The following is a 55778-nucleotide window of genomic DNA, read 5'->3' as shown; positions in this document are numbered from 1 at the left end:
CGCTCCGATTCATCGCCTCGTCGAACGTGACCGTCACCGTCCGTGCGGTTCCGGCGTCCGCGTCGGTGATTTCGCCGTCACCGATGGTTATCGACGACGCGCTCGGCCGTTTCGTGTCCTTCGTCACCGTCGTCGGGGCGGCGTACCCCTCCGTGTTGGCATACCCGCCGTCGAGCGCCAGCGCGGTTGCCGTAATCTCGCCGTCGTCCAGCGAAGACACGTCGATTCCGGTGACGGTCACCGTCTCGGTTCCGGGCGTGATGCTCCGGTTCGAAACGACCGTCGTCGTCCCGTCCGTCACCTCGACGCTCACTTCGTCGGCCTGTGAATTGGTAACGAGGTTCACCGTGACGTTGTAGTCGGTTCGGTTGCTCCGCGTGACGTTGCCCGCGGCGGTCGAATCGGGCTTCGCCGGTCCCGTGCTATCGACCTGAAACGTGTTCGACCCGTCGAGGGTCATCACGTTCCCCACCGTGTCGGTGGCGTTCGATACCGCGATGTTCGCCGTCCGCTGTTCGTCGTCGTCCGCGATGGTGACCGTCCCCGTCCACGTCGTGGCGTCGTCGAACCCCCCGCTGACGGCGTAGGTCCGGTTGAGGTTCGTGATTTCGACCGTCGGGGAGATGCTCTGGTTCAGGGCCTCGTCGAACGCGACGGTCACGGTCTGCTGGGTCCCGGTATCGTACGTCCCGATCGGCGCGTTCGAGATGCTGGCGTCGATCACTCCCGGGAGGCCGGTGTCCTTCGTCACGCTCGCCAGTCCCGGCGCGGCGTTCGAATTCCCGCCGTAGTCGGTGAACGTCGCACCTATCGAAATCGACCCCTCGGGGAGGCCGGACGCGTCGAGGTTGCCGAACGTGACCGTCTCGCCGCTCGAATCGGCGTCGGATTCGGCCGCGACCGTCGTGCTGTTCGTCACCGCTCCGCCGTCGAGCGACAGTTGTACCGTTCCTGCCTCGTGGTCGTCCGGCAGCGTCACCGAGACGGTGTAATCGCCCTGATTGCTCGCGTTGATGTCGGACGCCGACGCGCCGGTCGGCGCGTTCGGTCCCACCGTATCCCGCAACGATTTCGCCGCCGTCACCGCGGCGTTCCCGTACGGGTCGTACACGCGACTCGCATTCGGGGCGATGGTGTCGTTCCCGAGGTCGGTCGCCGAAACGGCGGCGTCGAACGTCACCGTCGCCGTGTCCGACCCGGCCGTGTGACTCACCGAACTGATGCTCGTCGCGCCACCCCCGTTGCCGTCCGTGAACTGCAGGTCGCCCGCGGTGAGCGCGTTGCCGCCCTCATCGACGACGCTCTCGTTGAACGTGAGCACCGCGGTGGTGCTCCCGACTTCCGTCTCGATACTCTGTAGCCCTGGCGGAACCGTATCGACGGTAACGCTGTCCGTCAGCGCCGACGCCGACTGGTTGGTCGCGGCGTCGTTGCCGATGTCGTCCGTGGCCTGCGTGATTTGTGCCGTGTAGTTACCGTCGTGATTGGTTGCGACGGTGGTGGCGTAGGTGTAGGTGCCACTGTTGTTCATCCCGGTGAAGTCACTGAGATTGAGAGTTGTCGATTCCTGCCCGCCGATGTTGATCGACGTGTGGTTCAACTGCTCGTTCGTCGTGAAGGAGAATTCGAGCGTTTGGCCCGACGGGTTCGTGAGGTTCACGTCAGAGACCCATGGAGGGCTGCCGTCGATGGTAATCTGGGTGTGTTGACCTGGTGTCAAATCGTCGCCAGAATCGAGCGTGCTATCGGAGAAAGTGTTCCCGTCGATGGCGTACACTCGATATGTCCCATTCAAACCATTGGTTTTCGAACCGGGAAAATCCCTGTCGAACGACGATGTACTAACCGAGACGTTCACGTACGGTTCGCCCGTCGTGTAGTTTCCATCCCCGTTTTTGTCGATGACGACATACAGATAATCGCTATTGGTGTCGTGATGTCCAAAGTAGTGGAATGTATTCCCCGGAGTGATCTCCTGATCCCCCGAATTGATCCCAACAAAATCGACAGTTGCACTTCCCGTCTTCGAGAACGGGATGACGCCGATAACGACCGACAGCAGCAACACCGTTACCAAAAGGACCGCACGAGTACGACCGTTGTTTCGTGTCATGGTTGTGAATGAAGTTCCCTGACCCAATTATCAGATTCGATACTAAAGATTCGTTCACACGCTGAAGTCAGTACAGGTACAAATCAGTTGGGGTATTCAGTCGGTCGAATCGCCACCACAAATGTCAATAGTTGATTGTGACTTGCGGGCGGTTTCGAACTGCTCCCGTTGCCGCCAACGGGGTGGTCGAAGATATCGGGAACGTATGCGGTTTCTCTATCCTCTCTCCTATTGCCGCGAGTCGTACTCCTGATAGATGACGTGCCCGCACGCTTTACAGTGCGACGCATCCGGGTCGTGGTAGGAGAGACCACACTGGGGGCACGTGACGTTGACTTTCTCCCTGTGCGCCCATTCTCGAACTATCTTCCCGGCCTGCCACGGGACGAGGATGATAGCGGCGAGCACGCCAGCCACCGTCACCCACCGGCCCATCCAGGTGAGCGGAATTATGTCGCCGAACCCGACGGTCGTGAGGGTTACGACCGTGTAGTAGAACGCGTCACCGAAGTTGTTCACGGCGGGATTCACCCGGTACTCGACGCTGAAGAACAGGCCTGCGGAGACGAAGAAGATGACCAACACCGTCAGCAGGAGTTTCATGGTCCGGAGGGTACCGACCGACACGGTTCCGAAGAAGAACTCCTCGTCCTGCGTAAAGCGGTAGAATCGAAGCACCCGAACGACGCGAATGACCCGGAGGAACCCGATATTGATGATGATCACGGGAATAGGCAGGAACAACACGGCCATCGTTGGGAGCACCGATAGCAAATCGACCATCGTATACGGGTTCGTGAACTCCGCGAGGCGGTTCTGGGCACCGTACAGCCTGAGGACGTACTCCACCACGAACACGAGTGCGATGCCGACTTCGAATCGCCACAGCCACGCCTCCGTCGTCGCCGAAACGGAGTACGTTTGTGCGACGAAGACGCCGACGAACAGCAGGTTCAACACCAGTAGCCAGATATCGATCGCCTTCCCGAGCGGCGTTCGGTGGTCTACGAGGTAAAACTGCACCCGCTCTCGAAAATCGCGTGGTGCTCGTAGCGCTCCGTGACTCCCCATACAATGGAATACAGAGCGGGAGATAAAGAATAGCACCGACCAGTCGCTGGGTTTCCGGGGACAGGTGGGGAGCGTCAGGTGCCTTAGTCATCGAAGCATCCTACTGATTTCCCGGGAAGGACGGAAACGGATTTTCGAGACGGGTTCCCTTCCGGTAATTGGTCGGCCTCGGCACTCATAGGGTTCGTCATAACCGGCCGCCACGCCGGTTCGGAACGCCGTTCTCGTCATCGGCCATCCGGCGATAGGGACACCGGGGAAAAGAGCGTTTCCGTCGCCCTTCATCGGGTTGCGGGTGCCCCGTCCGTTCTCGGGAGCCGGGAATTACTGTCAGTGTACAAGGCCGCGGAGGTCGAATATAGCCGCATGCACGCAGACGAATCCGGGTCGGAACACGCCGTTTCCGAGTCGGGGCGAACCGAACGGGTCTGGATGGTCGAACGGACGTTCTCGGCGGATTCGCCGCACATCTTGGTGACGGTCTACGCGACGCCGGACGGTGCTCGCTACCTGCAGAAGGAACGGGCGTTCAATCGGTTCGGAACCGCGCCGGGACCGGAAGTGACGGCGGCAATCACGGTCGAATCGGAGCGTTTGACGCCCGTCACCGACGCCGAAACCAGTGATCGGTACGCGAAGGAAGCGGAGCGCATGCGCGAGCGCCACGACCCGGACGACGCGGTGTAACCGGCACTTCTCGAACGAAACTGTCAGGAATAGAGTCGCTACGAAACCGCTTTTCTTCTCCCGTCCCTCTCTTCAACTATGGCAGACGTTCTCCCCGACGACGCCGAAGCGTGCCTCGCGGAGGAATCCGTGATGGCGCACCTCGCAACGTGTTCCGACGACAGACCGCACGTCGCGCCGGTCTGGTACCACTACGACGACGGAACGGTCTCGATTCTCACCGGCGGTCGGAAACTGGCGAACATCCGTGAGAACCCGCACGTCGCGGTTTCGGTCCAGCAGGACACCGCCGGACGGGCGGAGTGGAAGGTCACGATGCAGGGAACGGCGATGGTCGTCGAGGACGAGGAGGAGACGCTCAAAGCCGCCGAGCGAATCAACCCGCGATACGGTGCGGACGCGGACGCTTACCCCGAGAACACGCTCGTGAAAATCGAAGTCGGGTCGGGGACGTTTACCCGCTACTGATTTTCGATTACTCTACTCGATTCGCTCCCGCGCGGCGGCGACGACCAGCGGAAGCGTGATGGTCGCGTCGGCGTAGACGGAGACGTTTCGGGCGGCCTTTTCGAGTTTGCCCCACGAGCGCGCTTCGTCCAGCGTGGCACCGGAGAGGCCGCCGGTCTGTGGCGGATCCATCGTCAACTGGACGGCGTAGTCGTAGGCCTTGGGCGAGACGAGCATCGTCTGAAGGACGTAGTTTTTGGGCACGCCGCCGCCGACCACCATCGCGCCGGAAGTCTCTGCCTCGAACGCGAGGTCCGTGAGGTGGGTCATGTCTTTCAGCGCGTCCAGTTGGAAATCGGAGGTCTGGGAGTACATCCACGCCTGCAAGCCGAGAACTGAATCCTGCACTGCCGGACAGTAGATGGGAACGTCGTTCTCGTAGGCCGCGGCGGCGATTCCGGCGTCTTCCTCGATTCCCTCCCGTTCGTTTACGTCGCTGTTCGCGCGGCCGAGTTCCTCGACCATGCGCTGGATGGTGACCGTCTCCTCGATGTTCGGGAACACTTCAGAGCGGAGGTGGGACTCGAACAGCGCGAAGTGCTCTTGTGGAAGATAGACGTTGTAGATTCGGTCCACTTCCTCGTCGCGCAGTTGCTCGTCGTGTTCGCGCATGGATTTGTCGTCCTGCTCATCTCTTCCGTGGTGGTGCTTTCCCCCGATGCCCTCGATGGCGTCGTGGGTGAGGTTCGCGCCCGTCGTCACCAGCGCGTCGATGTGCCCGTCGCGGATGAGGTCTGCGACGATTTTGCGCATGCCGGTCGGCACCATCGCGCCCGCGAGGCCGAAGAAGTTGGTCACGTCGTCGGAGAGCATGTCGGCGTAGATGTCCACGGCCTTGTGGAGGTTCGCGGCACCGACACCCGCGGCCCCGTACTCGTCGGCCAGTTCGCCGACGGTCATGCCCGCACGCACTTCCGCGTGGGCTATCGGGTCGTGGTGAAACTCCTCGCGGTGGACGTGATGTTCGCCGTGGTCGTCTCCGTCGCCGTGGTCGTCGTTCATACTCCACAGTGTCGGCTACAGGCGATTCAATGTCCCGGTTAGAAACTGTGTTGCCGACTGCCACGAGGGCGCGCGTGGCGCGAGGTCAGCGGCCAGCGGCGCTTCGATTAGCCGTAACCGAAGTTCGGCTATCGGGGCCGGTCGGCGGCGGCCCGTGTCCGGCGAGACCGGAACGTGACCTCGATGGTTCCGGCGGTCCTCTCGGGCCGTAGAAACCCGCAGGACACGTCCGTTTCCTCGTCGCCACCCCTTTTAATACCTCCTGTTTCGACGAAATCGTATGACGAACGACGAAAAATCAGCTACCGAACACGAGTAGTTGTATGTCAGTGGAGGAGTAGTTGTACGTGGTCGCGTGAGTAGTTGTAGGTCGGCGACTGTGTAGTTACAGACCAGTTGGCGCGTCGATGAAGGTTGTCACCATGCCCCAGTCCTCGGCGAGCGATTCGAGCGAGCGCACGCCGAACGTCTCCGTCGCGTAATGTCCCGCGAGGAAGACGTTCAGTTCGGCCTCCCGCGCCTCGTGGTAGACCTTCTGTTTCCCTTCGCCGGTAACGAGCGCGTCCGCGCCGACGTCGACGGCCTCGTCCAACCAGTCCGCACCGCTGCCGGTGACGATGGCGACGTGTTCGATCTCGTCGGGACCGAAATCGAACCCTCGTACGCCTTGCCCACCGGTGTCGAGTTCGTCGGCCAACAGCTCGCCCAGTTCCTCCCTCGTGAATTCGCCATGACCCTGTTGGCCGATGTGTTCCGGTCCCATCCGACCGAACGGCTCGCGCGATTCGAGTCCGAGCAGGTCGGCGATGCCTGCCGCGTTGCCGAGTTCGGGATGGGAGTCGAGCGGGAGGTGGGACACGTACAGCGCTACGTCGTTCTCGATGAGTGGCGCGATTCGTCGGTAGTCGCGCCCCGTGACGCGCTCGATACCGCCCCACGAGAGTCCGTGGTGGACGACCAGCGCGTCCGCACCCCACTCCACCGCTTCCTCGATGGTCTGTTCCGCGGCGTCCACGGCGAACGCGACGCGTTCCACGGCGACGGACTCGGGGTCGTCCGGGCCGACCTGTAGCCCGTTCGCGCTGGCGTCGATGTCGGCGAAGTCCCCTGTTCGAAGTCGGTCGTCGTACCGCTGGGTGAGTTCGGCGAGGTTCATGCGTGACACTCGTGGTTCCGACGGCTTGTATGCCCCGGCTTTCACGCGGCCTGCCATCACGGTTAAGGGGTTTCCGGGACGATATTTAGGTCCCCATCAGGGGAAAAGCGACAGACGAGGTGTTCGTTATGAGCAAGCTCCGTAAGGCCATGTCTACGTGGCGACGTCTTCCACGACGGTTCAGGCGACGTATCATGCGCAAAGTACGGCGCGCGCTCTAACCGCGCCTCTCCGCTTTTCGGGACGACCGTTTCGACTACGGAGCGGCATCTCTGCAATCCGCTCTCGTTCGCTGTCTTGCTGTCTTTCAAAAATGACTGCAAACTCCCGTTTCGGGTACGATGCTCAGTCCGTCGTTCCGGCGTGTGAAAACACGAACTCGCGCAACAGCTTTCCGGCGAGGGAGGCCGCTTGGCCGTCGTCGCGGTCGTTCACTTCGACGACATCGAAGCCGACGACGTCCGTCGTTTCGGCGACGTCGCGCACGACGTCGCGCATCTCTCGCGGCGACAGGCCGAACGGTTCCATCGTGCCGGTGCCGGGCGCGAACGCGGGGTCAGCGCCGTCGATGTCCACGCTGAGGTACGCGGTGCCGTCGAAATCGGGCTGCCAGTCGGCCACGTCTTCCGGCGGCACGACGGTCACGTCCGATTTCGCGGCGCGCTCCCACTCTTCTTCGCTGCCGGTTCGAGCGCCCAAGATAATCGCTTCGTCGGCGACGTCGAGGACGTGGCGGGTGACGGTCGCGTGGCTCAACGGGTTGCCGTCGTACTCCTCGCGCAAGTCGAGGTGGGCGTCGAGGCAGACGAACACGTCGGGGTCGGTCGCGCGAACGGCCGCCCCCGTGACGGTGTGTTCGCCCCCGAGGAGGAGCGGAACGGCGTCGTCCCAAACTACGTCGGTGACGACGCCTTCGAGGTACTCCACGTACTCCTCGGCGTCGTCCCACGCGTACACGTCACCGTGGTCGTGCACTGAACAATCGGAAAAATACTGCCCGGTTCGGTGGTCGTAGTCGTCGAACGTCCGAGCAAACTTCCGGATTTCGTCGGGACCGAACCGTGTACCGGGTTGAAACGTGGTGGACACGTCGAGCGGCGCACCCACCACCACGAAGTCCGCATGTCCGCGGTCGGTAGACGCGCCGGGGAACATTTAACGTACGATTTTACGTTGTTCTTCCATCTCGAGGTACTCGATGGTGTCGTCGGGCGAGATGTCCATTCCCTCGGGCGTCTTGATGGTGATGGTCTCGTAGGTGTCGAGGTCCATGACCTGTGCGACGGTTTCGCTTTCGACGCTGACGACCTGTCCCTGTTTGCGGTTGATGATCGGGACCCAGATCTTCGCGTCGACGGGCTGGCTCAGGCTTCGCTTCTTGCCGTCGAAAACGCCTTTGCCCTCGATTCGGGCCTTCGCGCTGCCGTGTTTGCCGGGCTTTGCCGTGCTGTAAGAGTTAATGACGCACGCGGCGTCGTCCATCATCAGGTAGTTGCCTTCTTTAAGCTCGCGGACTTCCTTTTGCTCTTTCGCCATATCGCGGAATTGCCCTCCCGTCGGTATAAACCGTTTGGAAACGCTCCGCTGTCGCTCCATCGGTGTCGAGAGTGAAGAATACACAGAAACCCCGAATAGAACCCGGATGGGAAACGTTTTCCACGACGCCTACGACCGTGGCTGGCTTGCGCCAGTTTCACGAACGCCGTTTTCACGCCGTCCGTTACTTGGTCTTCACGACCGTCCTTGCGGACGATTATCGCGTCGCTTCGGTTTTCCGTCGGAGCGTTGACCTCGTTGTCGTTTGACCGACGACTTGGTGTTTGCTCCGCGTTTCTGCCTAATCGACGGAAACCATCCGGTTTGTTCTCGGAGTTCCTGCTACAACTGAACCTTGGTCATCGATGGTTATGAACCTTTTTCAGGAGTTCGCACATGTTGGATGTGAACAAATGTCATGGAAGGACTTTTGCTTCTCGGCTCGAATCGCCACATATGCCGGAACATCCGCTGAAACAGCGGTTCGTCCTCGATACATCCGTCTTCCTCTCCGAGGAAATCCGCGTCGGAGACGAGGGATTGGAGGACGCCATCGAACGACTTCTCGACTCCATCGCCACCGCGAAACTCGCGCTCAACATCTCCTGTTACATTCCGCCCTCCGTTCACGACGAACTCACCGCCATCCTCGAAGAGCGCGGCGTCTCGGAGCCCGTCCTCTCGAAACTCGAAACGTGGGTCATCAAGAAGAACCCCGCCCGCTTCGAGGTGATGATTCCCGCCGATCTCGTCTACCGGTTCATCGACGAGATGAGCGGCCGCGTGGACAAGGGACTCCGCGTGTCCGAAAACGCCGTCAGGGAAGCGTCCGACAACGGACAGGCCGACGTGGGGACGGTCATCTCCGACCTCAGAAGCCAGTACCGTTCCACGCTCCGCCGCGGCGTCCTGGACTCCCGCGAGGACTTCGACCTGCTCATCCTCGCCCGCGAACTCGACGCGGGCGTCGTCACCGAGGACACCGGCATCATCAACTGGGCCGAGGATTTCGGCCTGCGCTACCTCCGCGGCCGCGACTTCCCGCCGCTCCTCGAATCGTACCTCGACGCGAGCGAAGAGATGTGATTTCGAATTAAACGGAACGAACTCCCTCTCGTCGCCAAAATCCGGTTACGCGTGCCGTTCGAGGAACGATTCGACGCGTCCTAATCCGTCTTCTAACTCCTCGGCGGGCAGTCCGAACCCGATGCGGAAGTACCGGTCGTAGCCGAACAGGGTCCCCGGCGCGAGGACGACGCTCTCCTCTTCCACGACGCCGCGACAGAACGCCTCGGCGTCTTCGAACCCGTCCGGAATCCGAACGAACCCGTTGACGCCGACCGGGTCGTACCACTCCAGTCCGTGTTCGTCCACGAACTCGCGCACGCGGTCGCGGTTGCTCGCCGCCAACTTGCGGTTTTCCGCGAGAATGTCGTCTTCGTGCTCGCCGAGCGCCTGCCGAGCGACGTGCTGGTCGATGATACCCGGCGAGATGGTGGTGTAGTCCTTCCACTCCCACGCACTTTCGACGACCTCTTCCGCCCCGACGAGCCAGCCGAACCGCAGGCCAGCGAGTCCGTAGGCCTTCGTGAGACTCGTCGTGCTGATGCCGTACTCGCCCATGCTGGCCACGGGGTCCACGGGGTCGGACGCGAGCAGTCGGTACACCTCGTCACAGAGCAGGTACGCCCCGGCGTCTTCCGCGAGGTCGTAGACGGCCTCGACCTTCTCCTGCGGATGGTACCGGCCGGTCGGATTGTTCGGGTTGTTGAGGACGACGACGTTCGTATCCTCCCGAATCGCGTCGGCGACGGCGTCCACGTCGAGTTCCCACTCCGGCGGTTCGAGCCACACCCTGCTCACCTCGCCCATCGACTCGGGGACGGCGTGGAGTGCTTGGTAGGTCGGTGTGACAACCACTGCGTGTCCATCATCGTCCAGCAGACTGAGGAACGCCAGAAAGTTCGCTTCCTGCGTTCCGCAGGTGAACAGCACTTCGTCTTCGCTCCGACCGTAGCGCTCGCCGACCTCGGCGCGGAATTCGGGGTCCCCGTTCGTCGGGATGACGTAGCCCAACTCGCCGGGGTTCAAATCGAAGCGGTCGGCGTCGAGGCTTCGGATGCCGCTCTCGGCCAGCATGATGTCGGCCTCGTGTTCGTACTCGGCGAACCAGCGCTCCAAGCCGAAGGGTTCGATGTTCATACCCGGACTTGGGCGCGGTCGGTCGAAAAGCTACGGAATGGGGCAGCTCGTGCGTTTCGATAGAGCGCCCCTCCTGGGCCGAGAATTCACTCCTCGAAAACGCCGCTCGTGTGGAGTATAAGCACCCCGGCACCCACCACATCAAACCAAACGAACGCATCGAGACCGAGGAAATCCGGGAGCGGCGACCCACTGAGTTGTACCGCCACCGCGGCGAGCAGTATGGATACGATACCGATGACGTTGCCGCGGACGCGACGAGACTCAGTGCTCATCGTCGTGCCAATTCCGTCCGGGAGGTATTAAATCACGGCACCGTCCGTGGGACGAAATTTGTTTAGCGACGGAACCAACCGAGGTGATTTCGCTCGATTCAGGGAACGCCGACGTACTTGTGACGGCGGTAGAGGTACAGCAGACCGAGGGGGATGCCGATACCGAACCACATGGCGAGGCCGAGGAGGGTGTATTCGGACCGAGGTTCCCACTCTGACACCGACGCGATGTACCGCCGGTCGAAGTGAATTCCGACTGCGACGGCGGCGGGGGCGGTGAAATACGCGAGAGCGAGAACGAGTCCGACCAGCGGCGGAAGGTACGAGAGGGTACTCGACGGTTCGAGGCGGAAGGCAATCGCGGAAACCGATAGGCCGAGCGTGGCGGAAACTGACAACAGCAGACTCGGGAGGAGGAGTATCCACCAGTGGCTCTCGGTGTTCGTGGCGGCGGACCGGACGGTTGTAGTCACATCTTCAACGTGTCTCCGGCGTGCAAAAAGGATATTGAAACCCATATGACAGTAGGTGGCGGACGACGAACTCCAAGACGGCAACGGCGTCAACGAGTTCCTACTCCCCGCCTCGATCCCGCAGGTTCTGGCGCGTGAACTGCGGCGTCGCCCGAATCCCGCGCCGCTTGCGGAACGAGCGGTAGAGCAGGAGGGTGATGAACAGCGAGATAACTCCGGCCACCGCGGCGGCGGGGAACGCTTCCGCGGCGTACAGCACCGCCGTCGTCAACCCGCCGAAGGCGAGGAGGATGCCGTAGATGAGGCGTTTGGCCAGCAGGTCGAACACGTCGTTGTTGTCCTCGATGCTGACGCGGGCGTAGAGGTCGTCGCGGTCGATGCGGTCCAGCGCCCGTTCCAGTTTCGGCGGCGTCCGAACGAGCGACTGGGCCGACGCTTGCAGTTGGTCGCCCGTTTCGGAGACGTACTGCTTGATGGACTCCTCGCGGTAGCCCTCCTCGGTGAGGTACTCCGTCGCCACCGCGATGAAGTCGAAGCCGGGGTCGAGCGTGACACAGACCCCTTCCACGACCGTCGCCACGCGGAGAACGAGCGCGAGGTTCGACGGCAACCGGAGCGGGAACTCGTAAATCGTGTCTTCGACTTGCGAGACGATTTGTTGGACGCGGTAGGTCTCGATGTCCTCGCCCCGCGCGTCCTCGATGGCGAGTTCCATCACCTTCCCCATCGTCACCCGGTCGGCTTCCGGGCTGAGGGTCCCCATCTCGATGAGGGCGTCGAGGATGCCCTCGATGTCCTGGTTCGCCACCGCGATGTAGAAGTCCACGATTTTGCGCTGGATGAACTCGTCCACCCGCCCGCTCATGCCGAAGTCGTAGAAGATGATGCGCCCGTCGTCCGTGACGGCGAGGTTGCCCGGATGGGGGTCGGCGTGGAACACGCCGTCCTGAATTATCATCTGGAGGTACGCCCGCTGGAGCGTCTCGGCGAGTTCGTGGCGGTCGAGTCCCTCCTCGTCGAGTTCGTCGACGCGGTTTATTTTCGTCCCGCCGAGGTACTCCATCGTGAGGACGCGGGACCCGGAACGACTCGTGATGACGCGCGGAATGGCGATGTCCGGGTCGTCCGCGAAGTTCTCGCGGATTTCGGTCAACATCGACGCCTCGCGGCCGTAATCCATCTCCTCCCGAATGGTGCGGCCGAACTCGTCGGCGAGGTTTTCGAGCGAGAAGGCTCGCGCCTGTCCGATAAAGCGCATGAGGAGCGGGAGCGACCAGCGGATGACCCGCAGGTCCGCCTCGACCAACTCCTCGATGCCGGGGCGTCTGACCTTCACGGCGACGCGCTCGCCGTCGATTTGCGCGGCGTACACCTGTCCGAGACTCGCGCCGCTTATCGCCTCGGTGTCGAACTCGTCGAAGTGATCCTCGACGGGGCCGAGTTCGGCCTCGATGACCCGTTCTGCGTCCTCCCACGGCGCTGGCGGCACTTCGTCCTGAAGCTTCGAGAGTTCGTCCACGTACTCCGGCGGGAGGATGTCGGGGCGCGTCGAGAGCAACTGCCCGAGTTTGATGAACGTCGGGCCGAGGGTGAGCAGCGATTCGAGGAGCGTGTTCGCCCGCTCGATTCGCATCTCGCTGGTCACCCGTCGGGACGACCCGAAAAACAGGAATCGGTTCCGGTCGCGGGCGTAGCTCACCAGCAGCGGCAGGAAGTGCCATGCGACGACGACGAACCGACGGTATGCGCGGAGGAATGCCAGTGTGACCACCCGCGCTTAGCGGCTCGTGACCGGCACCGACTCGTCGGGAGCCGACGACTGTTTGGGGAGCGTGATTTCGAGGACGCCACGACCCACCGCGGCTTCCGCACCCGCGCCGGTCGCGTCCGGCGGGAGCGGGAGTTCGGCGTCGAGGAACAGGGGCCGCTCCTCGCTCACGTAGTCGAACTCCATGGGGACGTTCTTCTCGCGCCGCGCTTCTATCTGGAGGCGGCCATTCGTCACGTCGATGTCGATAGTTTCCTCGGTGACGCCGGGCATATCGAGGACGAGGAGATACGCCTCATCGTTCTCCAACAGGTCCGCGAACACGGCGTCCGGGAGTTCTCGCAACGCATCGCGCAGCGCTGACATAGTTCCGTGTTAGGAGGCAGGACCGAAAAAGGGTACGGTATCGACGGTCGTGTTACCATCCGAGCACGAACGCGCCGATGGCGAAAAACAAGACCCCGGCGACCACGAAGGGAAGTCCCTTCCACGCCACGCGCAACGTCGCGCCGCGTTCGTCCGTGTCGGAAACGAGGAATCGCGTATCCTCCCCGTGGCCGATGACGACGTTCACCTCGCCCGCGTCGTGTCCGGCGCTCGCGTCGTAGCGCGCCTCGCCGAGGATGTGAACCGACTCGTCGGGGTCGAGCCGCCGTTCGATGTATTTGCGGTCCTTTCCCGTGTTCAACTCGACCACCTTCAGGTCGAGGCTTCGTTCCTCGGAGTCCACGTCGTCGTTTCGCCGGATGAACTCCACGACCCGTTCGGGCGGCCGCGTCCCGCCGCGGACGTCGATGGAGCGTTCGGCGCTGAAGCGAAAGTCGGCCGCGCGCGGATCGACGAGCGCGCTCGCCGTCTCGTCCTCGATGCGGAAGGGCGTGTGGTTCCGCCCCGAATCGATGGTCTCCCAGTGGCGACCGTTCTTCGAGTTGCGCTCTTCTTTCACGACGTACTCGTAGGCGAGACACTCCGTTCCGGTGAACGGCGACGTGACGGTCCCCCGTTCGGGCTGGGCGGTCCCTTCGACTTCGACCGGGCCGCCGTCGCCCAACGACATCACGTCGCTCGGGTCGTTGGTGAGGATACGATACGCGAGCACGAGTTCGCGCCCGCCGTACCAGATCATCACGCAGCCGAGAACGACGGCGACACCGGCGAGGGCGAGGGCGAACGGGTGGTTGAGGAGGGCCATGCGGGACGATGCTGTCTACGGAACGATAAGTGTTCCCCGCTCCCTTTTTGCCCATCGTCCCGAACGGGTTCATATGAGCGACCATCAACCGGACAGAAAACGGTCCGGGTTCAAGGAAACGACGCGCGTGTCGGCGGCGCGCGACCGATTGCGCGAGGTCGTCGCCGGTCACGACCGAACCGATTCCATCCCGCTCCGCGACGCGGATGGACGGATCCTCGCGGAACCGGTCGATGCCCCGCGAAACGTCCCCCACTACTCGCGGGCGGCGATGGACGGCTACGCGGTTCGTGCGCAGGACACCTTCGGAGCCAGCGGCCGGTCGCCCGAGGTCCTCCGCCGCGCGGAGGAGATGGCACCCGGCGCGGCGGTTCGAGTGCACACCGGGAGCGAGGTACCGGAGGGCGCGGACGCCGTGGTGATGATAGAGCAAATCGACGAGTTCGGCGAGGAGGTCGAGGTGTTCGACGCCGTGGCGGAGGGCGAAAACGTCGCTCCCGTCGGCGAGGACGTGGAGGCGGGCCAATCGCTGTACGAGGCCGGACATCGACTTCGCCCGTCGGACCTCGGCATGTTGAAATCCGTCGGCGTGAGCGAGGTCACGGTGTACGACCGGCCGCGCGTCGCCGTGATTCCGACCGGCGAGGAACTGGTGCAGGCCGACCCGGAACCGGGCGAAGTCATCGAGACGAACGGCCTCACCGTCACCCGTCTGGTCGAGCGGTGGGGCGGCAGCGCGACCTACCACGACGTCGTGACCGACGACGAGGACCGACTCCGCGAGGCCATCGAGTCGAACCTCGACCACGATATCGTCGTCACGACCGGCGGGTCCTCCGTGGGGGCACGCGACCTGCTCCCGGAAGTCGTCTCCTCCATCGGCGACGTCGTCGTCCACGGCGTCGCGCTGAAACCGGGCCATCCCGTCGCGCTCGGCATCGTCGAGCACGGCTCGGCGAACAGTCGGAACGCTTCGAGTTCCGAGGGTGCGGTCGAAGGGACGCCGGTCGTGATGCTTCCCGGCTATCCCGTCGCCTGTATCATCAACGCGATGCAGTTCCTCCGCCCCGCGCTGAAGTGGTCCGGTCACCTCCCGCTGGAGGACCCCCCGACGACCGCCGCCCGCCTCGGACGCAAGATTCGGAGCGAACCCGGCGTCCGGTCGTTCGTCCGGGTGACGCTGGACCGCGAGGGCGACGAACCGGTCGCAACCCCGACGCGAGCCAGCGGGTCCGGCGTCCTCTCCAGCGTCGCGCTGGCCGACGGCTGGGTCGAGGTTCCCGAAGGACGCGAGGGGATTCCCGAGGGCGAGACGGTCGCCGTGGCGAACTGGGAGTGGTCCGCATGACTTCGACCGGACAATCCGCGTCCGATAGCGTCACGCTCACCGCGGGGGGATTCGCGTGACCGACCGAAAGGAGTTCCGCGACCTCGCCGAACCGGAACGAGCGCACGAGGCGATTGCATCGCTCGACCTCTCACCCGAACCGGAGTCGGTCGCGCTCACGGAGGCGCGCGGTCGCGTGCTGGCCGAGCGGTTCGACGCGGAGCGCGACGTGCCGGGGTTCGACCGCGCGAGCATGGACGGCTTCGCGGTCAAAGCGCGGGATACCTTCGGAGCGGACGAGGCCGACCCAACCGTCCTCGACCTCGTTGGGGAGGTTCACGCCGGGACGGAACCCGACGTGGAAGTCGGCGAGGGCGAAGCCGTCGAGATCTCCACCGGGGCCGTGATGCCGCCCGGCGCGGACGCGGTGGTGATGGTCGAGCGAACCGACTACGTGGACCGCGACGACGGGACGGGCGTCGAAATCCGAACCGCCGTGGCACCCGGCGACCACACCATGCTGGCCGGGGCGGACATCGCGGCGGGCCAGCGCGCCCTCGGCCCCGGAACGCGACTCACCGCCCGCGAAATCGGCTTGCTGTCGGCCCTCGGCGTGGACGAGGTGCCCGTCCGCGGAACGCCCCGCGTCGGCATCATCTCCACGGGCGACGAACTCGTCCGCCCCGGCAACCCGCTGTCGGACGAGGCGGGCCAAATCTACGACGTGAACAGCTACACCATCGCCGCCGCCGTCGAAGAGGCGGGCGGCGACCCCGTTCTGTACCCCCACGCTGGCGACGACTACGAGGAGATGGAGCGCCTACTGTTGGAGGCTTCCGAGGAGTGCGACCTCGTGCTCTCTTCCGGTTCGACCAGCGCGAGCGCCGTGGACGTCATCTACCGCGTCATCGAATCGCGCGGCGAACTCCTGCTCCACGGCGTCGCCGTCAAACCCGGCAAGCCGATGCTCATCGGGCGGTTCCCCGATTCCGCGTACGTCGGCCTGCCGGGCTACCCCGTCTCCGCGCTGACCATCTTCCGGGCCTTCGTCGCCCCTGCCATCCGCGAGGCGGCCGGACTCCCCGCCCCCGCCACCGCGACCGTCAACGCGCGGATGGCGACCGAGGAGCGCTACGGCGAGGGCCGAATGCGACTCATGCCGACCGGTCTGGTCGAGGACGAACACGGCCGCACACTCGCCTACCCGGTGGACAAGGGCAGCGGGGCCACGACCAGCCTCGTGGAGGCCGACGGCGTGGTGACGGTGCATCCCGACACGGCCTATCTCGCGGAGGGTGAGGAGGTTTCCGTGCGACTCTTCTCGCCGGACGTTCGCCCGCCGTCCGTCCTCGGCGTCGGCGAGGACGATCCCGCCCTCTCCCGACTGCTCGATTCGCTGGACTCTCCACGGTACCTCCCGTTCGGCAGTCGGGAAGGGTTGCGCCGCCTCCGGAATGGCGTACCCGACTTCGCGGTGGCGACCGGGGAGACGGAACCACGGTCCGACGAACGTGCGAGCGGCGACGCCGCGAGCGATGCGGAATCGCGGTCCCCGAGCACGGGCACCGAACTCGCCTCCTACGTCCGCGAGTGGGGACTCATCGTTCCTCCCGACAACCCAGACGACATCGAGGGGTTGGCCGACCTCGTGGACCGCGACCTCCGATTCATCAACCGCGGGACGAACTCCGGCCTTCGGACCACGCTCGGGAACGCCGTCGCCGACCTCGCCGAGGAGCGCGAAACGACGCGCCACGAACTCGTCGAATCCATCACCGGATTCGAACTCACGGTGAAGGCCCACGAAAGTCCGGCCAGAAAGGTCGCCGCCGGGACAGCGGATGCCGGACTCGGGTTGCGCTCGACGGCGGACGAACTCAACCTCGGGTTCGTCCCGCTCGGCGAGGAGCGAGTTCGCATCCTCGTCAATCCGAACCGCGAGGAAAAGGCGGGCGTCGAGGAACTGGCGGCCGCGCTCGACTCGACGTTAGTCGGTGTTCTCGAAGGTCTGTCCGGCGTTCGACCATAGCTCGTCGAAGCTGTTCACGCGGTAGTCGCCGAGGACGCACTGTCTCCGACGGGTCGGGTCGTGTCGCTCGACGTGGACCGCATCCAGCCCCGCGTTCCACGCCGCGCCGATGTCGCTCGACCCGTCGCCCGCGAGGACGCCGCGGTCGGTGCCGTTGACGTCGAGTTGTCCCATCGCGTGTTCGACCGGTTCGGGGTCGGGTTTCCAGCCCAGTTGTTCGTCACAGCAGACGACGGTATCGAACCAGTCGCGGATGTCGAGTCCGTCGAGCACCGGGTCGGTGAGGAACTGCTGACAGTGGGTCACCAATCCGACCGGGCAGTCGAGGTCGGCGACGAACGCGGCGTCGTCGTAGAGGTAGGTGTTTTCGGCGCGAACCTCCGGGTCCTCGATGGAGTGGAACGCCTCCCAGAACTCCACCGGGTCGAGACCCCACCGTCGGAGTTGGGCGTCGCGAGACCCGCCGAGACCGTGCCAGATGATTTCGGATTCGTAGTCCGTAAACTCGTAGCCGAGCCGGTCACTCACCCGCTCGAACACCGAGCGAACGTACGACGGGTCGATGTCGATGAGCGTCCCGTCCAAATCGAGCAGCCAAAAATCGTACTCACGGGCGACCATTGGGGTTCATATAGTAGTGCTCCTTTGCTTATAAGTCTTCGTCTAGAGCCACTCGTCCGGCGCGCGAAAAATAGGCGTCGTGACCGGCCGTTCAGTCCGCCGACGACTCCACTTCCCGTCCCGCCTCCCGCTCCGACTCCGGCGGTTGGTCGTAGAGGTGACAGGCCGCGGGGTGTTCGCGGCTCTGGAGCATCGGGGTCCGGCGCTCACAGATGCTCTCGAAGCGTTCCGCCATCACGGCGATGGCACCGTCGCGGTCGCCCGCGACGAACCGGTCGAACGATTCGGAGACGGTCGCGCGGTTTTCGCCCTCCAGTTCGTCGTCGAACAGTTCGTCCCACAACTCGGCTTCGAGAGCCTCGTCGTCTACGTCTTCGGGTTTCTTCTCCGCACCGGCGGCCAACTCCCGAACGCCCTTCAGGGAGAGTTCGCCCGATTCGAGCCGTTCTCGGTAATCCATCACCTCGCGGTACGCGGATTGGGAAATCTCGATGTCGTCGGGAGGAATGACGTTCGGACACCGCGTTCGGAAGTGACACCCGGACGGCGGATTGCGCGGCGACGGCACGTCGCCCGAGAGCGTGTGGATGTCGCGCTCTTGCTCGCTCGTATCGGCGCGCGGCACGCTCTCCAGCAGGGCCTTCGTGTAGGGGTGTTGCGGGTCGGTGAATATCTCGTCCACCGGCCCGAGTTCGACGATTTCGCCGAGGTACATCACCGCCACGCGGTCGGAGATGTGCCGAACCACCGAGAGGTCGTGGGCGATGAACAGGTACGTCAGGCCGAGTTCGTTCTGGAGGTCCTGCAGGAGGTTCAACACCTGCGCCTGCACGGACACGTCCAGCGCCGAGACGGGTTCGTCCAGCACGATGAAGTCCGGTTCCAGTGCCAGCGCGCGGGCGATGCCGATGCGCTGGCGCTGCCCTCCGGAGAACTCGTGGGGGTAGCGGTCTATCTGCTCCGCCGACAACCCGACTCGTTCCATGAGGTCTTCGACGCGCTCGCGGCGTTCCGTCCGCGACCCGACGCCGTGAACGTCCAGCGGTTCGCGGATGATTTCGCCCGCCGTCATCCGCGGGTCGAGGCTGGAGAAGGGGTCCTGAAAGACGACTTGCGCCCGCTTTCTGAACTCCGTCAGGTCGTCCATGTCGTAGACGTTCCGACCGTCGAAGACGACCTTCCCGTCCGTCGCGTCGCGGAGGCTCAACAGGGTCTCCCCCGTCGTGGATTTTCCACACCCGGACTCGCCGACTAATCCGAGGGTTTCGCCCTCTTCGATGGCGAACGAGATGCCATCGACGGCTTTCACGCTCTTCGGCTCACGACCGAGGATTCGGTCGGTCAGGGTGTTCTGTTCGAAGTAGTACTTCTGCAGTTCCTCGACGCGAACGAGATGGTCGGTCATCGTTTCTCCTCCGTTTGGGATTCTCCGAAGTGGTTCGACGAGAGCGCGCGCGACTCGTCGTACTCGGTTTCGGTGAGAACGCAGCGCGCTTCGTGTTCGGTGCTACCGCCCGCGTCGTGCATCGACGGATGGGAGAGACACTCCTCCATCGCCTTCGGACAGCGGTCGGCGAAGTAACAGCGCTCGCCCATCTCCGAATCCAGCAGGTCGGGGACGTTCCCCTCGATGGGTTGGAGACGCGGTGCCGGGTCCTCCAAGTCGGGAAGCGACCCGAGCAATCCTTGCGTGTACGGATGGACCGGCGCGTCGAACACGTCTTCGAGGGTTCCGCGTTCGACCAGTTCACCGGCGTACATCACGCCGACGCGATCACACATCCGCGCGACGACGCCGAGGTTGTGCGTGATGAGCATGATGCTCATTCCGGTCTCGGCCTGCAAGTCGCGGAGCAGGTCGAGGATTTGGGCCTGTATCGTCACGTCGAGCGCCGTCGTCGGCTCGTCCGCGATGAGCAGGTCCGGTTCACCGGCGAGCGCTTGGGCGATCATCGCCCGCTGGAGCATCCCGCCCGAGAACTGGTGGGGATACTCGTCGGCGCGGTCCGCCGGGTCGGGGATACCGACCTGTTCGAGCAGTTCGATCGCCTTCGCGCGGCTCGGTTCGCTGACGTAGCTTTGGGAGGGGAGCACCGTGCCCGCGACGAGGCTCGCGAGGCCGTACCCTTGCGTCCGCGAGCGGGTCGAACGCGGGTTCGACCTCGCCCGGCGCTGCACCTCGACGGCTTCGGCTATCTGCTCGCCGACGGGTATCGACGGGTTCAGGCTGCTCATCGGGTCCTGAAATATCATGCTGAACGACGGTCCGCGCAAGGCGCGGCGCTCGCGCGTCGTCAGCTGACGGATGTCCACGAACTCGCCGTCGACCGCCTCGGGACGGTCGCCCTCGACTTCTTCGGCGAGCGTGGCGTTTCGATACCACACCTCGCCCGACGTGATTTTGCCGGGCGACTCCACGAGGTCGATGATGGAGAGCGCAGCGACGCTCTTCCCCGACCCGGACTCGCCGACCACGCCGAACACCTCTTCCTCCTGCACGTCGAAGCTGATGGACTCACAGGCGTTGACCTGCCCCTTCTCCGTGAAGAAGCGGGTCGAGAGGTCGCGCACGCGAAGCAGGTCGCTCATACGCCACCTCCTTCGCCCTCGATACCGGGGTCGAGCGCGTCGCGCAACCAGTCACCGACGAGGTTGATGCCGATAACGGTGATGACGATGGCGAGCCCCGGAACCGTCGAAATCCACCACGACGTGGCGAGGTAGTCTTTCCCCTGTGCGATGTCGAATCCCCACGAGAGGTTCACCCCGGAGAAGCCGAGGTACGAAAGCGAGCTTTCGAGGAGGATGATGGCCGCGATTTGAATGGTGGCGAGCACGATGATGGGCGTCACGCTGTTCGGCAGGATGTGCTTTCGAAGGATAAAGGAGTCCTTCGCGCCGACCGAGCGGGAGGCTTTGACGTACTCCTCGCCGACCACCGTTAGGGCCTCGCCGCGCGAGACGCGGGCGAACCAGACCCAGTTCACGAGCGCGACGACGATGACGACCGTTCCCGGAATCGCGATTTGACCGGGCATCCCCGAGACGAGTCCGGCGGCGACTACCGGGTCGGGTATCGTGAACACCGACCGCCTGAACATGCCGACCAGCGCTATCGCTAACACCAGCGACGGGAACGCCAGCATGATGTCCGCGCTCCGCATCAGCGCGTCGTCCACGATTTCGCCGTAGTACCCCGCGACCAACCCGACGGTGACGCCGATGAGCATCGCCAGCACCGTCCCGAAGAGACCGACGAGAAGCGACGTTCTCGCGCCGTAAATCACCCGTGAGAGCATATCGCGCCCGAGTTGGTCCGTTCCGAGCGGATGCGACGGCTGTGCCTTGACATACGTCGTGTTGTTGGTGATCTGTATCTCGCCATCGACCATCTCCGAACTCGTTTGGGTCGTCTTCTTGCTGAACCCGAGCGGCGGCAGTTTCGAGTTGTCGAGGTTCTGCCGGTTCGGATTGTGCGGTGCGATAACCGGGGCGAACACCGCGACGAGTACCACAGCGATGACGACGACGATGCCGATTTTCGCCAAGAGGCTCTGACGGAACTCCCGCTTGAGGTTCCGAAGCGTCCGCGGCGAAATCATTCGTAGACCACCTGCGGGTTGATGTACGCGTACAGGAAGTCCACGAAGATGTTCACGAGGACGAATCCGGTGCCGATGACGATGAGCGACCCCTGAATCAGCGGCCAGTCACGGGCGTTGATGGAGTTGATGACCAACGTCCCGAGCCCCGGCCACGCGAACACCGATTCGGTGATGACGGCACCGCCGATGAGCGTTCCCAACTGCAAGCCGAGGACGGTGATGACGGGAATGAGGGTGTTTCGGAGCGCGTGTTTGTATCGCACCAGCGTCTCCGGGAGTCCCTTGGCCCGCGATGCTCGGATGTAGGTCTTGCCCAGTTCGTCGAGCATGCCGCTCCGGGTGAGCCGCGTGATGAGCGCGGTGAAGTACGTTCCCAGCGTTATCGCCGGGAGGAAGATGTGTTTCGCCCAGGTTACGAGTCCGCTCACGCTTCCCTGCGAGAACAGCATCTCCACCGCGGGCACGAACCCGATACCGCGATGACTCGTCGGGAACGGTCCCCCGACCGCGAGGAGCAACACCAGCATGATGCCGAGCCAGAAGTTCGGCGTGCTGATTCCCGCGAGCGAGAACGTCGTCGCGGCGTAGTCCACCGGGTCGTGTCGCCGCGTCGCGCTGATGACGCCCAGCGGAATCGAGAGCACGATTGCGACGATGCTCGACGCAACCGCCAACTCGACCGTCGCCGGGAGGCGGGCGAAGATGCGCGTGCTGGCTTGCGTTCCCGAGATGAACGAGTAGCCCATGTCCCCGTGGAGCAAGTTCCAGATGTACTCGCCGTACTGGACGTACAGCGGTTGGTTCAGCCCGAGTTCGACCGCGATTCGATGTTTCAGCGCCGGACTGGCATCCAAGGGGGCGATGACCGTAATCGGGTTCCCGGGCGTGACGAATCGGAGCAGAAACACCACGGTCACGACCCCCCAGATGACGAAGATTCCTTGGACGCTCCGTCGGAGCAGAAATCGTCCCATCGACATCTATAACCACCCCATCGATAGTGCGTTCATCTACTTTGGAGAGATAGCGTATGCGTCGATGCGTTCGTCCGTACGGGCCTTCCACTTGAGACGCTGGCTGACGCCGTACACGCTGTACTGCTGGTTGAGGAATATCCACGGCGCTTGGTCGTGGAGAATTTTGTTCACCTCCTTCAGTTTCCCGTTGCGCTTGTCGCCGTCGGGCATGTTCTGTGCCTCCTTCATCAGCTTGTCCACCTTCTCGTTGCTGTAGGAGGTCAGTGCGCCGTCGGTCGTGAGCAGCGGAATGATGGTTTGGCTCGCATCGAACGTCGCGTTCCCCCAACCGATGAGGTAGAAGTGCGGTCCCGTCTTTATCTTCCCGTCCGTCAGCTCTCCCGCGAGCGCGTTGAAGTCTCGCTGTTGAACCGAGCAGTTGACGTTCTTGAGTTGGTCTATCTGCTGGGCCACCGCTTGCGCTATCTCCAAGTCCTTCAGGTACCGTCCGACGGGCGTGTGAAGGGTAATCGTCGCTCCGGCGTTGCCGCTCTCCTCGACCAGTCGTTCCGCCTTCTTCTTGTTCGCCGGGTACGGTTCGACGTTAGAATTGTAGCCGGTGAACTCCTTCAGCGTGGGCTGACCGGTCTGGTCCGCGAAGCCCGAAAGCACGTTCTTGATGATGCTCTGGAGGTCGATGGCGTAGTTCATCGCCTGCCTGAACTTCGGACTGTCGAACGGTTTCACGTCGTAGCGCATCGCGTTGTAGATGATGCGCGTGCTCGGAACCGCCGCGAGGCGGGATTTCGAGTTCCCCTTCACGCGTCCCGCATCCTGCGGCGGCACGTTGACGATGATGTCCGTCTCGCCGTTGACGAGTTGGTTCACCCGCGTGCTGGACTCCTTCGCCGCGTTGAACGTGAGTTCCGAAACCGAGGCCGGTTCCTGCCAGTAGTCCTCGTTGCGCTCGAAGACGACCTTCACGTCCTCCGTGTAATCCTTGAGTTTGAACGGTCCGGTCCCGTTCATGTTCTTCGCGACGTAGTTCTTGTCGTGGCTTTCGACCCACGACTTCTGCATGATGTCACAGTAGGACGCGAAGAGGGCGAAGATGATGGGATTCACCCCGTCCGACGTGACTTCCACCGCGCCGTCCATGGCTTTCGCACCCGTCACGCCCGACAACTGGTCTTTCTGTGGGCTTTCGAGCCCGCCGACGCCGGACTTCACGATGCGGTTGATGCTGAAGGCCACGTCCTCCGCGGTCAGCGTGTCGCCGTTGTGGAACTTCACGCCGTCGCGGATGGTGAATTTGACCGTCTTGTCGCCGGTCCGCTCGTACTTCGTCGCCAGCTTTTTGATGATTTTCCCGTCCGCGTTGCGCGAGAGCAGACCCTCGTAGGCCTGTAGGACGACGTTATCCGTGGTCGTCTCCCGGTGGTTATGTGGGTCGAGCGTGGACGGCATCTGTCCTTGCGTGATGGTCGCGGGGAAATCCCCTGTCGTGTTTCCGCCGCCATCCCCTCCGCTGTCGGTACTGGACGTTTGACCGTCGGTTCCATCCTGATTCTGGTTGTCCCCACCGCCAGTACAGCCCGCCAGGGCCGCTGACGCCGCTGCGCCTCCTGCAAACTTCAAATACGTCCGCCGATTTAGTCGCTCATCGGGCATACCCTGACATGGCGGGTAATTGCATATATATCTGTGGTATGGGACAACATCGCCCGTGTCCCATTATCTCATGACACTTTATAACGAACCTAACCGCAGATTTATGTGACCCGATACCGAACCGGGAAATATGGCCGTTCACGGCCGTCATCCCTCATTACGTGATCTGTTCGATGAGTCGCCCACCCCACACATCGCCCACCCACCCCACACCCATCACCGTGATTTCTACGTCACGAGCGACGGGTCGTTCGACCGGGAGTCCGGTGCCGGTGGACTCGGCGTAATCATCGAAACGCGCGACGGCAGGCGCGTCGCCCGTCTCTCCGTCCCCGACAGTGACGTGCCCGACAACAACGTCGCCGAGTATCGGGCGCTCCACCTCGGCCTCGACGTGTTGGCCGTCCGCGCACCCAGAAACGCACGCGTCGGCGTGCTAGTGGACCACGACCAACTGGCCGCCAACGTCAACAACGCCGTCCTCGCCCACAACCGGACGGATTGCCGACCGCCGAAACCGTTCTCCGTCCCGCTCGCGGGCAAACACCACTGGCGGGGTATCCGCGCCAGAATCGCCGGGTTCGGCGAACTCCGTGCCGCACGGATTCGAAGCGAGCAGAACCCCGCTCATCCGCTGGCGAACGCACCCGAGCAGTACGCGCACGTCAACCGCGAACCCGAGCGGTGTCTCCTCCCCGACGTACCGGAGTCGAGCGAACCGCAGATTCCGCCGCCGTCCCGCGCCGACAGACACGCGAGCGGGTGAGACAGCGACGAGATTCGCGTTTCCCCGTCGATTTCCGGCAGACGAACGCGGTCGAGTAGCCTGCTGATCCGATTTCCGTTGACTCGGTTTCCGCCGATCCGATTTCCACTGCCCCGATTTCGAGTCACCGGAACCGATAGCTAATTCAAACGGGACGAGCGATTTCAGCCAGAGACGCATGCCGTCGAATCGAAGCCGGAGAGTCCTCGCTTTCGTGCTCGCGCTCGCACTGATCGGCTATGGTGGCTATTCGCTGTACAGCCAGCACCGAAAGATCACCACCTACGAGACGACGGACGGAACCGTCGTTTCGACCGCCGTCCACTCGGAGCGGACGGGGAAACCCAGCATATTCGGCGATTCGAAGTCGTACTATCCCACCATCGACTACCGCTATTCGGTCGCCGGGACGACCTACCGGAACGATAACGTCTACTCGTCGAGCAAAATCCCCGGCGGGGAGCGACCGGAGGCCACCGCGCTCGTGAATCGGTACGCGGAGGGCAAACGAGTCACCGTCCACTACGCGGCGGACGACCCCTCGAAGTCGTTCCTGTCCGGCAACTACACCTTCTTCCCGGCGTACCTCGTCCTGCTCGCCGGGTTGGTCCTCCTCCGCGACAGTCTGAACCCCGGTTCCGTTTGGGTTCGGAAGCTACTCCCGAACCGGGACACCGGACGCCAAAAGGGGAGCGAGTCGATACTCGCCGACCCGCCGTCCCTCGACGCGGACGAGTGGGACGACGACTGGCCGACGCGCCGGTCGGACTCGACGGCGGCCGACGTGAACGCGCACACGGACACCCCGATAACCGACGACCGTCACCTGCTGGCGCTCTCTGCGGGGTTCTACGTCGCCGTCGTCGCCGTCTTCGCGCACTACTTCCTCGTTTCGGGCCGCCCCTACAGTTCCGTCGCGTACGTGAGCCTCCTCGTCGGCGCGGTCGCGTTCGCGTTCGAACTCCGGTCCGACTTCTGAGAGGTTCGGGTCCCGGTCCCGTTCGGCCGCCGATTCGCGTTCGGTCCGATACTAGAATTACTCACGAATCCGGGAGATACGGACAGCGAAACGCCTACTATCTCCGTTTGAGTGGGACATCACGGTGGCACGCGAATGGGCACGCGGATACTCGATTGGTTCTCGCGGTACTGGAAGCGCAAGACGGATCGGCCGGACTACAGACAGGCGTACGTCAAACTCCCCCTCGACACGGACCTGCCGTCGTTGGCGTCCGAGTTCGAACGCGTTTGCGAGGGCAGACTCGACCGCGTTCCGCGCCGGGATTCGTTGGTCGTCGATACCGATTTCATCCCCGAAGCGCGGTTCGACGGGGAGCGGTTCGCGGAGTTGGTCGCCGAACTGAAAGCCCGGTCCCCCGAGCGGTACGCCCTCCACGACTCCACGAAGTGGCGACGGCACGAGGGCGGCGTAGCGAAGATGCACACCGTCGTCCCGGTAAAACGGTTGTACTCGGTCGATGAGGAATCGACGGCGTACGAACCCTCCGTCAGCGACCGACCGCGGTAGATGGAAGTAGTTAGTATCATTTAGTAGATATCAGTACCTTCCAGTTCATTTTAGTGATGCACTTTCGGCCGTCGTTTTCGACGGCCAGAGATGGTTCTGGCGCGATGGCATTCGCGTCCCCGAAAAAGAGCCGTTCACGTGCGAGACGCTCCGCGCCTCGCGTCGCTCGCGGTGTTACTCTTGCTGGGCGTCAACGACCGCAACGCCCGCCAGATTCACGATGTCTTTAACCTCGTCGCCGCGCTGGAGGACGTGGACGGGTTTGTCCATGCCGACGAGCATCGGGCCGATGGCCTCCGCGCCGCCGAGTCGCTGGAGGAGTTTGTAGCCGATGTTACCCGCTTCGAGGTTCGGGAAGACGAGCACGTTCGCGGGTTGGTCCAGTTCCGAGAACTCGTAGGTGCCGTTGAGGATTTCCTCGACGACGGCCGTATCGGCCTGCATCTCGCCATCGACGGGGAAGTCGACCTCGGGGTCCTCGCGGAGCATCTTGGAGGCCTTGCGCGGCTTGCGCGTGCCCTCGTTATCGACGCTGCCGAAGTTGGAGTACGAGAGGAGCGCGGCCCGCGGTTCGACGTTGAACCGCCGAGCGAGTTTGGCGGTCTGCTTTGTCACTTCGGTCAGCACGTCCTCGTCGGGTGCCTGATTGACCGTCGCGTCGGCGCAGAAGACGACGCGGTTCTTGAACGTGAGCATGTAGACTCCGGCGGCGTAGTCCACGTCCGGCGCGGTGCTGATGACCTGGAGCGGCGGGCGGAGCGCCGACGGGTAGTGGTGGGTCAGCCCCGTCAGCATGGCGTCCGCGTCGCCCTGTTCGACCATCACGCTGCCGAAGTAGTTCGAATCTTTCTCGATGAGTTCGCCCGCCTCGTTTCGGGTGATACCCTTGCGTCCGCGCAGTTCGTAGAGTCGGTCGGCGTAGCCCTCGTGGTCGCCGTTCTTCGGGTCCACGACGTCGGGGTCGAAATCGAGACCGAGGTCGACGACGTTCGTCTCGATTTCGTCGCGGTCGCCGATGAGGACGGGGTTGGCGATACCCTCCTCGCGCATCTGGTAGGCCGCGCGAATCATCTTTCGGTCCGTCCCTTCGGAAAGCGCGACGCGCTTGGGGTCGCTTTTGGCCTTGTTCAGGACGACGCGCATCATCTCGCGGGACTTGCCCAGCCGCGCTTCGAGCGTCTCGACGTACTCGTCGGTGTCGAGTTCGCTCCGGGCCACGCCGGTTTCCATCGCCGCGTCGGCGACGGCGGGCGCGACCTCGAACAGCACGCGCGGGTCGAGCGGTTTCGGGATGATGTAATCCGGGCCGAACTGGAGCGGTTGGTCGCCGTAGGCCTTGACCACGGCGTCCGGCACGTCTTTCTTGGCGAGTTTCGCCAGCGCGCGCGCGGCGGCGACCTTCATCTCCTCGTTGATGTCGCTCGCACGAACGTCGAGCGCACCGCGGAAGATGAACGGGAATCCGAGGACGTTGTTGACCATGTTGGGGTAGTCCGAGCGCCCGGTCGCCACGATAACCGTGTCGTCGCGGGCCTCCTTCGCGTCCTCGTAGTCGATTTCCGGGTCCGGATTCGCCATGGCGAAGATGAACGGATTGTCGGCCATCGACCGCACCATGTCCTGACTGACGATGCCGCCGACGGAGAGGCCGACGAACACGTCCGCGCCTTCCATCGCGGCCGCGAGGTCGCCCTCGGGAACGTCGCGGGCGAACTCGGTCTTGAACTCGTTGACCTCGCCGTTTCGCACGCGCTGTTCGGTGATGATGCCCGAGGAGTCGCACATGGTGATGTTCTCCTTTCGCGCGCCGAGCGAGACGTAGAAGCGAGCGGTGGCGATGGCGCTCGCGCCAGCGCCGGAGAAGACGATTTCCAGGTCGCTCAGGTCCTTCTCGGTGAGTTCCGCCGCGTTGAGGAGGGCGGCCCCGCTGATGATGGCGGTGCCGTGTTGGTCGTCGTGGAAGACGGGGATGTCCATCTCTTCACGCAGGCGCTCTTCGATTTCGAAGCACTCCGGCGCCTTGATGTCCTCCAGATTGACGCCGCCGAAGGTTGGCTCCATCGCGCTCACCGTTCGTACGATGTCGTCTGGGTCCTGCTGGTCGAGTTCGATGTCGAACACGTCGATGTCGGCGAATCGCTTGAACAGAACGCCCTTCCCCTCCATCACGGGTTTCGACGCCTGTGCGCCGATGTCCCCGAGGCCGAGGACGGCACTGCCGTTCGAAACGACGGCGACGAGGTTCCCCTTCGCGGTGTAGGAGTACGCCTTTCCGGCGTCGTCGGCGATTTCGTTACAGGGGGCGGCGACACCGGGAGAGTAGGCGAGACTCAGGTCGCGCTGCGTGTTGGTCGGCTTCGTCGTCGATATCTCTATCTTTCCCGGCGGGTCGCTCCGGTGGTAATCGAGTGAATCCTCGTCGAGTCCCATGCCGGGTACGTTTTCGCCCGCCTGTAAAAAGGTATCCCAATGCGTCGAATTTACCTTCGACGTTCGTCGAACTCAGAGTTCGAGGACGGTCGGACGCGGGAGCGCTCCCTCGTAGTCGAACGCCATCACGGATTCAGCGGGCCAGTTCCCCGTCTCGGTGAGGATCTCCATTCCGTCCTCGGCGATGAGAACGGTGTCCTCGCTCTTTGCCCCCTGCACGGTCGGGTTCCACGCGTAGGCCATCGGCAGTACGATTTCGTCGTCCGTCGTTGGCGTTGCGATCCACTCGCGCCCGGCGTAGCCCGCCGCGCCGCCCTGATGGTGGTGTTTCCACTCGCCCGCGTAGCCGACGTGTTCGTAGGCCGCTCGAATCGCCTCGAAGACGTCCTTCGCCCGTCCGTCGAACGCCGCTATCTGTTGCGTTGCCGCGAGCGCCGTCGTCTCCACGATTGCGGCGGCCCGGTGTCGCTCCGCGAGCCAGTCCGGCGCGTCGAACGCCACGGTTCGGGTGCAACTCGCGTGCAACCCGTGCCGTTCGGCGGTCACGGAGACGTGCGCGTAGTCGCCCAGTTCCGCCTCGGTCGGCGTGTAGTGGCGGTACTGCTGTGCCCGTTCGCTCCCGCCGACGAGCGCCACTGGCGTTTCGATGCCGCGCGCGGAGAGCGCGCCGCGAACCGCCGACGCGATTTCCCGCTCGGTGTCGGTCGGGTCCAACTCCCGACAGATGGCCTCGACCGCGGCCGCGGTTTCGGCTCCCAGTTCCCGGTACGCGTCCACGTCCTCGTCCGTGAGGGGTTGCCGGAGCGGCGAGGCGTCCACCGACTCGAATCCCGGCACGTCGAAATCCGCGGCGGCGGGCGTCGTCGCGCGGTCGGCGACCGCTTCGGCCAACGACGATTCGTACCACTCGTACTCGGCGACCGGGATGTGGTCGGGGAGTTCTTCCTCGCGGAGTCGCGCCGCCTCGATGGAGTCCGTGACGACGCGGAAGCCGTCGCCGTCGTAGCCGACCGCCGCGACGCCGATGTCGCCCTCGCGGTCAACGACGTTGTTTCCGCCCGTGAGCCACGCGAACGAGTTCGGCCGCGCGAACCAGACGGATTCGAGGTCACGGTCGGCGAGCAAGCCATCGAGACGGTCTCGTTTCGTCATACTCGCTGTATTGCGTCCGCACTCCTTTAAACGAGTGATTGGCTCCATTTTTGGTGTCGTCCCGGCTGAGACGTTCCGCCCCGCACCTCCCGACACCTCGTCTTCCTCCACCCGCTCCGTGCGTCGTCTCTCGTTCTCCCGTCGGTTTCTCCCTCCGCTCCCAGTCTCCGGGAAAGTCGGACAGACCTAAGTACACCGCTTTCTAACACCCGAGAAAGGGGATTACTGTGATAGGAGACGACCAATCCGAGGTGTGTAACTGATGGGGTCACGATTTCGGCGCTTCGCCGCGTTCACGACGGCACTGACGTTCATCCTCATCCTGCTCGGCGTGTACACCGCCGCGATGGGTGCGGGACTCTCGTGCAGCCAACAGTGGCCGTTCTGTGACGGCGGGCTGATTCCGCAAACGATTCCAAGCTTCATCGAGTGGTTCCACCGACTCGTCGCCATGGTGACCGGCTTCTTCATCCTCGGCACCACCATCGGCGCGTGGAAGTACTACGACAGCACGCGAATCCGCGCCGCAGCGACCCTCGCGCTGGTCGTCCTCCCGGTGCAGGTGCTGCTCGGCGGCGCGACGGTGCTCATCTACGGACCGCTCGTGCAGACGGCGCACCACGCCGCCGCGATGGTGATCTTCGCGTCGCTCCTCGCGACGACGCTGTGGGCCTACGAGGAACCCCAGCAGGCGACGGCACCCGCGACGGATTCGCCCGGCGGCTACCCGTCGGACGACTAACCGACAACTGGCGAACGACCAACGATTCGCCGACGAACGACTAACCGACAACTGGCGAACGACCAACGATTCGCCGACGAACGACCAGCGGGCGACCGGCAAAATTTTTATCGAAACGGTGTTAGTAACCGACAGTAGCCTTCTATAGGCTGTTTGACTATGTAGTATCGGGGGAGAACTACAATGCACAGACGGAGCTTTCTCAGGGGGACCGGCGGAGCTATCGCTGGGCTGACGTTCGCCGGAAACGCGAGCGCACAGAACAACGGTACCATCAGAATCGGTTCCGACATCCCGTATCGCCCGTTCGAATACCGGACCAAGACCGGCGAGCTCGTCGGTTTCGACGTGGACATCGCCAATGCCGTTTTCGAGGGCCAACTCGACCGCAACTACGAGTTCGTCCAGACGAGCTTCGACACCATCATCCCGAGTTTGAACAACGGGAACTTCCGCGTCATCATGAGCGCGATGACCATCACGCCGGAACGGTCGAAACAGGTCGATTTCTCCGACCCGTACTTCACGGCGTATCAGACCGTCCTCATCCTGAAAAACAGCGACATAACGTCGCTGCAGGATTTGAAGGGCGAAACGGTCGCCGTGCAGAAAGGGACGACGGGGGAGGCCGCCGCACAGGACCTGAAAAAGCAGTTCAACGGCGACCTCACCATCGACAGCTACGACCAGATTCCGGGCGCGTTCTCGGCGCTGGGGAACAACCAAGCCGCGGCCGTCATCAACGACAACACGGTCAACGCCGAGTTCGCCCAACAGAACGACAACGTAACGTTCCTGAAGGGGGAGGGTGCCGCCCAGGAACAGGGGAAGGAAAACGCGCCGCCGTATCTCACGCTCACCGTCGAGGAGTACGGCATCGCCTTCCGGAAGAACGACGACCAACTCAAAAACCAGGTCAACGACGCGCTCTCGACCATCCGAGACAACGGTACGTACGACGAACTGTACAACAAGTACTTCCAGACGCCGGGAGGCACGACCAGCGGCTAAGCGCCGCAGGAGTCCCTCATGGCCGAGACATACACCGAGCGCGGTATCGAGCGACCGACGGACGGTGAAACGGGGTGGTTGAACGACCGGCGGGTCAGGTGGCTCGGTATCGCCATCGCGGGCGTCTTCTCGCTCGGCGTCGCGTTCTTCCTCCTGTTGATCCTCACGCAGTTCGTGGATTATCAACTGCTGGTGACCATCCTCCCGCAGTTCATCGACGCGCTGTTGCTCGTCCTCCAGATAATCCTCATCTCGGGCGTCCTGTCGCTCACCTTCGGCGTGATGGTCGGATTGGGTCGCGTGTCACAAACCGGGTTCACCCAGCGGATAGCGACGCTGTACGTCGAGTTCTTCCGCGGAACGCCGCTGCTGTTCCAGTTGTTCGTCGTCTACCTCGGCGTTCCGGCGTTCTGGCCGCCGGGACAGTTCCCGCTCCAGAACTGGAGTTTCGCGGCGGCCATCATCGGGTTGACGCTGAACCACACCGCCTACATCGGCGAGGCGGTCAAGGGCGGCATCAACTCCGTCTCCGGCGGGCAGTCGGAGGCGGCGCGCTCGCTCGGCATGTCGTACATCGACTCGATGCGCTACGTCGTCCTGCCCCAAGCGTGGCGGAACGCGCTCGCGGCCATCGGCAACGACCTCGTTATCCTCGTCAAGGACACGTCGCTGCTGACGGTGCTGGCGATTCCCGAACTCATCAGCGTCTTCCGGAACGTGAACAGCGCGACGTTCGACGCGTGGACGCCCATCGTCGTGGTGTCCGTCGCCTACCTCGTCATCACGGTGCCGCTCGGCAAACTCGTCCGAACGATGGAGGAACGCGCCATGTGGGGGACGGAACGATGAGCGCCCCCGACGTTCCCGAAGTCGAGTACGACAGCGTTGACAAGTACTTCGGCGAGACGCACGTCCTGAAGGACGTCTCGCTCTCCGTGGACGACGGCGAAGTGGTCGTCGTCGTCGGCCCGAGCGGGAGCGGGAAATCGACGCTGTTGCGGTGTACGAACCGCCTCGAAGAGATTCAAGGCGGCGAGATTCGCATCGAGGGCGAGTCGATAACCGACCCGGACGTGGACGTGAACAGTCTGCGCCAGCACATCGGGATGGTGTTCCAGAGCTTCAACCTCTTCCCGCACAAGACCGCGGTCGAAAACGTCGCCCTCGGGCCACAAGTGGTCAAGGGGTTCGAGGAGTCGGAGGCGACGAAGTGGGCGACCGCGATGTTGGACCGCGTTGGTCTCTCGGACCAAGCCGACTCCTATCCCAACCAGCTTTCGGGCGGGCAACAACAGCGCGTCGCCATCGCCCGCGCGCTGGCCATGGACCCGAGCGTCATGCTGTTCGACGAGGTGACGAGCGCGCTCGACCCCGAACTCGTCGGCGAAGTGCTCGAAGTGATGCGCGATCTCGCCGAGGAGGGAATGACGATGCTCGTCGTCACCCACGAGATGGGCTTCGCCCGCGAAGTCGGCGATAGGGTCGTCCTCATGTCCGAGGGCCGCATCGTGGAGTCGGGACCGCCGGCCGACTTCTTCGCCCATCCCGAAACCGAGCGTGCGAGACAGTTCCTCGCACGAGTTCACTGAATTGAACGTTTTTCTTCGGTATTCGTTCGTCACGCAATCGCCCAAAACCCATTTGTTCGACTGCTCGGGAACAAGGGTATGGAAACGATTCATGCCGGAGTCTGGTCGGTGGTTCCGGCGCTGGTCGCCATCAGCCTCGCGTGGTATTCGCGCGACGCGATAATCGGGCTGTTCTGCGGTATCGCCAGCGCTGGCGTCGTCTACGGGGCGATAAAGCCCGCCTCCGCCGGCGTTCCGGGGAGTATGATCGGAAGCCCCGTGGGGACGGTCCTCGGCGGGGTTTTCGGCCTGAAACACGTCCCGACGATAATCGCCACTGCGCCGCTCTTTTCCGACTCGTGGTACGTCGAGAACGTCCTGCTCGCCATCTTCGCCATCGGCGGGATGATAGGACTGATGATTCGGTCCGGGGCGCTCCGAGGCGTCCTCGAAGCGCTCACGGCGCGAACAGACTCCGCGGCGGACGCCGAGAAGGCGGCGTTCCTCGCGGGCATCATCATCCACATCGACGACTACTTCAACTGCTTGGTGGTCGGGTCGATGATGCGCCCGTTGACGGACAAGTACGACGTCTCGCGGGCGAAACTCGCCTACTACGTCGATTCCGCCGGAAGCCCCGCCGCCCGACTCGCGTTCTACTCGACGTGGGGCGCGGCGCTCATCGGCTTCATCGGGAAGGCGCTCGTGCAGGCCCAACAGCAGGACAAACTCCCCGCCGACATGAGTCAGTACGTCGCCGGGCAGGGTGAGTCGGCCCACGCGGTGACCAACCAGATATGGCCGCTCTTTTTCAACAGCATCTTCTTCGGCTTCTACTCGTGGGTCGCGCTCATCGTCGCCGCGCTGGTCGCGTGGCAGGTCGTTCCCAACATCATGGGCATGGACCGCGAGGAGTCGCGGGCGCGCAACGGCGGCGGCGTCGTCGGCGACGACCACGACCCGATGATATCCCGCGAGATGGACGAGTACGAGATGGCCGAGACGGCCACGCCCGACTGGCGCAACTTCGCCATCCCCATCGCCACGATGATTCTCGTCGGCCTCGGCGCGATGTTTTGGCGGAGCAGTCCCGTCCTCACCGCGCCGTCGATGACCACCCTGTTCTCCGTCGGCGGCTATCGGCTCATGCTCCCGGACGGCGGGAAGTGGGCGTTCAACATCGGCGGGGTAAGCCTCGGACTCGCGTCCTTCTCGGCGCTGGTCGTCGCGTTCGTCCTCTACCGCGCGAAGGGCGACATCCCGAGCAACAAGGACGCGACGGAGGCGATGACGCGCGGGTTCAAGGGTATCTTGCTCGCCGCGGTCATCCTCATGTTCGCCAGTTCCATCCAGAACGCCGTGACCATCCTCGACATCTCCTCGTTCGTCACGAACAACTTCTCCGGCGTGCCGCCGGAGTTCGTGCCCGTCTCGCTGTTCCTCATCACCAGCATGGTGAGCTTTTCCGACGGCAGTTCGTGGTCCACCTACGGCATCATGTTCCCCATCGCCATCCCCATCGCGTTCACCACCGGCGCGAACCTCCCGCTCGTCATGGGCGCTGTGTTCAGCGGCGGCATCTTCGGCGACCACAGTTCGCCCATCAGCGATACGACGGTTCTGGCGTCCTCGACCAGCGGGAGCGACCACCTCGTCCACGTCAGGACGCAGATACCTTACGCCGTCATCTGCGCGACCATCGCGGCGTCGTTGTTCTTCCTTCTCGGGTTCGTCCTCCCGCAGGGATTCCGCATCTTCCCGTACTGAACCGCGTTGTTCCAAGCTTTTCTATTCGGGTAGTTTGATATCTCTCGGAATCCAACGCTACCGCGATGCCCGGTCCCGTGTTCCTCGAAAACGACCCCGTAACGCTCCGCCCGGCCGACGAAGAAGACGTTCCATTCCTCCTCGAGAACGGCAACGAACCGCACGTCCGGGCGACGCGACACGCCTATCGACCCGCCGACGAGGAGTGGGCCGAGCGACGACTCGGCGGAACGGTCGGGGAGAACGACGACTCCATCGGGTTGCTCGTCTGTGCCGACGGCGAACCGGTCGGATACGTCCGCCTCATCCGCGAACACCCGTGGGTACACGTCACGCGGGACGCCGAACTCGGCTACTGGATTGCACCCGACGAGTGGCGAAACGGCTACGCCACGGCCGCCGCCGAGCGCATGGTCGAGTACGCGTTCGCCGAACTCGGACTCCATCGACTCACCGCGTCCGCGTTCGAGACGAACGAGGCTTCGAAGCGGGTGTTGAATCGCGTCGGCTTCGTCGAAGAAGGCGTCTCCAGACGCGCGGGCTACGTCGATGGGGAGTGGTGTGACGTGGTTCGGTACGGATTGCTCCGCGACGAGCGGGGGTCGAAGGGGTAGTTCCGGGCGTTCGCGGTCAGTCGCCGACCGCCGTCAGGACGTGAAGGGCGATGACCAGCGCCGTCACGACCGTCAGCCAGACGTGTATCGTCCGCCAGCGGCGGAACAGGACGCGGTTCGTCACGTCGAACACCGACCCGACCACGGCGGGCGTGGCTTCGCCGCGTCCCATTCGAACGACGTGTCTGTGCAGATGGCGGCCGTAGAACCCGCTCGCAACTTCGACGGCGAGAAACAGCACGACGAGCGACCCGACGCCGCCTTCCTCCTCCGCCAGCAGAAAGTGCGGGACCGTGAGCGCGGCCCCGACGAGCATCGTCCCCTCGTGCAGTTTGAGCGACCGAAGTCGGTACTTCGGCGGAACGATGCCGGTTCGTTTACCCACCGAGTAGCCGAGGACGCCGATGAGGAGGACGGCCACCCCGAGTTCGGCCAGTCCCACGTAGGCCGCTTCCGCGGCCTCACCGCCGAACCCCCACCACTCGGGGACGATTCCGGCCCCCGCGCCGCCGTTCTCTCTCTCCGCCTCGTTCTCGCCCTCTTCTTCTTCCTGGACTTCCTCTTGCATCGCCAGCGACGGGGCGTTCGTCCCGGCCACTCCGTCCACCCTGTTCGTCCCGTCCTCCCTATTCGTCCCGTCCGCGACGGCAGCGGCGGTTGTTCCCCCGACCGTCCCGAAGACGAGCGCGAGTACCACCACCCACCGAAGGACTCTCCGCTCCATACGTCCCCCTCGTCGCGGAGCCAATCATTGGTTTCGCCCGTGACGGGGTGCCCCTCGGCTCACGTGAAGTCGCCGAAACTGGCCTGCCCGTCGTCGGCTTTCGTCTCGTCGGGTTCCGAGTCCGCTGCTCCCGCCTCGGTGGATTCGTCCGCCGAGTCGTCCGTTTCGTCCGCTTCGGCGTCGTCGGTCGGTTCGTCCCCGTCCGATTCCGACGCGAACCCCTCGAACGCGCCGCCGGAGTGTTCGACGGCCGCCTCCGCTTTCGACTCTTCCGCGTCCTCGACGATGCTCTGAACCTTGTTCGTGGTCTTTCCGCTTCCCGTAACGAACGCGACGTGTTTCTCCTCCAAATCGTACTGCGCCGCCATCGCCACGGTCAGTTCGCGGTTCTTGCAGTGGTGGGTCATCGCCGAGAGGAACGGGATGACCTCGCGTCGAGCCGTGCTCATGCTGATGCCGCTCTCCTCGGCAATCTTCCGGGCGATGTAGTCGCGGGTGTCGCGCTTGCCTCGCGAACTGCCGAGTTTGCGCCAGTAGCTCGGCGGGCCGTAGCGCGTCCAACCGCCCTTCTTTCCTTGCCGGGCGGCGGCCACACCCGCGGTCATGTTGTCGCCCGCGTAGCGCCAGTACTTGTAGTTCTGCGTGGCGCGCACCCGTCCGAGCCAGCGGTCCGCGTTCGCCATGTAGCCGTAGGCGTCGGCGAGTTCCCGCCCCTCGTAGTCCTTCGGGAGGTTGTCCTCTATCCAGTTCAGCATGTTGTCGGGCGTCTCGTCCACGTCGTAGGAGGCCTTCAGCGCGCCCTCGGCGTCCTGTTTCTTGATGAGGTCGTCGAGGAAGTCGAAGATGCCGCTGGTCGTGTCGCGTTCGCCCGTCACCACGTCGTCGCGGGTCAGTTTCCCGTTCGTGGTGGCGACCGCTTGCAGGTCGTTGACCGCCGAGCGAAGGTCGCCGCTGTCGTTTTCGGCGATGGCTTCCAGCGCTTCGGATTCGTACTCGATGTTCTCCTGTCGGCAGATGTCGCGGAGCGCGGGGACGATGCTTCGCGCCGACACGTTCCGGAACTCGATGGTCTCACAGGCGTTCCGGAGCGAGTTCGACATGTCGTAGAACTCGTTGGCGATGAGGATGAGCGGCTGGTTTGCGGATTTCACCACGTCCGTGATGGCTCGCGAGCCGCCGCGGTCGGCGTTGTGCGTCAGGTTGTCCGCCTCGTCCATGATGACGACCCGTCGCCCCGCCGTCCCGCCGGTGAGGGTCCCGCTCTTCGCCGCCTCGCCCGCGACGCGCTTCACGACGTCGCCCGTGCGCTGGTCGCTGGCGTTCAACTCGATGGTCGGCCAGCCCATGTCGTTCGCCAGCGCGTGGGCCGCCGAGGTCTTTCCGACGCCGGGGCTGCCGTGGAGGATGACGGCATCCCCGTGGTCCTCCCACGTGTCGGCCCATTGTTTCAGTTTGTCTCGGGCCTTGTTGTTCCCCCGAACCTCCGATAGCGTGGTCGGGCGATATTTCTCCGTCCAGTCGGTCATTACTGACCGAAACTGGGGGGTCCCGAAACTTAACGATACGGTTGTCGTGCCGAATGACGACCCCAAATCCGTCAGCGTATCGACCGCGAATCCGTCAGCGAATTTTCCGTCCCGACCCAGTTCCGCCCGAGCTGTTCTGCGACCGCGTACGTCGTCCCCGACCCGCCGAAGGGGTCGAGTACGAGGTCGTCCTTGTCCGACGTCGCCCAAACTATCTTCCGGAGGTGCTCCTCGGGTTTCTGCGTCGGATGGTCGTCGTTGCTCGCGTTGTTCACGGTCGGCACGTCGATGACGTCCCGCGGTTTGACCCCCTCCGCGGTCGGGTTCCACTCGTAGCCCGTCTCGTTGCCGAAGAGCGATGTCTGCCCCTGCTCACGCATGGAATGCTCCTTCGTGTAGCTGTTGTACGGGATGCGAACCCGGTCCATCCGAAACGTGTACTCGTCGCTCGATACGCCCTCTTCTCGACGGAATCCCCGAGGACGGCCGACGACACGGATACCGGCGGCCGATTCCGGACACTATCTGAACCACGATTCAAATCGCCAACGTTATCTGAACTAGATTTCAATCAGTCGGGTGATGGACGAGACGACTCGAATCAGACGCCTGCTCACCGACGAACTCGGGGAGTGTTGTGACGCGGACGTCGAACGCCGACTCGGCGAGTTGGAATCGCTCGCCGATACCGCGTTCGGAGACGATGCGGTCCGCCCCGTCTTCGCGGTTCTCGGAAACGAGACGCGATACCGACTCACGCGGGCGCTCGTCGCCGCAGACGACGAACTCTGTGTTTGTGAACTCGAACCGCTCGTGGACGTGAGCGAGAGCGCCGTGAGCCATGCACTTTCGGACCTCGTTGCCGCCGGTCTCCTCGTTCGCAGAAAGGAAGGGAACTGGCGCTACTACGCGGCCACCTCCCTCGCCGCGGAACTGTTCGCGACGGCCGAAAGCGAGGTGAACGACGCGTGAGCGACGACCTGGGCGTTCTCGACCGCTATCTCACCGTCTGGATCGGACTCGCAATGGCCGTCGGAATCGCGCTCGGACGATTCGTCCCCGGTGTTGCCGACGTTCTCAACGCGGTCACGTGGCACGGCACGAGCCTACCAATCGCGCTCGGTCTGTTCGTGATGATATTCCCGATTATGGCCGAAATCGACTACGCTCGAATCCCCCGTGTCACGCGGACGGCCCGCGCGGAGATCGGCCTGACCCTCGCGTTCAACTGGCTCGTCGCGCCGTTTCTCATGTACGGACTCGCCGTGGTCTTCCTCGACGGCCACCCCGAGTTCGTCACCGGCCTCATCATCGTCGGCATCGCGCCCTGCATCGCGATGGTGCTCGTCTGGAACGAACTCGCGGCCGGAAATCAAGAGATGTGTGCGGTCTGCGTCGGCGTCAACAGCCTCCTCCAAATCGCGCTGTTCGTCCCGTACGCGTTCCTGTTTCTCACCGTCCTCCGGGGGACGGCGGTGTCCGTTTCCATGACGCTCATCGCGCAGATGGTCCTCGTCTTCCTCGGTCTCCCCCTCGCACTCGGATACGTCGCGCAAAAAGTCGCGTTCCGAACGATGGGCCGAGAAGCGTACTACGAGCGCGTCATCCCGAAAATCGGCCCGTTCGGCTTGCTCGGGTTGTTGTTCACCGTCGTCGTGATGTTCGCACTGAAAGGGGATTTCATCGTCTCGAACCCCGACCAGATCGTTCTCATAGCGATTCCCCTCCTGCTATTTTTCGTCGGATTGTGGACCATCGCATACGGTCTCGGCGCGCTTCTCGGCTTCGAGTACACCGAGAGCGTGAGCCTCGCCTTTACCGCCGCCTCGAACAACTTCGAGTTGGCCATCGCGGTCGCGGTCGCCGTCTTCGGTATCGGGAGCAACGTCGCCCTTGCGACGGTCGTCGGACCGCTCATCGAAGTTCCGGTGATGCTCGCGCTCGTTCGAGTCGCGCTCGCAACCAAAGACCAACTGTTCGGCGACCGTTCGGGCGTTCCCGGCGGCGTATCGTCCGACTAACGACCGACGGTTCGAACCGTTTTCGGCACCTGTTTTTCTGCCGGGCGCTACAACAGGGTACCCTCGGCGACCGGAATCACGCGCCCGCCGACTCGCACGTCGATGTTCTCGTCCGTCCTCGAAGCGCGGAGGTGGAGGAGCGACGGTCGGCCCATCTCGTACCCCTGTTCGACCCGCACGTCGATGTCGTCCGAATCGAAGTAGCCGTGTTCGACCAGATAGGCCGCCAAACAGCCGTTCGAGGAGCCCGTTGCCGGATCCTCGGGAACCCCCGCGCAGTCGGCGAACACCCGGGCGTGAAGGTCGTTATCCGCCTCCGTTTCCGGTGCGAAGAGGACGACGTTCATGTTTCCGTGCGGTTCGATGAGGTCCTCGTAGTAGGGTTCGTGATTCGTCTCCGCCCGACGGACCGCATCGAGCGACCGAAGCGGCACGACGAGCGTCGGGAGACCGGTCGAGACGAGTTGGACGGGGAACTCCGTATCGACGTCCTCCTCGTCGAGCGAGAGGACGCGGGCCGCGAGCGCGTGGTCGAAGGTCCGCTCGAACGTCGGCGGAATCTGGTGCATCCAGAAGGATTCGGTGCCGTCCTCGTCCCGTTCGACGTGGACGGGTATCTGGCCGACCCCGAGATTGAGCGTGAGTTCGTCGGGGCGGTCGTCGCGGACGAACTCCCGGATGACGAACGCCGTGCCGAGCGTTGGGTGCCCCGCGAACGGGATTTCTTCCGCCGGGTCGAAGATGCGGACGTCGTACCCGCCGTCCCGCGTCTCCGGGGAGTCGATGAACGTCGCCTCGGAGAAATTCGTCTCGCGGGTGATGTCCAGCATCTCCTCGTCGGTCAGCGACGCCGCGTCGTGAACGACCGCGAGCTGGTTGCCAGCGTACCGCTCCCGGGCGAACACGTCTACGACGTGAAATGGGTTGTCGGTCATACGTAGCACGTATGTCACGACGTACATCAGTGTAATTGTCAAAGAGGAAGAGTGAAATCGGAGTCCGATAATTCGATTCAGACTACCACTCACCTTTTTCCACCAGCACGTCGTATATCGGTTGTCATGGGGGACATCGAATCCGTCCGAATGGACGACGAAGAGCGGGACGAGTTTCTCACGAGCGGCGGAACAGGCGTCATCTCGTTCCCGTCTGGTATCGATGAATCGCCGTACTCGGTGCCTGTGTCGTACGGCTACGACGCGGCCGAGACGCACTTCTATTTCCGTCTCGCGCTCGGTCCGGGGAGCGAGAAAACGGAGGTCGTTGACCGCCCGGTCACGTTCGTCACCTACGACCACACGGACGACGGGTGGAAGAGCGTGGTCGTCACTGGAAGGTTAGACGAGGTGGCGAAGGCGGACATCGACTCGGAGGTGACGCGGGGGATGCAACGGGTCGCTATCCCGATTGTGGACCTGTTCGAGCGCGACTCGCGGGAAGTGACGTTCGACTTCTACCACCTCCACCCCGAGGAGATGACGAGTCGGAAGGAAGCCCACACCGAAACCTAACGATTCGAACCCGAGCACCGCAGCGGCGATTTCGACCGATTCGAACTCGACGTTTCTCGCCACTTGAACGGCGACGAACGGCCGAAACGACGAGCGAGCAAAAGCGATGGACGGCCGAGACGATGGATATCCGAAGCCGCGGTTCGCGTCGCTCCACGAGGTGAGACAACAGCGAAAAGCGGGGAACGAAGAACGGCCTATTGGTGCGCTCCCGTCAGTCGTCCTCTCGGACCTGAATCGAATCCTCGCCGTCGATTGTCACCCTGTATCCGGCGAACGAGAACGACAGTTCGAGGTCGGGATTGCTGGCGACCACCGTATCGAGTGCGTCGGGGTCGATGAAATCGTACAACGGCGGGAGTTCGTTCGGTTGTACGTTCGCCTGCTCGGCCACCTCGAATACGACGTGTTGGCTGATCGATTCGCTACCGTGCGGTCGGTTCATGGATTCGCGGTGTGGATTCGTAGCATGCATCGTTGAATCGACCGACTCGATACTCTTGGTCGAAGCGTCGGTCTCGGTACTGTAGTCTGGGAGCGGAGCCACCTCACGGCGTCGCCTATGTTGAACGGTTCGCTACGTGGTATCGTTCACCAAGCCGTCGTCCGATACTTCCTCGTCGGTTTCGAACAGGGAGCGAAGCAATTTCTCCAGCCCCGTCCAGAGGTGTTGGCTGAAGGTCGGTTGGGAGACGCCCATCACCGTCGCACACTCGGCGGCGGTGCTCTCGCGGGGCCACGAAAAGTACCCTTCCCGCGTTGCGACCTCCACCGCCGCGAGTTGCTTGTCCGTCAAATCCGCCGTCAGGTGTGCGTTGTGCGACGTGTTCGAGAGGCCCGGAATGGTATCCCCGAGCGTTCGCTTGGACAGGAGTCGAGCACCCTCGTGGCGTTCGAAAACTCGGTCTACAACCGTTCTGACGTCGCCGTGTGGCGAAACGTCCGCGACGATTCGTGCGTTGCCGTCGTCGGCCCGCACGTCCCGTATCACGGCGTCCGTATCCGCCAACGTCGCGGCCACGCACGGGCCGCTGACCACGAATTCCATCAACGTCGAGTCGGAATGCTCGCTCACGACTCTGGCCTCCCGAACCATCGGAAGGTCGGCGGCGACGTCGAGCACGGTTGTGGGTCGCACACCCCGAACGGTGAAGAATTCGAGCATGTTCCCGTCCGCCCGATGAACCGCCCGCTCGCCGACGAACTCGCCACCCGTGCGCTCGGACGCGGCGATGAAGAAACATCGCTCGTCGTGGAGTGAGAAGACCAGTTCGACCGCACCCGACCGGGGCGGCTGTTGGCGGGTCATGTACATACGATACGAGTCCAAGATGATTAGGAACTCTGTGAGATGTGCAAACACACGACTCTGTCCCTGCACGTCGGTCACCTCCCCGCAGTGCCGGAGTTTTCGTACCGTGCAGGGATACTTCACACTCACCGAAACCTTTTCTCGGATTGTCGTTTCCTTCGAACTATGTTCCCGGAGCGAATCGAGACGGACCGTCTCGTGCTGGAAGCCATCACCCACGAGAACGTGGACGTGTTCGAACTGTATCAGCACACGGCCCACGACGCGCCGCACATCGACGAGATAACGGAACACCTGTCGTGGGACCCGCACGCGACGCCGAAGCAGACGGCCGAGTTCATCGACTGGGCGGAGAAAAACAGAAACGAGGCGACCGGCGCGGAGTACGTCATCAGGCCCAAAGACGGAGAAGACGGCGCGGGCGAAATCGCCGGGACGACCGGGTTGAACATCGATTGGGACCGCCGCACCGGCGCGCTCGGTCTGTGGCTCCGAAAGCCGTTCTGGGGTCGCGGCTACTCCGGCGAACGCGCCGGTGCGCTCATGGAACTGGCGTTCGACCGCCTCGACCTGGAACTCGTCGCAATCGAACACCTCGCGGGCAACGAGAAGTCCCGCCGCGCCATCGAGAAGTACGTCGAAGCGCACGGCGGCCGGTACGACGGCATTCTCCGGAACCGGCGGCCGGACGGCGACGACGTGCGCGACTCCCACCGATTCACCGTGACGCGCGAACAGTGGGAAGCGAGTCGCGCGGAGGAGACGTCGTGACCGAGCTCTTTCCCGAGCGCATCGAGACGGAGCGGTTGGTGCTGGAACGGATGTGCCGCGAGAACGTCACGCCGCACGAACTCTACGACCTGTTCTCCGGACCGGGTGTGAGCGAGGTGTTCGAACACGTTCCACAGTCCCCCTATCGGACGGTGAACGAGCCGCGGGAGCTGATAACGAACGCCGACGAACGATGGTCGGACGGAACGTCCGCCGCGTACGCGATTCGCCCGGATGACGGGGAACCGCATGCGGACGAACTAGCCGGAACGACGTTTCTGTTCCCCGAGTGGGAGCGCCGGACCGCCCGTTTCGGTCTCCTCCTCGGAAAGCGCTTCTGGGGACGGGGCTACTCCGGCGAACGGGCGGCGGCGCTGCTGAGAGTGACCTTCGACCGCCTCGACCTCGAACTCGCCACGGTCGGCCACAACGTCGGAAACGAGAAGTCCCGTCGCGCCATCGAGAAGTACGTCGAAGCGCACGGCGGCCGACACGATTGCGTGCTTCGGAATTGGGTTCCGATGGACGACGAAATAGCCGACATGCATCGCTACACCATCACGCGGGAGCAGTATCGGGAGGCGACGAACGCGTGACGTTCGACGTGCACGCGGTTCGCCACCGCCTGAAGCTGAAGACGGACGCCGGACACAGTTCCCTGTTCGAAAACCGCGGCGACGTCGCCTGTCCGGCGTGCGACGACCCGTTCGCCGAGGTGTTCATCACGGAAAAACCCGCTCACAGCTTTCAACCGACCGGTTCGATGCGGTTCTGCGTCGTCCGGGAAGAGGGGCGAACGATGGTGTTCACGCACGACTGACGGTCGGTTTTTTCTCCGGTCCGGCGTTCACAAGCTATAGGTGCCGTTTCGCCGAAGCCAACGCCATGCCGGGAGCACGCGTTCGGAGCGGCGAGCGGGTCACGCTCAGGACTGTCGGAGAGGAGGACATTCCGTTCGTTCAACGCTCACTGGCGAACCGGGAGATTCGCCACCCGATGGGAAATCCCGTTCTGACTCGGCGGCGAGTCGCGGAGCTTCGAGAGGACGACGCGGACCGGTTTCTCGTCTGTCTCGACGGGGCCGATGCCGGTTCGGGCGGTCCAGACGGAGACGAGGTGACGCGAATCGGACAGGTGAACGTGACTGACGCCGACTACAAACGCCCCGAACTCGGCTACTGGTTGGTTCCGTCGGTTCACGGCGAGGGGTACGGCACGGAAGCCGTCTCGCTCGTCATCGACTACGCCTTCCGAACGTACGACGCTCCCGCGGTGGGTGCGGAGGCGTACGACTTCAACGACGCCTCCCGCGGTCTGCTCGAATCCCTCGGGTTCAGGAAGGAAGGTCGCCGTCGAAAGTACATGTTCGTCGACGGTGCGCACCGCGATATGGTGCAGTACGGGCTGCTTCGTGAGGACTGGTACGGGCCAACGGTGTGAGGAGGTGGCTGACGGCCGCCTACAGCTTTTTGGCGACCATTTCGCCCCAGTGCTCGAAGCCGTGGCGCTCGTAGAACGCTCCGGCACGGTCGTTTTCGCGGTCCACGTCGAGGACGAGCCGGTCGAGCGGGAGGGCTTGGTCGGCCGCGAGCGAGACGGCGGCGTCCATCAACTCGTCGGCGACGCCCGTCCCGCGGTGGGCCGGGCGGACGTAAATCTCGTTGAGGACGGCGGCGTCCCAGATGAACGCCAGTTCCTCGGGGAGGACGAAGACGTACCCCGCCAGTCCGTCGTCCGCGTCGGCGACGGTAACGCACCGCTCGTCGTCGCCGACACATCGGTCCACCCAGTCGAGGTACCGCTCGCGGTACTCCTCGGTCAGTTTCCCCTCGTACACCTCGGCCTTGTCGTCGCCGCCGGTCCCCGCGCCGAGTCCGCGTTCGAAGGCGCGCTTTAGCTCCCAGAACTCGTCGGCGTCGCTCGTCTCGTAGGGTCGAATCTCCATACCTCCTGTCGGTGCGAGGGCGCCTTACTCTTTGCGCGATTCCCAGACCCGAAAGCCGAAGATTCCGAAACTCATCGCGCCGAGGAGCAGTTGCCGCCCGCTCCGCACGATGGGAAACACGCGCTCTTCGTTCCGCGGGTCGGGTCCCTGCGCGAGGTCGAACCCGGTATCGTAGTGGGTCGTGTGCGTCGTCCCTCGGGCGTGCGGTTCGAGGAACGTCTGGACGATTCCGTGTTTGTTCGAGACGCTGAGTTTCCCGGAGACGCTGTAGAACTGGTCGTGAATCGGATAGAACACGTTCACGCCGTTCTTAACGAGGTCGAGACCGATTCCAGCGACGACGAAGGCGAAGAGACTCACCCACGCGACGCGGACGCCGTAGGCCCCCCATCGTCGTCCGATTCGGTTCTTCCCCAGCAAGTCGGCGAGCAGGACGATTCCGATGACCGTCGGTATGAGTAGGTTGTGAAACACCGCCCGGTGTCCCCCCTGAATCCAGAACCCGACCAGCGTGTCGATGTCGGGAAACGCGGCGGCGGCGAGCACGATGACCGCCGCCCGCGTGTCGAACTGTTCGGCGAGCAGTGACGTGGCGAGTAAGGCCCCCACCGCAACGTGTACCACCGTCGATGGCATCGAACGATGGACGACAGCGTCCAAGAAAGTAGTTTGGTGGGAACCGTCGTCGTAGGCCGGGCGTACTTTCGGATGGCAATCATTAGCAAACAATCGCGGCGTGACAGGTTCGGAGTTGTGTCCGATGAGGGCTCGCTTAGAACGGTATTCTCTCATTGACGACGGGGTTCGTGGCGACTGATGCGGTCCACGACGCCTAACGGTTCGTGACCTGTATTTCGACGCCCGTCGAAGGCCGGTTTCGATACGCTTTTCGGGACCTCTCTCACATGCGAAGACATGACAGATGCGCGCCGGACGCTCGCCGAGCAAATCGCGGGTGAAATCACGCTGAGCGACGACCCCGGAGCGACGCTCCGCAAGTGGCGCACCGACTTCGACGTGTCCCAGACCGCACTCGCCGACTACCTCGACGTGTCCTCGTCGGTCATCTCCGACTACGAGAGCGGTCGCCGCGAGAATCCGGGCATCGGCGTGGTCCGCCGGACCGTCACGGCGCTCCTCGATATCGACGAACAGCGCGGCGGCGACCGCATCCGCCAGTACGCCCGCGTCCTTTCGGCCGGGTTCGACAGCACCATCGTCAACGACTTGCGCGAGTATCCGACGAGCGTCCCGCTCCCCGAGTTCTACGACGCAATCGACGCGACGGAACTCGCACAGGGAACCTCGGCGGGCATCACCGGACACACCGTCATCGACAGCATCGAGGCCATCACCCGCCTCTCCAGCGAGGAGTTCTATCGCCTCTACGGCCAGAGCACGAACCGCGCGCTCGTCTTCACGAACGTCACGCGCGGGGAATCGCCGCTGGTCGCCATGCGCGTCGTCACCCCGACGCCGAACGCGGTCGTCCTCCACGGCATCGACCGTGACGAACTCTGGGACTACGCGCCGAAGATGGCCCAACTGGACGGCTTTTCGCTCGCCGTCACGGACTGCGAGAAGGAAACCATGCTGGACGCCATGCGCGAACTCGCGCCGTGACAGTCGGGATTCAGTTCTTCAATCTGACTGTGACGCGTCCGTGACATCATAAAGGATGGCGTGGTGAAGGCCAGAGTTGAACCATTGCAGATGTGTCTATATATGGTAATGAGCGCAGAGGAATCACGGGGCGGGAGCGATGTGCACCAGTCGATATGTCCGTGGTGTGCCGAAAACATCGACCATCCGACCGATTGCGTCAGAATCGCGCCGCCCGACCGTCGTCCCCCCGAGCACCGTCCGACCGTCAATCGCTGGTACCTCCACGCCGACTGCGCCGCCGAGTGGCGCGAGTTCGTCGGCCACCTCCGAACGCTCGCGGGACGGGGGGCGTTCCGGACGCTCGTCGAAGGGCCGCTGTCCGGCGACGTCAACGAGATGCTCGAATGGGAACTGGTCGACACGAGCTAAAATATATTTTAGCTAACACTTTTCCGTCGTCACCCCCTTCCTTTCTCCATGTCCGATACGATAGTGAAGACCGGAACGACGACGGTCGCGCTGACGACCGACGACGGAGTGCTTCTCGCCGCGGACCGCCGGGCCAGCCTCGGCGGTCGCTTCGTCACGAACAAGGCCGTCCAAAAGGTGCAGGGGGTTCACCCGACCGCCGCGCTGACGATGGCCGGTGGCGTCGGCGACCTGCAGTCGTACATCCGCACGCTCCGCGCCGAAGCTTCCCTCTACGAGACGCGCCGGGGCGAACCCATCGACATGGCCGCGCTCTCGACGCTCGCCGGGACCCTCCTGCGCGAGGGACCGTACCGGGGTGCCCAGCCGACCCTCGGCGGCGTCGATAGAACCGGCCCGCACGTCTACGACCTCGACACGGCGGGCGGCGTCATGGAAGCCGACTATCACGCCAGCGGCAGCGGGATGCAACTCGCTTACGGCGTCCTCGAACGCGAATTCGAACCGAACCTTCCGACGGACGTCGCCCGTCGCGTCGCGGCCAACGCCATCGAGAGCGCCATCGAACGCGACACGGCCAGCGGCAACGGCCTGACCGTCGCAACCGTCTCCGCGGATGGCGTCGAAATCCGTGGCTACGACGCGTTCTCGGAGGTGGCGGCATGAACGGAGGACAACAGCAGGCCTACGACCGGGGGACGAACATCTTCTCTCCCGACGGCCGCCTGTATCAGGTCGAGTACGCCCGCGAAGCGGTGCGTCGCGGGAGCGTCAGCGTCGGCGTCCGCGCCCGCGATGGCGTCGTTCTGGCCGCGAGAAAACACGTTCGCTCGCCCCTCCTCGAAGCCGACGGCATCGAGAAACTCCACAAGATAGACGACCACCTCGGCGTCGTCAGCGCGGGGCACGTCGCCGACGCCCGCCGACTCGTGGACTTCAGCCGCCGCCGCGCCCAGACCGACCGCCTGCGCTACGGCGAACCCATCGGCGTCGAACCATTCACCAAGGCCGTCACCGACCACGTGCAGGAGTTCACCCAGCAGGGCGGCGCGCGTCCGTTCGGCGCGGCGCTGTTGGTGGGGGGCGTCGAACCCACCACCGCCGACGAGGACCCGAAACCGCGGCTCTTCGAAACTGACCCGTCCGGCACGCCCCACGAGTGGCGGGCAACCGCCATCGGCGCGAACGACGACACGGTTCGGGAGTACCTCGAAGCGAACTACGACCCTCAAAGCTCGGTGCAGTCCGGAATCGAACTCGCCCTGTCGGCGCTCGCGGATGCCGAGGACGGTCCGCTCGCGCCCGAGGAGATTTCCGTTGCGACCGTCGCACCCACGTACCGGGCGCTCGACGCCGACGCTCGGCGGGATACACTCGATTCGCTCGACCTGCTAGACGAGCAGGCGTCGTAGAATCGCCAGTAGATGTCGTAGAACCGTCGTGACGCGGTTACGAGGCCTGTTGACCCGTCGATTCCCGCACCGTCACGACCTCCAGATTTTCCGCGACGAACAGCGCGAGCGCGTCGCCGCCGACCTCCGTCGAAACGCGCACGCACCACGGGTCCTCCGAGACGACGCGTTCCCGCCACTCGTCGCCGACGTTCCAGACGGGGCGCTCGCGCACGTCGATGCCGTGCCGGTGGTAGAACGCGATGACCGCCGGGTGTTCCAGCACCGCGAGCGTCACGGGCGAGCGGAGCCGACAGCCACAGCGCTCGCAGTCGAATCGGGCTTGCGGGCGGCGGACGCCTTCCGCTCGGTCCGCGGGTTCGTCACCGTCCCCATCGGCGTCGTGGTATCCGACGTGGGCATTCGCCGGTGCGCTGCACTCGGGGCACACACCGTCGGCCATCAGCGAGAGGCGGTGTCGGTGGTGGCGGTCGAACGCCGGGAGAAGCCCCTCGGGGTCGTGTGCCCGATGCCCGCCGGGTGGGAACGGGAGCGTGAGCGTCGGCCGCTCGCACGCCCGGCACTCGACGACGACGTAGTTGTCCTCGCCGTGGGCCGCCAGTCGCTCCTCCCCGCAGAAGGGACACGGGTCGTCCACCGCGATGGGGTCGAAATCCACGCTGTCCGTGTACGTCCCGGCGCGAATCGCCCGCGCGATTTCCCGCCCGGCGTAGGTGAGGGTGTAGCCACCGTCCGTCTTCCGGACGAAATGCTCGGTCAGTTGCCGGAGATGGTAGGAAAAGCCCGCCGTGTTGTCCGCGGACGTCGCCTCGAACAGCTCCGAGAAGGCGAGCGTCTCCTCTCCCTCCGCCTCGGCGTCCAGCAGGGCGCGGAGCGCGGCCATCCGGACTTCGTTTCCGAGGACCGCGAACGCGTCCGTCGGGTCCACGTCGTCCTCGGATTCGGTTCCGATGGTCTCGGGCAGTTCGTCCGCCGCGTGTGTCGGCTCTGTTTCGGTCATTTCGATGGTGGTCGCGTCGGCTTGTGGTTCACCGTCGGGCGCGTGTCGTGTAGTCGCACGGACGGGTGCGACGCGGTTAAATCGTTTGTTGGCGGAAGGTCGTCGGAAAATAGAACGGGACAAAACCGCGTGTCGTCGTCTTATTCGACGTACCGGCGCGTCGTCGTCTTATTCGACGTATTCGTACGTTCGCTCGTCCATGTCTCCGCGGCCGACGAAGACGAACTCGTTTTCGGGTTCCGTGAAGTCTTCGAGTTCGACGCGCTTGTCGTGGTTGTGGCGGTCGTGGACTTGCTCGTACTCCTCGTAGGTGAGGTCGTGACGGTTTCGAATCTGCTCGTCGATGGAGAGCTGGTCGAGTTCCTCTTCCCAGCCCTCTTGGACGGTTTCGGCGTGGATTTCGGCCTGTGCGCCGCTGCCGTAGGAGCCGACGAGAAGTTTCTTGCCCGTCATCTCCATGTCGTTTTCGGCGGCGTACTGGAGCGCCGAGGCGCGGGCGATGTGAACCGAGCCGGTGTACCAGTTGCCGACCTCGCGCGAGATGCGGAGCGTCGGGTCGATGGTGTTCGCGTACCACTCCTGGTACTGATCGGTCGCCTTGAGGTCGTCCATGTACCCGCGGATGGCCTCCTCGAACGCCTCGCGGTCGTCGTAGTCGTCCTCGCGGGGCTGGCGGCCGATTTCGGCGGCGAGTTCCTCCTCGATGTCCGTGTCACGGATGGTGTGACGGAAGGCGAACAGCCCCGCCTTGCGGACCATTCCGGGGAACGGCGTGTGGTACGGGCCGAAGACGTAATCGCCGGGGTGGGTCTCCCCACCGGCGCGCTCGAAGTCCTCCAGCGCCTCGCGCATGCGAGCGAGGTAGACCTGCATGGAGCGCTTGCCGTCCACGCTGGGGAACTGCTGGTTGGGCTTGAGGAAGTCGGTCTCGTCGGCCGACCCGTAGCCCTGTTCGGTCGAGAGTTCGACGATGGACGGATCCTCGCTGATGAGCATCGCCACGGCACCCGCACCCTGCGTCGCCTCGCCGGGGTCGCCGCGGGCGTACAGCGCGGTGTCGGTTGCGATGACGAGCGCCGAGCGCCCGCGGTTGCGACCCGCCTTGATCCAGTTGTAGGCGTCGTCCAGACTCTGGGTTCCGGCGATGCAGGCGAACTTGCGCTCGCCCTTGTTCGCGTGGTGGAAGTCACCGTCGTACACCTGTTCGAGGCAGCCCGCGATGTACGTCGAAACGGGCTTGGAGTTGTCGAACGCGCTCTCGGTCGCCACGTCGATGCGGCCGATGTCGTCCGGCGTCAACCCCTTGCGCTCCATCAGTCGATGGGCCGCGTTCGCGCCCATCGTCACGATGTCCTCGTAGGAGTCGGGGAACGAACTGGCGTACAGTCCGAGCCCTTTCGTGTACTTCTCCGGGTCTTCGTCCTTGACCGGTGCGAACGTCTCGGGGAGGTCGAGTTTCAGCTTGCCCGTCCAAATTTCGATGGCGTCGATACCGACGGCTGTCATTCTTGCATCAATCTTGCATAACATGGTATAAGGGTTTGTCGATAGAACTATCGACAGGCGTCGAAACCGAGTCAGTCGTCGGAAGATTCGACCGAGAGGTAGTCGATCCGGAGCCGCTCGTCCTGATTGCTGTTGCGGTCTTCGAAGACCAGATAGAGCGTCCCGTTGTCGTTTACGTACTCGACGACCGCTTGCGGGAGGTCGATTCTCCGTGTCGTCGTGCTCGACTCGGACAGCGTATAGCTTCCGCCGAGGGGGTCACCGTTCTCGTCCACGGGTGTCACGGAAACCTCGTGGCTCCCTCCTCCACTCGTCCGGTAATCGCCGAGAACGAGCGTGTGGTGATTCCGCGATTCGATACCCGAGACCGAAACGCCGATGCTCATCTCGAAACCGTCCGGATGTCGGTAGTATTCGCGGAGTGCGGCGACTTGGTTATCGTTCGAATCGACATCCAGGTTGCCAAACCCTTCGAGACCACCCTCGGGATTCGATGGCGGTATCGAGGGGTCCTCTCCGTATTCCAGCGCTCCGTCCCCGTCGTTGAATGCATCCGGGTACGCCGTCGTTTGCTCCCCGCCACCACCGCCGTTTCCACCGTCGTTCGCATCCAACGTGAACGATACGGGGTCGTGGTTCTCGAACGTCAGCGTGACGTCCACCGGTTCGTTCGCCATCTCGACCGGGGTGCCGTTGCGCTCGAACTGGTAGAGATAGAACGTCGCGGTCCCGTTGTTTCCGCCGATTATCGGGTTCTGCCGGAACGGCGGGCCCAGATTCTGCCCGTCGCTGTCGATGTCGATGGTCGTCGGGAGCGACACGCCGTTTCCGATGTCGCTCGCGCCGTCCCGCTGTGCGCTGACGTACAGTTCGCTCTCGTAGATTCCCGTCCCGTACGACGGGTCGCTCAGCGCGTCGATGGTGCTATCGTGCGGCTCGACGTGAACGTCCGTGAGTGTCGCGCCCTCCGGACGTTCGTTCGTGACGCTGAAGACGACGCCCGATTTCGGCCCGCTGTTCCGGTAGCCCCTCGTCGCCGCCGCGTCCCCGTTGTAGACGATTTCCGGCATCGCTCCGGACTGGACGACGTGAACGACGACCGAATCCGCGTCCCCGCCGCTCGCGGCGAGGAGTTTCACGTCCCCCGTGGAACTGTCGTCGATGGACACTTGGACCCGCCCGTCGTCGCCCGTCGTCGCTTCCTTCGAAGACGTGCTGACGACGCCCGTTCGGTTCAGGCCGAAATCCACGGTCGTGTCCGTCACGGGTTCGCCGCCGTAGGTGACGTTCGCCGTCAGGGTGTGCGTCGAAGTCGCGCTTCGGTCCAGCGTACACACCGTCGGATAGCCGTTCGCGTCGTGCGTGCAATCCAATCCGGCCGCATCGACCCACTCTACGTCGTAGGTGCCGCCGCCACCGCTTCCGGTGCCGCCGCTCGCCGTCTCGATACGGAACGAAACCCGCTCGCGCTCCGCGCCGTTGTCGTCGATGGAGAGCGTCACCGTTTCCGTTCCGGGTTCGCTCGCCTCGTACTCGAAGCGCACCCGACCCTGTTCGTTCGTCGTCTCGGTACGCCCCCCGTCGCTCGACGTTACCGTGACCCCACTCACGGGGTTGTTGTACCGGTCGCGCACCTCCGCGACGAGCGTCGTCGTTCCGTTGACCGTCTCCGTTTTCGGACTGACGTTGGTGATGTAGGTCGCGTTCGTTTCCGTCGTGTTCGACCCGACGCCGACCGCGGCCATCCGAAGGTCGTAGGTGACGTTCGTGCCGTTCTCTCGCCCCTTGAGCGTCACCGCGACCGTCCCGTCCGCCCCCGACCCGACGCTCTGTACGTATCGCTGGTCCGCGAGCAACCGCGTCCATTTCGCCACGCCGAGCGTCGTCGGAATCCGTATCACCGGGTCGTTACCGTCCGACTGCACCGAAATCGTCCGCGTCATCGTGGTCGATGGACTGAGCGCGTGCGGGTCGAGACTCACCGTGCCGGACTGGGTGCGAGAGAGGCTTCCGTTGACCGTGACGAGCGTTATCCGCGTGCCGTGGACGAGTTGCTGGTCGGTCAGCGTCGCGTTTCCGTCGCGACCCCGGTTGTAGACGACGGTGTTCTCGTACACCGTGTCGGGCGCGTTGGCGTACTGGTCGTAGTTCGGCGCGTAGACGAGCGCTCGCGTCGAAAACGAGTGGCCGCCGCCGTCGAAGTAATCGCGCGTCTCCGAATCGGTGGCGCTGAGGTGTTCGATGGTGGTGGACCCCAGTTTCGCGGTTCGAAGCGACCCCGACGCCGGTGGCGGATTGACGAAGAGAACGTGTCCGGGGTACTGCGTCCCGAGCGTTACCGATGTCGGCTGTCCCGTTCCGGTCGCACCCGTTCGAACGATGGCGTTGCGCACGTCCTGCATCTGGCCCTGCACCCGCTCGTTATGTCGGAATTCGACCGTCTGATTTTGGCTCGGGATGGCAGTCGCCTGATACAGCGACATGGCGACGACGAGCGTGGCGAACAGGAGAATCGTTCCGACCTGTACCGTCACGCCACGGTCGTCAGACCGGAACGTCATGGATGGGACAGATACGGGAAAAGGATAAAAAACCTGTTACTCGATTACTCGTCGTCTTCCTCGACGAGTTCCGGGTCGCTCATCGCGCTCTGAATGCTGTCCAGGCCGTTTGCCCACTCCGTAACGAGTCCGTACTCCATCTCTTCCATCACCGATATGTCGAGTTCGTCACCGGCGAAAATGCGCGTTCCACCCGCCGCGACGAGACCGAGCGCCGAGTCCAAATCTTCGGCCGATTCGGCTTTTTCGGCTTCGCGGATGTACTCCTCCACAGGTGCCTCCTCGGCGGGTCCGTGCGCGACGTACTCCTCCGCGGCGTAAAACACGCAGAGGAGACTCGTCTGGACGCCGTCGATGAGCATCGCTTTCTCTTCGTCCTCGAAATCGACCTCGCCGAGGACGGTCTCGCGGATGTCCGTGAGTTCCGAGAGGGCCGTCTCCTCGTCGATGTCCTCGTCGTCGTACGCGGTGACGATTTTGGCGACGGCGATAGCCACGTCGTCCTGCAGGTTGAGCAGGAGGCGCGCGGAATCCTCGTTTTCGGGATCGATGTCCTCGTCCCTGATTCTGTCCAGCCAGTTCTGCCAGCGTTCTTCGGAGTAGAACTCCTCTGGAGGAGCGCTCATACCTCTTCCGTGCGTAGCACGATTCATAAATCCTCCGAGGCGGCCTGAGGAGGGTGTGGGGGTTTGAAACGGCCGAAAAGCTGATATGAACGTGGCGGTGCGGCCGGTAGTGGCCTTCATACCCCATCGCTCGGCCGGAACGGGACGAAGCGCCAATTTCTATCCGTTCGACACAAATATCGGTGAAAGAGACGTTCGGAGGGAGTCTCAGTCCGAGAGCGTCGCTTCGGTGTCCAGCCCGTACACGAGTTCCGGCGTCGAGACGTGCGCGGTTCGTATCGCCTCGTCGTATCCCTGCTCTTGCATCCACGAGACGCGACGCGGCACCGTCTTGGGTCCCATCACAGCGCCGGGGCGGTCGGGGTCGTCGATGAAGTCCGTCTCCATCAGGAACGGCTCACCGCGCTCGACGGCGCGTTCGAGGCGGTCCTTGTCGCTCATCACGCTCGGCGTTACGCCCGCCAGTTCGCCGCCCGCGTAGTGTTTGACGACGCGTTCCGACGGCAATCCGACCGATTCCGCCCACTCACCCACCTCCGTCAGGTCGTCCGTCGCCTCGGTGTGCAGTTGAACGGCACAACCCGTTTCTGCACCCAGTTCCAGCGCGCGGCGGAGGACGGCGTTCGAGGCCGACCACACCTCGTCGGTCACGTCGTAGTGCGGCCGCCCCGATTTCAGGGCGACTGCCTTCCCGTCCGCGACGTATTCGGCCGCGACTTCGAGTCCGGCCTGCATCAGGTCGCGCGCACCCGCGGGCGAGAAATCCCGGTCGTCCACGAGCTTCGAGACCAATCCCGGATGAACGCCGAGGACGGGCCACGCACGCCCGCGGAGGATGTCGTTCGCGCGCTCCACGACGTCGACCGTCGTGTCGAAGACGGTTCGGAAATCGTCGCCCGATTCGGCTTCGACGCCGAGCAGCCACGACGGTTTGTTGACGACGAGCAGGTGCGTGCCGCCGCTCCGCGCGAAGTCTTTGACCGCTTCGAGGCCGCGTCCGTGGTCGGGGTCCAGATGAAGGTGGTCGTCGAGTACCGGCGTCCCGAGGTCGTTCATACGT

General features: G+C 63.7%; 58 protein-coding genes (1 of these 58 cut by a window edge). 25 read left to right on the top strand and 33 right to left on the bottom strand.

The window, feature by feature from the left end; all coding sequences use genetic code 11:
* Together OPC11_RS03410 and OPC11_RS03405 are read right to left on the bottom strand one after the other, a co-directional pair.
* A protein-coding gene (locus OPC11_RS03410; RefSeq protein WP_264781017.1) for a PGF-pre-PGF domain-containing protein crosses the window boundary here: on the bottom strand, positions 1-1777 show its 5' end (the start). Its footprint begins 4295 nt before the window's first position; only the first 1777 of its 6072 coding nucleotides appear in the window; its start codon is at positions 1775-1777; its stop codon lies beyond the left edge, outside the window.
* Between the two features lie 564 nt (positions 1778-2341).
* Positions 2342-3136: a potassium channel family protein gene (locus OPC11_RS03405; protein ID WP_264781016.1), complete on the bottom strand. Its 795-nt coding sequence runs from the start codon at positions 3134-3136 to the stop codon at positions 2342-2344.
* A 414-nt stretch (positions 3137-3550) separates the two neighbouring features.
* Between OPC11_RS03405 and OPC11_RS03400 the strand changes: the two genes are divergently transcribed.
* Both OPC11_RS03400 and OPC11_RS03395 read left to right on the top strand, forming a co-directional pair.
* The gene (locus OPC11_RS03400; protein ID WP_264781015.1) at positions 3551-3871 is read left to right on the top strand and encodes a hypothetical protein; all 321 of its coding nucleotides are present in this window, start codon (positions 3551-3553) and stop codon (positions 3869-3871) included.
* A 78-nt stretch (positions 3872-3949) separates the two neighbouring features.
* Entirely contained in the window at positions 3950-4339 is a 390-nt protein-coding gene (locus OPC11_RS03395; RefSeq protein ID WP_264781014.1) for a pyridoxamine 5'-phosphate oxidase family protein, read from the top strand.
* Positions 4340-4351: 12 nt separating this feature from the next.
* Here OPC11_RS03395 and OPC11_RS03390 read toward each other — a convergent pair whose 3' ends face one another.
* The 4 genes from OPC11_RS03390 to OPC11_RS03375 form a co-directional block, all read right to left on the bottom strand.
* On the bottom strand, positions 4352-5380 hold the full coding sequence (locus OPC11_RS03390) for a deoxyhypusine synthase (protein WP_264781013.1): 1029 nt from the start codon (positions 5378-5380) through the stop codon (positions 4352-4354).
* A gap of 385 nt (positions 5381-5765) precedes the next feature.
* Positions 5766-6536: a Nif3-like dinuclear metal center hexameric protein gene (locus tag OPC11_RS03385; protein ID WP_264781012.1), complete on the bottom strand. Its 771-nt coding sequence runs from the start codon at positions 6534-6536 to the stop codon at positions 5766-5768.
* Between the two features lie 345 nt (positions 6537-6881).
* Positions 6882-7691 carry an agmatinase gene (speB, locus tag OPC11_RS03380; RefSeq protein WP_007977928.1) on the bottom strand — a complete coding sequence of 270 codons (810 nt, stop codon included), beginning with the start codon at positions 7689-7691 and terminating at the stop codon, positions 6882-6884.
* The gene (locus OPC11_RS03375) at positions 7692-8072 is read right to left on the bottom strand and encodes a translation initiation factor IF-5A (RefSeq protein WP_007977927.1); all 381 of its coding nucleotides are present in this window, start codon (positions 8070-8072) and stop codon (positions 7692-7694) included.
* 456 nt (positions 8073-8528) lie between these two features.
* Here OPC11_RS03375 and OPC11_RS03370 point away from each other — a divergent pair, with 456 nt between their 5' ends.
* On the top strand, positions 8529-9158 hold the full coding sequence (locus OPC11_RS03370) for an RNA ligase partner protein (RefSeq protein WP_007977926.1): 630 nt from the start codon (positions 8529-8531) through the stop codon (positions 9156-9158).
* A gap of 45 nt (positions 9159-9203) precedes the next feature.
* Here the strand turns inward: OPC11_RS03370 and OPC11_RS03365 are convergent, their stop codons facing one another.
* The 6 genes from OPC11_RS03365 to OPC11_RS03340 form a co-directional block, all read right to left on the bottom strand.
* Positions 9204-10274, bottom strand: coding sequence for an aminotransferase class I/II-fold pyridoxal phosphate-dependent enzyme (locus OPC11_RS03365; protein WP_264781011.1), 1071 nt, complete (start codon positions 10272-10274; stop codon positions 9204-9206).
* Positions 10275-10360: 86 nt separating this feature from the next.
* The gene (locus tag OPC11_RS03360; RefSeq protein WP_264781010.1) at positions 10361-10549 is read right to left on the bottom strand and encodes a hypothetical protein; all 189 of its coding nucleotides are present in this window, start codon (positions 10547-10549) and stop codon (positions 10361-10363) included.
* A gap of 98 nt (positions 10550-10647) precedes the next feature.
* Complete coding sequence (locus tag OPC11_RS03355) at positions 10648-11022, bottom strand: hypothetical protein (protein WP_264781009.1); 375 nt, start codon at positions 11020-11022, stop codon at positions 10648-10650.
* A 100-nt stretch (positions 11023-11122) separates the two neighbouring features.
* Positions 11123-12793, bottom strand: coding sequence for an AarF/ABC1/UbiB kinase family protein (locus tag OPC11_RS03350; protein ID WP_007977917.1), 1671 nt, complete (start codon positions 12791-12793; stop codon positions 11123-11125).
* 6 nt (positions 12794-12799) lie between these two features.
* Positions 12800-13156, bottom strand: coding sequence for an Hsp20/alpha crystallin family protein (locus tag OPC11_RS03345; protein WP_007977916.1), 357 nt, complete (start codon positions 13154-13156; stop codon positions 12800-12802).
* 52 nt (positions 13157-13208) lie between these two features.
* Entirely contained in the window at positions 13209-13982 is a 774-nt protein-coding gene (locus OPC11_RS03340; protein ID WP_007977915.1) for a GIDE domain-containing protein, read from the bottom strand.
* 73 nt (positions 13983-14055) lie between these two features.
* Between OPC11_RS03340 and glp the strand changes: the two genes are divergently transcribed.
* Both glp and OPC11_RS03330 read left to right on the top strand, forming a co-directional pair.
* Positions 14056-15330: a gephyrin-like molybdotransferase Glp gene (gene glp, locus OPC11_RS03335; RefSeq protein ID WP_264781008.1), complete on the top strand. Its 1275-nt coding sequence runs from the start codon at positions 14056-14058 to the stop codon at positions 15328-15330.
* 55 nt (positions 15331-15385) lie between these two features.
* Positions 15386-17338 (top strand): molybdopterin biosynthesis protein, encoded by a 1953-nt coding sequence (locus OPC11_RS03330; RefSeq protein WP_264781007.1) that lies wholly within the window; start codon positions 15386-15388, stop codon positions 17336-17338.
* Here OPC11_RS03330 and OPC11_RS03325 read toward each other — a convergent pair.
* The 6 genes from OPC11_RS03325 to OPC11_RS03300 form a co-directional block, all read right to left on the bottom strand.
* Positions 17297-17959, bottom strand: coding sequence for an HAD family hydrolase (locus OPC11_RS03325; RefSeq protein ID WP_264781006.1), 663 nt, complete (start codon positions 17957-17959; stop codon positions 17297-17299). The genes OPC11_RS03330 and OPC11_RS03325 overlap by 42 nt on opposite strands.
* Positions 17960-18050: 91 nt before the next feature.
* Positions 18051-19364, bottom strand: a complete 1314-nt coding sequence (locus OPC11_RS22080; protein WP_303648934.1) for an oligopeptide/dipeptide ABC transporter ATP-binding protein — start codon at positions 19362-19364, stop codon at positions 18051-18053.
* Positions 19361-20548 (bottom strand): ABC transporter ATP-binding protein, encoded by a 1188-nt coding sequence (locus OPC11_RS03315; RefSeq protein ID WP_264781005.1) that lies wholly within the window; start codon positions 20546-20548, stop codon positions 19361-19363. Before OPC11_RS03315 ends, OPC11_RS22080 begins: the two co-directional genes overlap by 4 nt.
* The gene (locus tag OPC11_RS03310) at positions 20545-21561 is read right to left on the bottom strand and encodes an ABC transporter permease (protein ID WP_007977904.1); all 1017 of its coding nucleotides are present in this window, start codon (positions 21559-21561) and stop codon (positions 20545-20547) included. Before OPC11_RS03310 ends, OPC11_RS03315 begins: the two co-directional genes overlap by 4 nt.
* Positions 21558-22544 carry an ABC transporter permease gene (locus OPC11_RS03305; protein ID WP_007977902.1) on the bottom strand — a complete coding sequence of 329 codons (987 nt, stop codon included), beginning with the start codon at positions 22542-22544 and terminating at the stop codon, positions 21558-21560. Before OPC11_RS03305 ends, OPC11_RS03310 begins: the two co-directional genes overlap by 4 nt.
* Positions 22545-22574: 30 nt before the next feature.
* Positions 22575-24191, bottom strand: a complete 1617-nt coding sequence (locus OPC11_RS03300; RefSeq protein WP_264781004.1) for an ABC transporter substrate-binding protein — start codon at positions 24189-24191, stop codon at positions 22575-22577.
* A 130-nt stretch (positions 24192-24321) separates the two neighbouring features.
* On the opposite strand from OPC11_RS03300, the gene OPC11_RS03295 reads away from it, so the two are divergent.
* The 3 genes from OPC11_RS03295 to OPC11_RS03285 all read left to right on the top strand — a co-directional run bounded on the left by OPC11_RS03295 (position 24322) and on the right by OPC11_RS03285 (position 26485).
* Entirely contained in the window at positions 24322-24957 is a 636-nt protein-coding gene (locus OPC11_RS03295; protein ID WP_007977899.1) for a reverse transcriptase-like protein, read from the top strand.
* A gap of 214 nt (positions 24958-25171) precedes the next feature.
* On the top strand, positions 25172-25936 hold the full coding sequence (locus OPC11_RS03290; RefSeq protein WP_264781003.1) for a DUF3592 domain-containing protein: 765 nt from the start codon (positions 25172-25174) through the stop codon (positions 25934-25936).
* A 135-nt stretch (positions 25937-26071) separates the two neighbouring features.
* Complete coding sequence (locus tag OPC11_RS03285; RefSeq protein WP_007977894.1) at positions 26072-26485, top strand: hypothetical protein; 414 nt, start codon at positions 26072-26074, stop codon at positions 26483-26485.
* A gap of 174 nt (positions 26486-26659) precedes the next feature.
* On the opposite strand, the gene OPC11_RS03280 is transcribed toward OPC11_RS03285, so the two are convergent.
* Both OPC11_RS03280 and OPC11_RS03275 read right to left on the bottom strand, forming a co-directional pair.
* Entirely contained in the window at positions 26660-28915 is a 2256-nt protein-coding gene (locus tag OPC11_RS03280) for an NADP-dependent malic enzyme (RefSeq protein WP_264781002.1), read from the bottom strand.
* 72 nt (positions 28916-28987) lie between these two features.
* Complete coding sequence (locus tag OPC11_RS03275; protein WP_264781001.1) at positions 28988-30067, bottom strand: M24 family metallopeptidase; 1080 nt, start codon at positions 30065-30067, stop codon at positions 28988-28990.
* 262 nt (positions 30068-30329) lie between these two features.
* Here OPC11_RS03275 and OPC11_RS03270 point away from each other — a divergent pair, with 262 nt between their 5' ends.
* The 6 genes from OPC11_RS03270 (at position 30330) to OPC11_RS03245 (ending at position 35769) form a co-directional block, all read left to right on the top strand.
* Positions 30330-30809 carry a COX15/CtaA family protein gene (locus OPC11_RS03270; RefSeq protein WP_069449435.1) on the top strand — a complete coding sequence of 160 codons (480 nt, stop codon included), beginning with the start codon at positions 30330-30332 and terminating at the stop codon, positions 30807-30809.
* 183 nt (positions 30810-30992) lie between these two features.
* Positions 30993-31820 (top strand): transporter substrate-binding domain-containing protein, encoded by an 828-nt coding sequence (locus OPC11_RS03265; protein WP_264781000.1) that lies wholly within the window; start codon positions 30993-30995, stop codon positions 31818-31820.
* An 18-nt stretch (positions 31821-31838) separates the two neighbouring features.
* Positions 31839-32669 carry an amino acid ABC transporter permease gene (locus tag OPC11_RS03260; protein WP_264780999.1) on the top strand — a complete coding sequence of 277 codons (831 nt, stop codon included), beginning with the start codon at positions 31839-31841 and terminating at the stop codon, positions 32667-32669.
* Entirely contained in the window at positions 32666-33409 is a 744-nt protein-coding gene (locus OPC11_RS03255) for an amino acid ABC transporter ATP-binding protein (RefSeq protein ID WP_069449440.1), read from the top strand. The genes OPC11_RS03260 and OPC11_RS03255 overlap by 4 nt, the downstream gene beginning before the upstream one ends.
* Before the next feature lie 78 nt (positions 33410-33487).
* Positions 33488-35155 carry a Na+/H+ antiporter NhaC family protein gene (locus tag OPC11_RS03250; protein ID WP_264780998.1) on the top strand — a complete coding sequence of 556 codons (1668 nt, stop codon included), beginning with the start codon at positions 33488-33490 and terminating at the stop codon, positions 35153-35155.
* Between the two features lie 65 nt (positions 35156-35220).
* Positions 35221-35769, top strand: a complete 549-nt coding sequence (locus OPC11_RS03245; RefSeq protein ID WP_264780997.1) for a GNAT family protein — start codon at positions 35221-35223, stop codon at positions 35767-35769.
* A gap of 16 nt (positions 35770-35785) precedes the next feature.
* On the opposite strand, the gene OPC11_RS03240 is transcribed toward OPC11_RS03245, so the two are convergent.
* The 3 genes from OPC11_RS03240 to OPC11_RS03230 all read right to left on the bottom strand — a co-directional run bounded on the left by OPC11_RS03240 (position 35786) and on the right by OPC11_RS03230 (position 38447).
* Positions 35786-36493, bottom strand: a complete 708-nt coding sequence (locus OPC11_RS03240) for a hypothetical protein (protein ID WP_264780996.1) — start codon at positions 36491-36493, stop codon at positions 35786-35788.
* A gap of 59 nt (positions 36494-36552) precedes the next feature.
* A complete protein-coding gene (locus OPC11_RS03235; RefSeq protein ID WP_007977876.1) occupies positions 36553-38019 on the bottom strand; it encodes a replication factor C large subunit in 1467 nt (488 codons plus the stop codon).
* 71 nt (positions 38020-38090) lie between these two features.
* Positions 38091-38447, bottom strand: a complete 357-nt coding sequence (locus OPC11_RS03230; RefSeq protein WP_264780995.1) for a site-specific DNA-methyltransferase — start codon at positions 38445-38447, stop codon at positions 38091-38093.
* Positions 38448-38598: 151 nt separating this feature from the next.
* Between OPC11_RS03230 and OPC11_RS03225 the strand changes: the two genes are divergently transcribed.
* On the top strand, positions 38599-38991 hold the full coding sequence (locus OPC11_RS03225) for a metalloregulator ArsR/SmtB family transcription factor (RefSeq protein WP_264780994.1): 393 nt from the start codon (positions 38599-38601) through the stop codon (positions 38989-38991).
* Entirely contained in the window at positions 38988-40040 is a 1053-nt protein-coding gene (gene arsB / locus OPC11_RS03220; RefSeq protein WP_007977868.1) for an ACR3 family arsenite efflux transporter, read from the top strand. The genes OPC11_RS03225 and arsB overlap by 4 nt, the downstream gene beginning before the upstream one ends.
* 47 nt (positions 40041-40087) lie before the next feature.
* On the opposite strand, the gene OPC11_RS03215 is transcribed toward arsB, so the two are convergent.
* The gene (locus OPC11_RS03215; RefSeq protein ID WP_264780993.1) at positions 40088-40975 is read right to left on the bottom strand and encodes a PhzF family phenazine biosynthesis protein; all 888 of its coding nucleotides are present in this window, start codon (positions 40973-40975) and stop codon (positions 40088-40090) included.
* 126 nt (positions 40976-41101) lie between these two features.
* Here OPC11_RS03215 and OPC11_RS03210 point away from each other — a divergent pair, with 126 nt between their 5' ends.
* The gene (locus OPC11_RS03210) at positions 41102-41551 is read left to right on the top strand and encodes a pyridoxamine 5'-phosphate oxidase family protein (RefSeq protein ID WP_007977863.1); all 450 of its coding nucleotides are present in this window, start codon (positions 41102-41104) and stop codon (positions 41549-41551) included.
* A 214-nt stretch (positions 41552-41765) separates the two neighbouring features.
* Here OPC11_RS03210 and OPC11_RS03205 read toward each other — a convergent pair whose 3' ends face one another.
* Positions 41766-41996, bottom strand: a complete 231-nt coding sequence (locus OPC11_RS03205) for a HalOD1 output domain-containing protein (protein WP_007977861.1) — start codon at positions 41994-41996, stop codon at positions 41766-41768.
* 132 nt (positions 41997-42128) lie between these two features.
* Positions 42129-42860, bottom strand: a complete 732-nt coding sequence (locus OPC11_RS03200) for a bacterio-opsin activator domain-containing protein (RefSeq protein ID WP_264780992.1) — start codon at positions 42858-42860, stop codon at positions 42129-42131.
* A gap of 168 nt (positions 42861-43028) precedes the next feature.
* On the opposite strand from OPC11_RS03200, the gene OPC11_RS03195 reads away from it, so the two are divergent.
* The 4 genes from OPC11_RS03195 to OPC11_RS03180 all read left to right on the top strand — a co-directional run bounded on the left by OPC11_RS03195 (position 43029) and on the right by OPC11_RS03180 (position 45074).
* Positions 43029-43634 (top strand): GNAT family protein, encoded by a 606-nt coding sequence (locus tag OPC11_RS03195; RefSeq protein WP_264780991.1) that lies wholly within the window; start codon positions 43029-43031, stop codon positions 43632-43634.
* The gene (locus OPC11_RS03190; protein WP_264780990.1) at positions 43601-44230 is read left to right on the top strand and encodes a GNAT family protein; all 630 of its coding nucleotides are present in this window, start codon (positions 43601-43603) and stop codon (positions 44228-44230) included. The genes OPC11_RS03195 and OPC11_RS03190 overlap by 34 nt, the downstream gene beginning before the upstream one ends.
* Positions 44227-44454 carry a flagella cluster protein gene (locus tag OPC11_RS03185; RefSeq protein WP_264780989.1) on the top strand — a complete coding sequence of 76 codons (228 nt, stop codon included), beginning with the start codon at positions 44227-44229 and terminating at the stop codon, positions 44452-44454. The genes OPC11_RS03190 and OPC11_RS03185 overlap by 4 nt, the downstream gene beginning before the upstream one ends.
* Positions 44455-44519: 65 nt before the next feature.
* Positions 44520-45074, top strand: a complete 555-nt coding sequence (locus OPC11_RS03180) for a GNAT family protein (RefSeq protein WP_264780988.1) — start codon at positions 44520-44522, stop codon at positions 45072-45074.
* A gap of 19 nt (positions 45075-45093) precedes the next feature.
* Here OPC11_RS03180 and OPC11_RS03175 read toward each other — a convergent pair whose 3' ends face one another.
* Together OPC11_RS03175 and OPC11_RS03170 are read right to left on the bottom strand one after the other, a co-directional pair.
* Positions 45094-45579: a GNAT family N-acetyltransferase gene (locus OPC11_RS03175; RefSeq protein ID WP_264780987.1), complete on the bottom strand. Its 486-nt coding sequence runs from the start codon at positions 45577-45579 to the stop codon at positions 45094-45096.
* Positions 45580-45603: 24 nt separating this feature from the next.
* Complete coding sequence (locus OPC11_RS03170; protein ID WP_254663513.1) at positions 45604-46215, bottom strand: metal-dependent hydrolase; 612 nt, start codon at positions 46213-46215, stop codon at positions 45604-45606.
* 279 nt (positions 46216-46494) lie between these two features.
* Here OPC11_RS03170 and OPC11_RS03165 point away from each other — a divergent pair, with 279 nt between their 5' ends.
* The 4 genes from OPC11_RS03165 (at position 46495) to OPC11_RS03150 (ending at position 49025) form a co-directional block, all read left to right on the top strand.
* Positions 46495-47202 carry a helix-turn-helix domain-containing protein gene (locus OPC11_RS03165; RefSeq protein ID WP_007977852.1) on the top strand — a complete coding sequence of 236 codons (708 nt, stop codon included), beginning with the start codon at positions 46495-46497 and terminating at the stop codon, positions 47200-47202.
* Between the two features lie 108 nt (positions 47203-47310).
* Positions 47311-47613, top strand: coding sequence for a hypothetical protein (locus tag OPC11_RS03160; protein WP_264780986.1), 303 nt, complete (start codon positions 47311-47313; stop codon positions 47611-47613).
* A gap of 48 nt (positions 47614-47661) precedes the next feature.
* Positions 47662-48279 carry a proteasome subunit beta gene (locus OPC11_RS03155; RefSeq protein WP_264780985.1) on the top strand — a complete coding sequence of 206 codons (618 nt, stop codon included), beginning with the start codon at positions 47662-47664 and terminating at the stop codon, positions 48277-48279.
* On the top strand, positions 48276-49025 hold the full coding sequence (locus OPC11_RS03150; protein WP_264780984.1) for an archaeal proteasome endopeptidase complex subunit alpha: 750 nt from the start codon (positions 48276-48278) through the stop codon (positions 49023-49025). Before OPC11_RS03155 ends, OPC11_RS03150 begins: the two co-directional genes overlap by 4 nt.
* 37 nt (positions 49026-49062) lie before the next feature.
* On the opposite strand, the gene OPC11_RS03145 is transcribed toward OPC11_RS03150, so the two are convergent.
* The 5 genes from OPC11_RS03145 to OPC11_RS03125 form a co-directional block, all read right to left on the bottom strand.
* On the bottom strand, positions 49063-50025 hold the full coding sequence (locus tag OPC11_RS03145; protein WP_264780983.1) for a helix-turn-helix domain-containing protein: 963 nt from the start codon (positions 50023-50025) through the stop codon (positions 49063-49065).
* Positions 50026-50193: 168 nt separating this feature from the next.
* Entirely contained in the window at positions 50194-51531 is a 1338-nt protein-coding gene (gene hmgB, locus OPC11_RS03140; RefSeq protein WP_007977842.1) for a hydroxymethylglutaryl-CoA synthase, read from the bottom strand.
* A 71-nt stretch (positions 51532-51602) separates the two neighbouring features.
* On the bottom strand, positions 51603-54092 hold the full coding sequence (locus OPC11_RS03135; RefSeq protein WP_264780982.1) for an Ig-like domain-containing protein: 2490 nt from the start codon (positions 54090-54092) through the stop codon (positions 51603-51605).
* A gap of 44 nt (positions 54093-54136) precedes the next feature.
* The gene (locus OPC11_RS03130) at positions 54137-54718 is read right to left on the bottom strand and encodes a DUF2150 family protein (RefSeq protein WP_007977838.1); all 582 of its coding nucleotides are present in this window, start codon (positions 54716-54718) and stop codon (positions 54137-54139) included.
* A gap of 207 nt (positions 54719-54925) precedes the next feature.
* Entirely contained in the window at positions 54926-55774 is an 849-nt protein-coding gene (locus tag OPC11_RS03125) for a TatD family hydrolase (protein WP_264780981.1), read from the bottom strand.
* Positions 55775-55778 lie beyond the last annotated feature (4 nt).

Origin of the sequence: Haladaptatus sp. T7, from assembly GCF_026008575.1 — an archaeon.
Lineage (GTDB): Archaea > Halobacteriota > Halobacteria > Halobacteriales > Haladaptataceae > Haladaptatus > Haladaptatus paucihalophilus.
This window is presented reverse-complemented; position numbering and strand designations above follow the sequence as displayed.

What these genes read in the sequence shown, in the direction of transcription:
- OPC11_RS03360 (WP_264781010.1), bottom strand. Translation starts at nt 10,549, where the DNA reads ATGAGCACTGAGTCTCGTCGCGTCCGCGGCAACGTCATCGGTATCGTA.
- OPC11_RS03285 (WP_007977894.1), top strand. Translation starts at nt 26,072, where the DNA reads ATGGGCACGCGGATACTCGATTGGTTCTCGCGGTACTGGAAGCGCAAG.
- OPC11_RS03280 (WP_264781002.1), bottom strand. Translation starts at nt 28,915, where the DNA reads ATGGGACTCGACGAGGATTCACTCGATTACCACCGGAGCGACCCGCCG.
- OPC11_RS22080 (WP_303648934.1), bottom strand. Translation starts at nt 19,364, where the DNA reads ATGACCGACCATCTCGTTCGCGTCGAGGAACTGCAGAAGTACTACTTC.
- OPC11_RS03195 (WP_264780991.1), top strand. Translation starts at nt 43,029, where the DNA reads ATGTTCCCGGAGCGAATCGAGACGGACCGTCTCGTGCTGGAAGCCATC.
- OPC11_RS03230 (WP_264780995.1), bottom strand. Translation starts at nt 38,447, where the DNA reads ATGGACCGGGTTCGCATCCCGTACAACAGCTACACGAAGGAGCATTCC.
- OPC11_RS03345 (WP_007977916.1), bottom strand. Translation starts at nt 13,156, where the DNA reads ATGTCAGCGCTGCGCGATGCGTTGCGAGAACTCCCGGACGCCGTGTTC.
- OPC11_RS03275 (WP_264781001.1), bottom strand. Translation starts at nt 30,067, where the DNA reads ATGACGAAACGAGACCGTCTCGATGGCTTGCTCGCCGACCGTGACCTC.
- OPC11_RS03365 (WP_264781011.1), bottom strand. Translation starts at nt 10,274, where the DNA reads ATGAACATCGAACCCTTCGGCTTGGAGCGCTGGTTCGCCGAGTACGAA.
- OPC11_RS03260 (WP_264780999.1), top strand. Translation starts at nt 31,839, where the DNA reads ATGGCCGAGACATACACCGAGCGCGGTATCGAGCGACCGACGGACGGT.
- OPC11_RS03145 (WP_264780983.1), bottom strand. Translation starts at nt 50,025, where the DNA reads ATGACCGAAACAGAGCCGACACACGCGGCGGACGAACTGCCCGAGACC.
- OPC11_RS03250 (WP_264780998.1), top strand. Translation starts at nt 33,488, where the DNA reads ATGGAAACGATTCATGCCGGAGTCTGGTCGGTGGTTCCGGCGCTGGTC.
- OPC11_RS03265 (WP_264781000.1), top strand. Translation starts at nt 30,993, where the DNA reads ATGCACAGACGGAGCTTTCTCAGGGGGACCGGCGGAGCTATCGCTGGG.
- OPC11_RS03180 (WP_264780988.1), top strand. Translation starts at nt 44,520, where the DNA reads ATGCCGGGAGCACGCGTTCGGAGCGGCGAGCGGGTCACGCTCAGGACT.
- OPC11_RS03300 (WP_264781004.1), bottom strand. Translation starts at nt 24,191, where the DNA reads ATGCCCGATGAGCGACTAAATCGGCGGACGTATTTGAAGTTTGCAGGA.
- OPC11_RS03390 (WP_264781013.1), bottom strand. Translation starts at nt 5,380, where the DNA reads ATGAACGACGACCACGGCGACGGAGACGACCACGGCGAACATCACGTC.
- OPC11_RS03310 (WP_007977904.1), bottom strand. Translation starts at nt 21,561, where the DNA reads ATGATTTCGCCGCGGACGCTTCGGAACCTCAAGCGGGAGTTCCGTCAG.
- OPC11_RS03255 (WP_069449440.1), top strand. Translation starts at nt 32,666, where the DNA reads ATGAGCGCCCCCGACGTTCCCGAAGTCGAGTACGACAGCGTTGACAAG.
- OPC11_RS03210 (WP_007977863.1), top strand. Translation starts at nt 41,102, where the DNA reads ATGGGGGACATCGAATCCGTCCGAATGGACGACGAAGAGCGGGACGAG.
- OPC11_RS03400 (WP_264781015.1), top strand. Translation starts at nt 3,551, where the DNA reads ATGCACGCAGACGAATCCGGGTCGGAACACGCCGTTTCCGAGTCGGGG.
- OPC11_RS03385 (WP_264781012.1), bottom strand. Translation starts at nt 6,536, where the DNA reads ATGAACCTCGCCGAACTCACCCAGCGGTACGACGACCGACTTCGAACA.
- OPC11_RS03270 (WP_069449435.1), top strand. Translation starts at nt 30,330, where the DNA reads ATGGGGTCACGATTTCGGCGCTTCGCCGCGTTCACGACGGCACTGACG.
- OPC11_RS03200 (WP_264780992.1), bottom strand. Translation starts at nt 42,860, where the DNA reads ATGACCCGCCAACAGCCGCCCCGGTCGGGTGCGGTCGAACTGGTCTTC.
- OPC11_RS03245 (WP_264780997.1), top strand. Translation starts at nt 35,221, where the DNA reads ATGCCCGGTCCCGTGTTCCTCGAAAACGACCCCGTAACGCTCCGCCCG.
- OPC11_RS03340 (WP_007977915.1), bottom strand. Translation starts at nt 13,982, where the DNA reads ATGGCCCTCCTCAACCACCCGTTCGCCCTCGCCCTCGCCGGTGTCGCC.
- OPC11_RS03295 (WP_007977899.1), top strand. Translation starts at nt 24,322, where the DNA reads ATGGCCGTTCACGGCCGTCATCCCTCATTACGTGATCTGTTCGATGAG.
- OPC11_RS03370 (WP_007977926.1), top strand. Translation starts at nt 8,529, where the DNA reads ATGCCGGAACATCCGCTGAAACAGCGGTTCGTCCTCGATACATCCGTC.
- OPC11_RS03130 (WP_007977838.1), bottom strand. Translation starts at nt 54,718, where the DNA reads ATGAGCGCTCCTCCAGAGGAGTTCTACTCCGAAGAACGCTGGCAGAAC.
- OPC11_RS03175 (WP_264780987.1), bottom strand. Translation starts at nt 45,579, where the DNA reads ATGGAGATTCGACCCTACGAGACGAGCGACGCCGACGAGTTCTGGGAG.
- OPC11_RS03135 (WP_264780982.1), bottom strand. Translation starts at nt 54,092, where the DNA reads ATGACGTTCCGGTCTGACGACCGTGGCGTGACGGTACAGGTCGGAACG.
- OPC11_RS03375 (WP_007977927.1), bottom strand. Translation starts at nt 8,072, where the DNA reads ATGGCGAAAGAGCAAAAGGAAGTCCGCGAGCTTAAAGAAGGCAACTAC.
- OPC11_RS03170 (WP_254663513.1), bottom strand. Translation starts at nt 46,215, where the DNA reads ATGCCATCGACGGTGGTACACGTTGCGGTGGGGGCCTTACTCGCCACG.
- OPC11_RS03305 (WP_007977902.1), bottom strand. Translation starts at nt 22,544, where the DNA reads ATGTCGATGGGACGATTTCTGCTCCGACGGAGCGTCCAAGGAATCTTC.
- OPC11_RS03150 (WP_264780984.1), top strand. Translation starts at nt 48,276, where the DNA reads ATGAACGGAGGACAACAGCAGGCCTACGACCGGGGGACGAACATCTTC.
- OPC11_RS03235 (WP_007977876.1), bottom strand. Translation starts at nt 38,019, where the DNA reads ATGACCGACTGGACGGAGAAATATCGCCCGACCACGCTATCGGAGGTT.
- OPC11_RS03125 (WP_264780981.1), bottom strand. Translation starts at nt 55,774, where the DNA reads ATGAACGACCTCGGGACGCCGGTACTCGACGACCACCTTCATCTGGAC.
- OPC11_RS03325 (WP_264781006.1), bottom strand. Translation starts at nt 17,959, where the DNA reads ATGGTCGCCCGTGAGTACGATTTTTGGCTGCTCGATTTGGACGGGACG.
- OPC11_RS03205 (WP_007977861.1), bottom strand. Translation starts at nt 41,996, where the DNA reads ATGAACCGACCGCACGGTAGCGAATCGATCAGCCAACACGTCGTATTC.
- glp (WP_264781008.1), top strand. Translation starts at nt 14,056, where the DNA reads ATGAGCGACCATCAACCGGACAGAAAACGGTCCGGGTTCAAGGAAACG.
- speB (WP_007977928.1), bottom strand. Translation starts at nt 7,691, where the DNA reads ATGTTCCCCGGCGCGTCTACCGACCGCGGACATGCGGACTTCGTGGTG.
- OPC11_RS03315 (WP_264781005.1), bottom strand. Translation starts at nt 20,548, where the DNA reads ATGAGCGACCTGCTTCGCGTGCGCGACCTCTCGACCCGCTTCTTCACG.
- OPC11_RS03240 (WP_264780996.1), bottom strand. Translation starts at nt 36,493, where the DNA reads ATGGAGCGGAGAGTCCTTCGGTGGGTGGTGGTACTCGCGCTCGTCTTC.
- OPC11_RS03165 (WP_007977852.1), top strand. Translation starts at nt 46,495, where the DNA reads ATGACAGATGCGCGCCGGACGCTCGCCGAGCAAATCGCGGGTGAAATC.
- OPC11_RS03160 (WP_264780986.1), top strand. Translation starts at nt 47,311, where the DNA reads ATGAGCGCAGAGGAATCACGGGGCGGGAGCGATGTGCACCAGTCGATA.
- hmgB (WP_007977842.1), bottom strand. Translation starts at nt 51,531, where the DNA reads ATGACAGCCGTCGGTATCGACGCCATCGAAATTTGGACGGGCAAGCTG.
- OPC11_RS03155 (WP_264780985.1), top strand. Translation starts at nt 47,662, where the DNA reads ATGTCCGATACGATAGTGAAGACCGGAACGACGACGGTCGCGCTGACG.
- OPC11_RS03215 (WP_264780993.1), bottom strand. Translation starts at nt 40,975, where the DNA reads ATGACCGACAACCCATTTCACGTCGTAGACGTGTTCGCCCGGGAGCGG.
- OPC11_RS03395 (WP_264781014.1), top strand. Translation starts at nt 3,950, where the DNA reads ATGGCAGACGTTCTCCCCGACGACGCCGAAGCGTGCCTCGCGGAGGAA.